General features: G+C 62.4%; 36 protein-coding genes. 20 read left to right on the top strand and 16 right to left on the bottom strand.

The window, feature by feature from the left end; genetic code table 11:
• Positions 1-214: 214 nt before the first annotated feature.
• A complete protein-coding gene (locus tag ABD919_RS12490; protein WP_345236351.1) occupies positions 215-631 on the top strand; it encodes a hypothetical protein in 417 nt (138 codons plus the stop codon).
• A 277-nt stretch (positions 632-908) separates the two neighbouring features.
• Here the strand turns inward: ABD919_RS12490 and ABD919_RS12485 are convergent, their stop codons facing one another.
• Positions 909-1,874 carry a c-type cytochrome gene (locus tag ABD919_RS12485; protein WP_345236350.1) on the bottom strand — a complete coding sequence of 322 codons (966 nt, stop codon included), beginning with the start codon at positions 1,872-1,874 and terminating at the stop codon, positions 909-911.
• 357 nt (positions 1,875-2,231) lie between these two features.
• Here ABD919_RS12485 and ABD919_RS12480 point away from each other — a divergent pair, with 357 nt between their 5' ends.
• Positions 2,232-4,322, top strand: a complete 2,091-nt coding sequence (locus ABD919_RS12480; RefSeq protein WP_345236349.1) for a histidine kinase dimerization/phosphoacceptor domain -containing protein — start codon at positions 2,232-2,234, stop codon at positions 4,320-4,322.
• A gap of 437 nt (positions 4,323-4,759) precedes the next feature.
• A complete protein-coding gene (locus ABD919_RS12475; protein ID WP_345236348.1) occupies positions 4,760-6,283 on the top strand; it encodes a sigma 54-interacting transcriptional regulator in 1,524 nt (507 codons plus the stop codon).
• Between the two features lie 100 nt (positions 6,284-6,383).
• Here ABD919_RS12475 and ABD919_RS12470 read toward each other — a convergent pair whose 3' ends face one another.
• From ABD919_RS12470 to ABD919_RS12440, 7 genes are all read right to left on the bottom strand, one after another.
• Positions 6,384-6,989 (bottom strand): hypothetical protein, encoded by a 606-nt coding sequence (locus ABD919_RS12470; protein WP_345236347.1) that lies wholly within the window; start codon positions 6,987-6,989, stop codon positions 6,384-6,386.
• A complete protein-coding gene (locus tag ABD919_RS12465; RefSeq protein WP_345236346.1) occupies positions 6,979-7,488 on the bottom strand; it encodes an RNA polymerase sigma factor in 510 nt (169 codons plus the stop codon). The genes ABD919_RS12470 and ABD919_RS12465 overlap by 11 nt, the downstream gene beginning before the upstream one ends.
• A 188-nt stretch (positions 7,489-7,676) precedes the next feature.
• On the bottom strand, positions 7,677-8,594 hold the full coding sequence (locus tag ABD919_RS12460) for an alpha/beta fold hydrolase (protein WP_345236345.1): 918 nt from the start codon (positions 8,592-8,594) through the stop codon (positions 7,677-7,679).
• A gap of 442 nt (positions 8,595-9,036) precedes the next feature.
• Positions 9,037-11,046, bottom strand: a complete 2,010-nt coding sequence (locus ABD919_RS12455; protein ID WP_345236344.1) for an FG-GAP-like repeat-containing protein — start codon at positions 11,044-11,046, stop codon at positions 9,037-9,039.
• A 127-nt stretch (positions 11,047-11,173) separates the two neighbouring features.
• Positions 11,174-13,162, bottom strand: coding sequence for an FG-GAP-like repeat-containing protein (locus ABD919_RS12450; RefSeq protein ID WP_345236343.1), 1,989 nt, complete (start codon positions 13,160-13,162; stop codon positions 11,174-11,176).
• Between the two features lie 65 nt (positions 13,163-13,227).
• Positions 13,228-14,967, bottom strand: a complete 1,740-nt coding sequence (locus ABD919_RS12445; RefSeq protein ID WP_345236342.1) for a M14 family metallopeptidase — start codon at positions 14,965-14,967, stop codon at positions 13,228-13,230.
• A gap of 120 nt (positions 14,968-15,087) precedes the next feature.
• On the bottom strand, positions 15,088-15,513 hold the full coding sequence (locus tag ABD919_RS12440; protein ID WP_345236341.1) for a DoxX family protein: 426 nt from the start codon (positions 15,511-15,513) through the stop codon (positions 15,088-15,090).
• A 197-nt stretch (positions 15,514-15,710) separates the two neighbouring features.
• Between ABD919_RS12440 and surE the strand changes: the two genes are divergently transcribed.
• The 10 genes from surE to ABD919_RS12390 all read left to right on the top strand — a co-directional run bounded on the left by surE (position 15,711) and on the right by ABD919_RS12390 (position 26,367).
• Positions 15,711-16,562: a 5'/3'-nucleotidase SurE gene (gene surE / locus ABD919_RS12435; RefSeq protein WP_345236340.1), complete on the top strand. Its 852-nt coding sequence runs from the start codon at positions 15,711-15,713 to the stop codon at positions 16,560-16,562.
• 96 nt (positions 16,563-16,658) lie between these two features.
• Positions 16,659-17,180, top strand: coding sequence for a SixA phosphatase family protein (locus ABD919_RS12430; protein ID WP_345236339.1), 522 nt, complete (start codon positions 16,659-16,661; stop codon positions 17,178-17,180).
• Between the two features lie 266 nt (positions 17,181-17,446).
• Complete coding sequence (locus tag ABD919_RS12425) at positions 17,447-18,904, top strand: M20/M25/M40 family metallo-hydrolase (protein ID WP_345236338.1); 1,458 nt, start codon at positions 17,447-17,449, stop codon at positions 18,902-18,904.
• Positions 18,894-20,717, top strand: a complete 1,824-nt coding sequence (locus ABD919_RS12420; RefSeq protein ID WP_345236337.1) for a S8 family serine peptidase — start codon at positions 18,894-18,896, stop codon at positions 20,715-20,717. Before ABD919_RS12425 ends, ABD919_RS12420 begins: the two co-directional genes overlap by 11 nt.
• A gap of 87 nt (positions 20,718-20,804) precedes the next feature.
• On the top strand, positions 20,805-21,485 hold the full coding sequence (locus ABD919_RS12415; protein ID WP_345236336.1) for a hypothetical protein: 681 nt from the start codon (positions 20,805-20,807) through the stop codon (positions 21,483-21,485).
• Positions 21,486-21,620: 135 nt separating this feature from the next.
• The gene (locus tag ABD919_RS12410; RefSeq protein WP_345236335.1) at positions 21,621-22,226 is read left to right on the top strand and encodes a hypothetical protein; all 606 of its coding nucleotides are present in this window, start codon (positions 21,621-21,623) and stop codon (positions 22,224-22,226) included.
• Positions 22,227-22,382: 156 nt separating this feature from the next.
• Positions 22,383-23,003 (top strand): DUF4920 domain-containing protein, encoded by a 621-nt coding sequence (locus ABD919_RS12405; RefSeq protein ID WP_345236334.1) that lies wholly within the window; start codon positions 22,383-22,385, stop codon positions 23,001-23,003.
• Between the two features lie 109 nt (positions 23,004-23,112).
• A complete protein-coding gene (ligA, locus tag ABD919_RS12400; protein WP_345236333.1) occupies positions 23,113-25,248 on the top strand; it encodes an NAD-dependent DNA ligase LigA in 2,136 nt (711 codons plus the stop codon).
• Positions 25,249-25,463: 215 nt separating this feature from the next.
• Positions 25,464-25,910: a hypothetical protein gene (locus ABD919_RS12395; RefSeq protein ID WP_345236332.1), complete on the top strand. Its 447-nt coding sequence runs from the start codon at positions 25,464-25,466 to the stop codon at positions 25,908-25,910.
• Between the two features lie 28 nt (positions 25,911-25,938).
• Positions 25,939-26,367: a rhodanese-like domain-containing protein gene (locus ABD919_RS12390; RefSeq protein ID WP_345236331.1), complete on the top strand. Its 429-nt coding sequence runs from the start codon at positions 25,939-25,941 to the stop codon at positions 26,365-26,367.
• Between the two features lie 142 nt (positions 26,368-26,509).
• Here the strand turns inward: ABD919_RS12390 and ABD919_RS12385 are convergent, their stop codons facing one another.
• Positions 26,510-27,436 carry a polysaccharide deacetylase family protein gene (locus tag ABD919_RS12385; protein WP_345236330.1) on the bottom strand — a complete coding sequence of 309 codons (927 nt, stop codon included), beginning with the start codon at positions 27,434-27,436 and terminating at the stop codon, positions 26,510-26,512.
• Between the two features lie 133 nt (positions 27,437-27,569).
• Between ABD919_RS12385 and dapA the strand changes: the two genes are divergently transcribed.
• Positions 27,570-28,433: a 4-hydroxy-tetrahydrodipicolinate synthase gene (gene dapA, locus ABD919_RS12380; protein ID WP_345236329.1), complete on the top strand. Its 864-nt coding sequence runs from the start codon at positions 27,570-27,572 to the stop codon at positions 28,431-28,433.
• A 51-nt stretch (positions 28,434-28,484) separates the two neighbouring features.
• Here the strand turns inward: dapA and ABD919_RS12375 are convergent, their stop codons facing one another.
• Genes ABD919_RS12375 through ABD919_RS12365 form a run of 3 tightly spaced genes read right to left on the bottom strand, consistent with a single transcriptional unit; the run spans position 28,485 to position 30,619 of the window.
• Positions 28,485-28,928 (bottom strand): hypothetical protein, encoded by a 444-nt coding sequence (locus tag ABD919_RS12375; RefSeq protein ID WP_345236328.1) that lies wholly within the window; start codon positions 28,926-28,928, stop codon positions 28,485-28,487.
• A gap of 29 nt (positions 28,929-28,957) precedes the next feature.
• Positions 28,958-29,701 carry a (Fe-S)-binding protein gene (locus ABD919_RS12370; protein ID WP_345236327.1) on the bottom strand — a complete coding sequence of 248 codons (744 nt, stop codon included), beginning with the start codon at positions 29,699-29,701 and terminating at the stop codon, positions 28,958-28,960.
• A 60-nt stretch (positions 29,702-29,761) separates the two neighbouring features.
• The gene (locus ABD919_RS12365; protein WP_345236326.1) at positions 29,762-30,619 is read right to left on the bottom strand and encodes a hydroxymethylglutaryl-CoA lyase; all 858 of its coding nucleotides are present in this window, start codon (positions 30,617-30,619) and stop codon (positions 29,762-29,764) included.
• 92 nt (positions 30,620-30,711) lie between these two features.
• On the opposite strand from ABD919_RS12365, the gene ABD919_RS12360 reads away from it, so the two are divergent.
• The 4 genes from ABD919_RS12360 to ABD919_RS12345 all read left to right on the top strand — a co-directional run bounded on the left by ABD919_RS12360 (position 30,712) and on the right by ABD919_RS12345 (position 33,582).
• The gene (locus ABD919_RS12360) at positions 30,712-32,058 is read left to right on the top strand and encodes a M23 family metallopeptidase (RefSeq protein WP_345236325.1); all 1,347 of its coding nucleotides are present in this window, start codon (positions 30,712-30,714) and stop codon (positions 32,056-32,058) included.
• A gap of 223 nt (positions 32,059-32,281) precedes the next feature.
• Positions 32,282-32,539, top strand: coding sequence for a hypothetical protein (locus tag ABD919_RS12355; RefSeq protein ID WP_345236324.1), 258 nt, complete (start codon positions 32,282-32,284; stop codon positions 32,537-32,539).
• Complete coding sequence (locus ABD919_RS12350) at positions 32,532-32,870, top strand: hypothetical protein (protein WP_345236323.1); 339 nt, start codon at positions 32,532-32,534, stop codon at positions 32,868-32,870. The genes ABD919_RS12355 and ABD919_RS12350 overlap by 8 nt, the downstream gene beginning before the upstream one ends.
• A 67-nt stretch (positions 32,871-32,937) precedes the next feature.
• On the top strand, positions 32,938-33,582 hold the full coding sequence (locus ABD919_RS12345) for a cytochrome c oxidase subunit 3 (RefSeq protein ID WP_345236322.1): 645 nt from the start codon (positions 32,938-32,940) through the stop codon (positions 33,580-33,582).
• A 74-nt stretch (positions 33,583-33,656) separates the two neighbouring features.
• Here ABD919_RS12345 and ABD919_RS12340 read toward each other — a convergent pair whose 3' ends face one another.
• Entirely contained in the window at positions 33,657-35,906 is a 2,250-nt protein-coding gene (locus ABD919_RS12340; RefSeq protein WP_345236321.1) for a T9SS type B sorting domain-containing protein, read from the bottom strand.
• 173 nt (positions 35,907-36,079) lie between these two features.
• Here ABD919_RS12340 and ABD919_RS12335 point away from each other — a divergent pair, with 173 nt between their 5' ends.
• Positions 36,080-38,152, top strand: coding sequence for a M1 family metallopeptidase (locus ABD919_RS12335; protein WP_345236320.1), 2,073 nt, complete (start codon positions 36,080-36,082; stop codon positions 38,150-38,152).
• Positions 38,153-38,248: 96 nt separating this feature from the next.
• Here ABD919_RS12335 and ABD919_RS12330 read toward each other — a convergent pair whose 3' ends face one another.
• The 3 genes from ABD919_RS12330 to ABD919_RS12320 all read right to left on the bottom strand — a co-directional run bounded on the left by ABD919_RS12330 (position 38,249) and on the right by ABD919_RS12320 (position 41,049).
• Positions 38,249-38,881: a hypothetical protein gene (locus ABD919_RS12330; RefSeq protein WP_345236319.1), complete on the bottom strand. Its 633-nt coding sequence runs from the start codon at positions 38,879-38,881 to the stop codon at positions 38,249-38,251.
• Between the two features lie 181 nt (positions 38,882-39,062).
• Entirely contained in the window at positions 39,063-39,503 is a 441-nt protein-coding gene (locus tag ABD919_RS12325) for a DUF2147 domain-containing protein (protein ID WP_345236318.1), read from the bottom strand.
• A gap of 637 nt (positions 39,504-40,140) precedes the next feature.
• Positions 40,141-41,049 carry a C40 family peptidase gene (locus ABD919_RS12320; protein WP_345236317.1) on the bottom strand — a complete coding sequence of 303 codons (909 nt, stop codon included), beginning with the start codon at positions 41,047-41,049 and terminating at the stop codon, positions 40,141-40,143.
• 143 nt (positions 41,050-41,192) lie between these two features.
• Between ABD919_RS12320 and ABD919_RS12315 the strand changes: the two genes are divergently transcribed.
• Positions 41,193-43,019: a M61 family metallopeptidase gene (locus tag ABD919_RS12315; protein WP_345236316.1), complete on the top strand. Its 1,827-nt coding sequence runs from the start codon at positions 41,193-41,195 to the stop codon at positions 43,017-43,019.
• Positions 43,020-43,180: the final 161 nt, after the last annotated feature.

The raw sequence follows: 43,180 nt of genomic DNA, 5'->3' as shown, positions 1-43,180 counted from the left end.
ATGCACCGAAGCGCCAACTCGGGCGCTTGCCAAGTGGCTACTCAGCAATAGAACAATTTAAGCCGAGTTCTGCAACAGCCACCCTCCTTTTACCAAACGGGCTTAAGTTTAGGGCACCACCCTTTTCGTGAACAGTCGCTACCTTCCTGCCATGAAGCTGTGGCACGTCGTTGCGTTGCTTGCCCCGTGTCCAGCCTGGGCTCAGTATCCTTCTTTGTCCCGTACGCCCTTTTCCGGCGCCAACGAATTGGTGGTGCACGTCCCCGACAGCGGCGCACTGGCTTGGGCACGCGCGGCGCGGGTGCTTACGGCCCGGGGGTACCAGCTGCTACGTCCCGAGCCCGCCGCGCACCGGTTGAAAACAGTGCCTCGGCCTGTTCAGCAGTATGCCTTTGCCAAGGAGACCATTGAGGTGCGCGTGTTCGGACAGTACTTGGTAGTCCGAGGGGTGATTCACTACCCTGATTCGGTTAGGTACCCCGCTGTACCGGTGGTGATGCCCGCAAACCGAGGACGGAATGAGATACAGGCCCAAGCGTGGGACGAGCTGGAGGCCGTGGCCCGCGCCCTGAAAGGTGCCGTCTGGTACCAGGCCCCGATTAATGCGGCGTCTAAATGGCCATTCAAATAACCCTCCATTTCTCAAACTGCCAGCAGCAGCCCAGCACCAGCTGCCAATAGGCCGCTGCCAGTTTAGAAAAGTTTAAGAAACCCTTCTGCGATTTAAAGTTTAGGAAACAGGCAAGTGAGATGAGTTTCGTAAACTCCGTTTTAGTACGTTTCGCTGTTTACCCCGCTTTGACAGTACCAATGCTTACAACCCGCCAAGGGTCGGGGGCCTAAAGCAAAATCCCCGCGCCCTCGGCTGAGGACGCGGAGCTTTTGCCGTTTGAAAGGTCACTACTTGCTTAAAGCCGCGCCGTGGCTCCATCCTCGGGCGTGGCGTTCTTAATCTTGGGCACCTTCTGCAGGTAGGCCCAGATGGCGCTGGCTTCGGCATCGGTGAGGCGCGAGTACTTGGGCATGGGGTAGGCCAGGGGGCCGTGGGGCGACATGCCGAAGCGCACGGCCTGCGCAAACTGCTCCGGCGTCCAGTCGCCGAGGCCGGTTTCGGGGTCCATGGTCAGGTTGCGGGTCACCACGGTCTGCTGCTGCAGGTTCAGCATCTTGTTGCCACCGGCCAGGTAGCCTTCCGATTTTTCGGGCTCCAGGTTGTTGTTGGTTTTAAAATCGGCCGAGTGGCAGTCGTAGCACTTGTAGCGGCCCACCACCAGGTAGCGGCCCAGCGCTACGGCATCGGTAGGCACGGGCTCCGTGATGATGGCCGAGGGCATGGGCGCGGGCTTCATCACCGTATTCACCAGGGCTTTCGACAGGAAGGAAGGCTCCTGGGCATGGCTGGGGGCAGGGTTGGCCTTGGTCCAGTTGTGGTCGGAGCGCAGGAAGGCCACAATGCTGGCCACGTCGTCGTCGGACATGTGCACGAAGCTGGGCATGATGATGCGGAAGCGGCCGTCGGGGCCGATGCCGGTGCGCAGCAGGGTTACGACCTGGGCATCGGTCCAGCTGCCGATGCCGTGGGCCTGGTCCCGGGTGATGTTGGCCGAGTAGATATTGCCAAACTCCTTGGGCAGGTCGCGCAGGAGCTGCCCGCTCAGGTTACCCGTTTTGGGGTCGACGTGGCAGTCGGCGCAGGAGGCCGCCACCAGCTTTTCACCGTGGGCTACCCGCTCCGGCGTCGATACGATGGTGGTGCTGTAAGCCGGCACCTGGTAGCTGGGAATGCCACTGATGCCCACGTAAGAGGCAAATCCGGCCACGGCCAGCACAAATACGCCCAGCAGCAGGCCCAAGATGCGGAATACTTTTTTCATGTTTTTGCAGAAAAAGAAGAATGAATAATGAGAAAGCAGGCGCAAATAAGGCGGTGGTGAGGGCAATAGCAAGTAAATATTTAGCTTCAGGCATGAATTTCACCACCTTATAGCACCGCAAGCATTGTGCTTCTATCCAGGCACCAGCTTGCCATAGCTGCTTATGGGCTTTACTGATACAAACACCCCCGCTTCGGCGCCCAGCCGGCTAAATGCCGGGTGCCGAAGGGGTTCTGCTGAGCCAATGGTTGAGAACCCTATAACTTAGAAAAATTTCTGACTTTTCCTTTTGGCTACATGATTAGACCCTTACGACTAGCGCTTGCATTGCTGGCCGCCTGGCTTTCCTGCAGGGCCATGCCACCGGTGTACGGGCAGTCAGGACCCGCTTCTTCGGAAAGCGCAGCGCGGCTGGCTGCTACCGATACGGCGCGAGTGCGGGTGCTTCTCGAGAAATCACGCGCCATCCTACCCACGAATCCCGGGGAGGCGCTGCAATACGCACGGCAGTCGCTGACACTGGCCAAGACTATTCCACAGCACCAGAAGCTGCTGCCCGACGTGTACATCCATCTGGGCCGCGCCCTGCAGGGGCAAGGCCAGCTGCCGGAAGCGCAGCGCTATTTCATGATGGCGCGCGACCTAAGCACGCGCCTGGACCTGCCCAGGCCCCTGGCGCATAGCTACCGGCAGCTGGCGCTGATAGAAAGCCAGCAAAACAACCAGCTTGACGCGCTGCGGCTCTTCAAGCTTGCCCTCGCCACCCAGCTTCGCCTGGCGGTAAACCCGTTAACCCTGCGCGACTACAGCAACCTGGGCTTTACCTACCAGCAGCAAGGGCACTACGCCCAAGCCCTGCAGGCTTACCTGAAAGGGCTAAAAATTGGCGAGCAACACCCCGAGCGCAGCTACGCCTCCCATTACGTCAACCTGTTGAGCAACATCAGCGCGCTTTATGGTACGCAAGGAAATAAAGCCAAGTCAGTCTTCTATGCCAAACAGGCACTGGCGGTACTTCAGCGCTTTCCCGACCCCAAAGCCGAGCTAACTGCCTGGGCTGCGCTGGGAGCATTTTACGCCAACACAAGTCAGGACTCCCTGGCGATACAATGCCTGAAAAAGGGCTTGGGCATTGCGCAACGCTTGGGTAAGGCGGCGCCACCGCGTGATGTAGCCGCTTGTTACTTCTACCTGTCTGGCCTCGCCAAAGGGCGCCAGGACTATTCGGCTGCCTTGGTTTACCTGCGGCAGGCAGCTACGCATGCCGAACGCGCCGGCCAACCCGATGTACACGTTTTAGTACTCAACGAAACAGCCAGCGTGTACTGCAAGCAGCAGCGCTTCAAGCCGGCCGCCGCCGCGGCCCGGCAAGCCCTTACTATAGCACGCGCAGCGGGGTACGTGAAGCTGGCCGGCGACAGCTACCGTGAGCTGGCTCAAATCAGTGCCGAGGCCGGCAATTACGCCGATGCCTTCAGGCTTGAGCAACGGTATCATGGGATAAAAGACTCCCTTTTTAACGTTGCCAAATTGAAGGAGCTGGCCAACCAGGCTTCGCAGTATGAAATCAAGCAGAAAGAAACCCAGATAAGCCTGCTGCAGGGCAAGGCGGCACTGCAGCGCCGCGCCCGCAACCTGCTGATTGGTGGCATCGTGCTGGTTGCCTTGATGGGTACGGGCACCTACTGGCGCTACCACCTGGAGCGTAAGGCCCGCCGCCAGCTGCAGGTGAAAGAGCTGGAGCTGGCCGCCCGCAACCACGTGCTAACCAGCACCGAGCAGCGCCTGCAGCAGTCGCTCGACGAGAAGGAAGTGCTGCTGAAAGAAGTGCACCACCGGGTGAAAAACAACCTCCAGGTAATTGCCAGCCGCCTGGCTTTGCAGGCCCTGGCGCACCGCACCCAGCCCACGGTGATGGCTGCGCTGCGCGATGGCCAGAGCTGGGTGAAATCCATTGCCCTGATTCATGAAATGCTGTACCAGTCCGACGACCTGGCCTCGGTGGCTTTCCAGCCGTTTCTGGAGCAGCTGGTGGCCCAGCTTAGCCGGGCCTTTGCCGGCGCCGGGGCCGGCGAAGTGGTATGCACAGTGCACGCAGCCGGTATTCACTTAGGCACCAGCACCGCCGTGCCCGTGGGCTTAATCATAAACGAGCTGGTGTCGAATGCATTTAAGCACGCTTTCCCTGGTGGCTGCAATGGCCGGGTCGATATCTTCCTCACGTCCGACGCAAACGGCGACTATTGCCTGCGGGTGTGCGACGACGGCAAGGGCCTGCCCCCCGATTTCTCGCTCGACAATGCCTCGTCGCTGGGCCTGCGCCTGGCGCGCAGCCTGGCCCGGCAGCTCGAAGGCAGTTTGGGCGTCCGGCCCCCGGCTACCGGGCCAGGTACGGAATTCTACCTCACTTTCCGGGCCTTGCCCGAAGCAGCGCTGGCAGCAGCCTAAGCTCCCGGTACGCTGACTTTCGCGGCCTCTCATTTTCTCAAGCGTAGCGCGGTTCCTTTTTGGCAATAGCTCCCTGCAAATCGGGCCTTCAGCAAAAGGGGGCGCAGACCGGCGTGACCGAAAAAAAATGGTATAGCCTTCCAGCGGCCGCTTAGAGCTGAGGCAATAATGAGGTGGTGCCATCGCCATCAGCCAGGGGAAGAAGCCTTTTATGTCCAGTGATGGATTGGCTTGGTTTAACGCGGGTTAGCATTGGCCGAACCACTGCTGCATGCGTACTGCAGTGGTCCGGTGTGCTCTGCATTTGCCTGGCTCTTTCAGGCCGGCAGCGCTTTTCTAGAGGGTGCGGCGGGCAACCGCGGCGGCTCTGCGCCTGAACCTCAAGCCTTCTTTCCCGGTTACTGCAACCGGAAATCCTTTTCCGTCAATCCCATTCCATGAAGCACGACAATATTCAGACCCTGGGCCAGCTCCGCGCCAGCGGCTACCAGCCCCGCACTGTGAAAGAAGAGCTGCGCGAAAACCTCGTGCGCAAGCTCCAGAACAAGGACGACGTATTTCCCGGCATCTTCGGCTACGACGAAACCGTGATTCCCGACCTGCAGCGGGCCATTCTGGCCGGGCACCACATCAACCTGCTGGGCCTACGCGGCCAGGCCAAAACCCGCATTGCCCGCCTGCTCATCAACCTGCTCGACGAGTACATTCCCGTGGTGGCCGGCTCCGAGCTCAACGACGACCCCCTGCAGCCGCTGTCGGTATTTGCCAAGAACCTTATTGCCGAAAAAGGCGACGACACGCCCGTATCCTGGCTGCACCGCGACGAGCGCTACACCGAGAAGCTGGCCACGCCCGACGTATCAGTGGCCGACCTCATCGGCGATGCCGACCCCATCAAGGCGGCCACGCTCAAGCTGCCATATTCCGACGAGCGGGTGATTCACTTCGGCCTTATTCCGCGGGCCCACCGCGGCATCTTCGTCATCAACGAGCTGCCCGACCTGCAGGCCCGCATTCAGGTGTCCTTGTTCAACATCCTGCAGGAAGGCGACATCCAGATTCGGGGCTTCAAGGTGCGCCTGCCCCTGGACTTGCAGTTCGTGTTCACGGCCAACCCCGAGGACTACACCAACCGCGGCTCCATCGTGACGCCGCTCAAGGACCGCATCGACGCCCAGATTATCACGCACTACCCCAAGAGCATTGAGATTGGCAAGCGCATCACCAAGCAGGAGGCCCGCATCCGCGAGGAGCAGCGCGGCCTGGTGACGGTGAACGAGATTGTGCACGACCTGGTGGAGCAGGTGGCCGTGGAAGCCCGCGGCTCCGAGTTTGTGGATGCCAAGTCGGGCGTATCGGCCCGCCTCACCATCTCGGCCTTCGAGCAAGTGGTGGCCGGCGCCGAGCGCCGCGCCCTGATTAATGGCGAAAAGAACACCTACGTGCGCGTGGGCGACTTTATCTCGGCCGTGCCCGCCATCACCGGCAAGGTGGAGCTGGTGTACGAGGGCGAGCAGGAGGGGGCCGGCATCGTGGCCGAGAAGCTCATGGGCAAGGCCATCCGCACCCTGTTTCTGAACTACTTCCCCGACCCCGACAAGGCCAAAAAGCTCAAGGGCCGCCCCAGCCCCTACAAAACCGTGCAGGAGTGGTTCGGCAACGGCCACACCATCGACCTGCTGCACGATGCCAGCACCGCCGACTACCGCAAGGCGCTGGACGCCGTGCCCGGCCTGCGCGACATCGTAGCCGAGCTGCACCCCAAGGAAGACGCCGACACCACCTACTTCCTCATGGAGTTCCTGCTGCACGGCCTGGCCGAGTACAGCCTGATTTCGCGCAACCGCCTCAGCGCCGGCGCCCAGTTCAAAGACCTGCTGGCCTCCATGTTCACCATGCCCAGCTTTGGCGAGGACGATGATGACGAGGACGAAGACGAAAAGCCGCGCCGCCGGCGGTAAGCAGTAGCGCGGGCTTTCAGTCCGCGCCAGGTCCAAAATGCCCCTCGTGCCTCTTGGTGCGCGGGGCATTTTGCAGTTGCGGGATGGCGCATGCCCCCACTCAGTCCTTTTCCTCAAACCCCTGCAGCCCACTCAGCAGCTGGGCCAGGGCCCGTTCTTCGCTGGCCGCGTAACGCTGGCTGTAGCGGCGGATAACCAGCAGGGAAAATACGGCCATTCCGGCGACCAGGCCCCACTGCCAGGCCGGCTCGGCGCGGTTGGTATCGAAGAAGAACAAGGCCAGCCCGGTGTTGAGCAGCAGCACGTAGCCCTGGTAAAAGCGCAGCCCGTACTGTTGCTGCCACTGGTAGTGCCCGCGCAGGCGGGCCAGGTAGCGCGGGGGCGAGTCTTGCGCCGGAAAAGTGTAGAGCAGCCGCAGGGTGAGTAGCTGCCGGGCAATGGCACCCATCACAGCCAGGCCCGCCAGCAGCAGGCCCAGCGTGGCCAGCAGACCGGGGTGTACGGTCAGGTACACCCACAGCATAGCGGGCGGCGCCAGCACCAGGGCCAGCAGGCTGCCGGCTTTCTGCAGCAGCAGGCGGCGGCGACGCCCCGTCAGCTGCCGGCGTAGCTCCGGGCTGCTGGGCGCGGCCGGCTCGGGGGTGGCCTGCCACAGCCGGCGCAGGGCGTCCTCGTCGAAGTCGGGAAATTCGGTATCAGCACTCATCGTCGTCATCGGGTAAGGTTTGCAGCAGCTGCGCCAGGCGCTGGCGGATGCGGTGCAGGCGCACGCGGATATTGCCCTCGGTTTGCTCGCATATCTCGGCAATGCGGGCGTAGGGCTGCTCGTCCAGCACCAGCATCATCAGGAGGCGGTCGGCTTCGGGCAGGCGGCCCAGGGCGCGGTGCAGGCGAGCCAGCTGGGCGGCCTGCGGGTCGGGGGGCGGGGCGGGCAGGTCGGGCAGGGCTTCGCCGCTGGCTTCGGGGCGGCGCTTGTGCTGCCGCACCCACTGCAGGCAGGTGTTCACGCAGATGCGATACAGCCAGGTGCTGAGCGCGGCCTCGTGCCGAAACTGGTCGAGGTTGAGCCACACCCGCAGAAACACTTCCTGCAGCAGGTCGTTGGCCGTGTCCACGTCGCCGCCGCAGTAGCCCAGGCACAGACGCGCTACGCGGCGGCGGTGGCTCTGGTACAGCTCATCAAACAGGACGGTGTTGGCGGGCATTCCAGGGGTGTGGTTTCAGCGAAGCTAAAGACAAGCAGGATTGGAGCAGTCGCTGTATTTCGTTGTTTGTGGATTGAGTTAAAAGGTTGAGAGTTAAAAGGCAGGCGAGTCCGCTTTTTAACTTTTAACTCTCAACTTTTAAATACTGCAAGAAGGCACAGCAGCATGAGAAGCGTGCAAGGCAGCCACTAGCGCCGGGCCGGGTGGGCAGCCAAATATTGCTCGATGTTGCTGATGGTCCACTCAGGAGTGTCCAGCATCATGAATTCGCGGGCTGCATCGTGCAGGCGCACCTCGGCGCCGGCGCCGGCCTGGGCCAGCTGCCGCTCAAACAAGGGCTTTACCTTGGCGGCGCTCAGGTCGGGCTGCACGGCTTTGCCGGCCACCCAGATGCCCAGCAGCAGCACCGGCACCTGCAGGCGCGGCAGGGCCGGGCGCAGGTCGGTGGTCATGCTCTCGTACACGATGTGGGCCCAGGTGCTGCGGTCGGCCTGGTCGGCCCAGCTCAGCACCCGCCGCTGCTGGGCCGTGTCCGTCACCCAGGTGTTGATAAACATCTTCTGCTGCTTGAGAAACGACTCCCGGGGCAGGTTCACCATCATGGCCAGGAGCTGGTCGCGGGCCGGCAGCTTCAGCGAGTCGGGGGTGAGGCGGGGGTTGCTCACGGCAAAGGGTGCGGGCAAGGCCTCCAGCAGCACCAGGCCGCCGAACAGCTCGGGGAAGTCGGTGGCGGCCCGCATGGCCACCATGCCGCCGGTCTGGTGAGCCACCAGCACGGGCTTGCGGAGCTTATTGGCTTTCACGTAGTCGGCCAGGGCCCGGGCGTAGGTGCTGTAGTAAGAGTCGGTAGGCGCCAGGGTGAGGGGAGCCGTGCCGCCGGTGCCGGCCAGCGTAACCACGTGGCACTGGTGGCGGCGGCCCAGGGTGGCGGCGGTTTCTTTCCAGAGGGCGCCGGGCGCCACGTAGCCGGGTACCAGCAGCAAGGGGCGGCCATCCTTTTTTCCCACAACCTCCACCTGAATGGCAGGCGTGGAGGCCGCCACAGAGGAGCCGGCCGTCAGCAGTAGGAGAAGGGAAAAGGCGAGGGTGTGCAGTAGCGTTTTCATAGCTCAGAAAGGGTAAGTGGTGGTTGGTTTGTCTTTCTGATGCCGGCCTGTGAGGTTTGTTACAGCCTGGAGAGATTTTTTTTTCACGGGAGCCGAAAATTCTGCTCTTCCCGCTTTAAGCCACAAAAAAACCTGTTTACCACGCGGTAAACAGGTTTTTTGTTGAGGGAGTACCTGAAAGGCTTCAGTGTCCACGAAGGAGATAAAAGCTTTTTATACTTAGCGCGAAGTGGAGGGCGAAACGCACCAGGAGGAATGTAGAGACGCAACCGAAGGTGAGCGCAGCTAACAGTTGGAGTCTCGTCTTTGAACGACGATTGAAGGACGTTCTGACCGCGCAGTCCCGGAGACGCAAGTATGCGTCTCTACCTCGTTCTCGCAAGCCACTTCGTGCCAGGTATAACTGCCAAACCAGAGTACACCGAGTAGTCAGCGGCTGCAGTTACTCTACCACCAGCTGCTGAGTAGCCGTGCGGCCTCCCTGCTGCAGGCGCAGCGTATATAGGCCCGGCGCCAGGCCGTGCAGGTCGAGGCGGGCTTCGGCAACCGGGGCGGGCTGGGTAGTGGTGCGCACGCATTGCCCCAGCGCATTATAGAAGGCGGCCTGCAGGCTGCCCGATGCCGGCAGCAGCACGCGCACCTCCGACGAGGCCGGGTTGGGGAAGAGCTGCACGGGCAAGGCGTTGGCGCTGGCGCGGGTCGCCGTGGCCAGCAGGAAGGGGCGGTTGCTGCTGGCTTGGCCCGTGGGCGTCATCACGGTAATCAGGCCCGCGGGCGTGGGGGCGGGCATGAGGAAGGTGATGGTGGTGGCGTTGACCACGGTAAAGGTGGTGATGGGCACGCCGCCCACCAGTACGGCCGTGGCCCCGGTGAAGTTGGTGCCCGTCACCGTTACCAGGGAGCTGGCCCCGCCCGCGGTGGGGCTGAAGCTGCTCATGGTGGGGGCCGTGGCCAGCGGCGCATTCAGCTGCACGCTGATGTAGCCGCTATATGTATCGAGGATGACCATGTCCAGGGTGCCGTCGTTGTTGACGTCGCCCGTGGTAATAGGTCCATAGGCTGCTGTGGTTACGACGCCGGCTGTGAAGGTGGCACTGCCGCCATTCATCCAGACGCGGGCTTCCCGGGTAAATCCACCGCCCGGATTAGGTACCTGCGCGCTAGTCAGTACATCAAGGTCACCGTCGCCATCTACATCCCCAGTAGTAAGGGAGTGCACGGCCCGGGGTAGGGTAAAGGCCAGGGTGCCCGTGGTAGCGAAGCCGCCCTGCCCGTTTCCGGCGTGAATGCGGGCATCCAGGTTGGAAATGGACAGCGCATCCAGGACGCCATCGCCGGTAAAGTCCACCAGCAACTGCGGTATGATGCCCGGCGTGACCACAGGCGTAGCCGCAAAGCCCCCCTGCCCATTACCCAGGTAAGCCCCAAATTGGTTGTTGGGGTCGTGGTACAACAGGTCCAGGCGCCCGTCGTTATTGAGGTCCGCCAGCCTGAACCGGGCCCCCCCAGTTCCGGCCCAGGGCAGGGGCCGGTCGGGCAGGCGGGTGAAATTGCCTTGGCCATCGCCCATGCCTACGAGCAGGGAGGTATGGGCTGTAGTGCCGGGGCCGGATGCACCCGGGGCGTGTTCCAAAAAGGCCACGTCCAGGTACCCGTCGCCATTCAGGTCGGCGGCGCGGGGCGACTGGGCCAAGCCGTTGCTGGTGGACAAGCCTTGGCTAGTGGGCAGCGTGGTGCGCGGGGTGAACTGCCCCTGGCCGTTGCCCAGCGCGATGGCCGTTACGTAGCGCCCAACCGCCCCGTTCCAACCGCTGGTCATCAGGTCCAGGTTGCCGTCGTTGTTGAAGTCGGCCGCCGCCAGGCTAAAGGGTTCCGAGCCGACGTAGGTGCTGAGGGGACTGGCGAAGCCACCCTGCCCGTCGCCCAGGTAAATAAGAACCCTGTTTTGAGAAGACACCGCGTCTGTCTGCAGGAAATCCAGTTTTCCGTCATTATTTACGTCAACCAGCTGCGGGTCGTAGTAGCCGGTTGAGCTGCCGTATATGTCGCCGATAATGGGCCGGGGCTGGAACGTGCCAGTAGCTGGGCCACTAGCGGCTTGAAACGCCAGTACCTGGCCACTGGCCAGGGGCAGGCCGCTGCTGCCGCTGCCCCGCACCGTGGCGGGAACGGTGACGTTTACCTGCTCGCCCGGAGCAAAGGCCTGCCGGGGCTGAAAGCGCAGCGTACTGGTGCCGTCGCCGCTGGCCGTGCCGCTGCGCTGCCCCCGCCACTGGCTGCCGTGCACGCGCAGGTCGGCCGCCCCCGTTACGGGCCCGGAGAAGGTGAGCGTCACGGGCGAGAGGCGCGGAGCCGCCACGGCGTTGCGGGCCGGGGTGGTGGCCGTGAGCGTAGGAGCCTGGGCAAGAGTAGTCAGCGGGAGCAGGCTCCAAACGAGTATGGCGTGTTTCATGAGGAAGGCAGATTGATTGAGCAGCAAGGTAGAAGAAACCGTCTTTAGTTAACAGAGGCTATAAAAAAAAGGCGCTGCCAGAAGTCTGTGGCAGCGCCTTTTTACAAAAGCCAGACAATAACAGGCGCTACTTAACTACGAGCTGCAGCACGGCGGTTTGCTGCGCAGCTTGTAGGCGCAGGCTGTAGAGGCCGGGCGCCAGGCCGTTCAGGTCGAGGGCAGCCGTGCCGTTCAGCAGGGCCGGGCTGGCTTGCCGCACGCACTGCCCCAGCCCATTGTAGAAGGCCACCTGCACGGCCTTGGTGCCAGCTGCCAGCTGTAGCTGCACCACGCTTTGCGCCGGGTTGGGAAACAGCTGCACGGGCAAGGCGCTGGCGCGGGCGCGGGTCGCCAGGCCGTTGCGCAGGGGCGCAGGGCTGGTGGCCTGCCCAGTGGGCGTCAGCACGGTTACCAGGCCCGTGGGGCTGCCAGCCGGCACGGTAAAGGTGATGGTTGTACCATTGACCACCGTAAAACCCGTAACGGGTACGCCGCCGATGAGCACGGCCGTGGCCCCGGTGAAGTTGCTGCCCGTTATGGTAACCGCCGTGCCGGCCGGAGCCGTGGCCGGTGTAAAGCTGCTCAGGGTAGGGGCCATAGCCAGCGGCGCATTCAGGCGCACGCCGATGTAGGGCCCGAAGCTGTCGCCGTGTAAGTCAATTACTGCCATGTCCAGGGTGCCGTCGTTATTGACGTCGCCCGTAGTTATTTCCCCGCTGGGCTGCGATAGGGTCGGTCCGGCCGTGAACGTGCCGGTACCGTTGTTGTGCCAAAGCCGCACGATTTTTTGAAAACAGCCGCCTGCAGGAACAATCCACTGCCCAATCAGCACGTCAAGGTCGCCGTCGGCATCCACGTCAGCCGTATGAAAGCCCTGGCGGCCATCGGCCGGGAAGCTGGCCGTAGCGGTAGTGGTAAAGCCGCCCTGGCCGTTGCCGGCGTGCAAAACGAGGGTATTAGCCGGACCGGCGCAAACCAGGTCGGGGATGCCATCACCGGTCAGCTCGGCCACGCCGACGATGGTGGTGGTCGGGGCTGGGGCCGGCGTTGCCAAGGTAAAGCCTCCCGCCCCGTTACCGAGGTAAGTTTCTACCCGGCCAGCCACGGGGTTGAAGTAGGGAAAATCCAGCTGGCCATCGTTGTTGAGGTCAACTAGGTTGAGGGAGATGTCGGCCAGGCCGCCGTTCCAAGGCAGGGTCATACCCGGCTGGGCTGTGAAGTTGCCCAGGCCGTCGCCCAGGTGCACCAGCAGGGTATTGTCGGGGGTGGGGCTGATTTGTGAAGCAAAGGCCACGGCAACCACATCGAGGTGGCCGTCGGCGTTGAGGTCGCCCACTTGGGGAGCAGTGGTGAGGCCCCCGTTGGGTATGAATGGGCGGGGGGTGAAGCTGCCCTGGCCGTTGCCCAAAGCCACCGACAGGCCGTACGCGCCCTGGTAGCCGGCCGCTACCAGGTCCAGGTTGCCGTCGTGGTTGAAGTCGGCCATCACCAGCTTCCTCGCTTCAAAGGGGCCTACTGCCGTGGTCAGGGCCCCGAAGCCGCCCTGTCCGTTGCCCAAGCGCAGGAGCACGCCCAGTGGTGGCGTTTGGGCGTTTGTAAACAGCAGGTCCAGGTTGCCGTCGTTGTTGACGTCGGCCAGGGTAGGAGCGTACACCCCGCTGCTCTGGGCGGTATAAAAGCGCTGCTCCGTGCCATACGAGCCGGTGGCCGGGCCGCTGGCGGCCACAAACTGTATCACCTGCCCCCTGGTCAGGGGCTGGCCACCCGCCCCGCTCCCGCGCACCGAGGCCGGCACGGTTACACTCACTTTCTCGCCGGGGGCAAACACTTGCTGCGGCCGAAATACGAGGGTGTTGGTGCCGTCGCCGCTGCTGGTGCCGCTGCGCCGCCCCCGCCACTGGCTGCCGTGCACGCGCAGGTCGGCCGCCCCCGTTACGGGCCCGGAGAAGGTGAGCGTCACCGGCGAGAGGCGCGGAGCCGCCACGGCGTTGCGGGCCGGGGTGGTGGCCGTCAGGGTAGGGGCCTGGGCCCCGGCCGCCAAGGGCAGCAGGCTTAGCAGTAGTACGGGTGTTTTCATGAATAAAAGGATTTTGATGGATTGACTCGCAAGCTAGAAGGAAATGGTAGCGCAGCCAAAGACGCTTATTCCACGGCGCCCTGCCAGCGCAGCACCGGGTAGCGGTTGTGGCCGCTTTCGTAGTAGGGCGAGCGGCGGTACACCCAGTTGAGCTGGGCCTCGGCATCCTTGGCAAAAGCGGGGTCGGCCTTTTGTTTTTCTTCCAGCTGCTGGCGCAGGACGGGCTGCTGGCGCAATACTTCGGCGGCCAGGTCCTCGAACACATAATCTGAAAAATGCTCTTTCTGCTGCAGGATGCTGTCGAAAAAGCCCCAGGCGAAGAAAGAGTCGGGGCTCTGGGGTTCCAGGGCTTCCACGAGGTAGCGACGGGCAGGGCCCTGCTCGCCCAGCACGGCCAGGTAGTCGCCGGCCGGGGCGGTTTCCTGTTTCTGACTTCTGGTTTCCAGTTGAATGGCCGAGTGCAGGTAATGCCCTTCGAAGGGGCGGGGGCTGGTTTTGAAGTCCTCGATGTAATAGGTTTCGGCCGGGCCGGTCAGGCCTTTATCGAGGCGGCGCAGCTTTACGCCGTTGCGCTGCAGGTTTTCAATTACCTCGCCCCAGGCCTGGGGAATGAGGTAGGCCAGGGGGGGCTTGAGCGCCATCACCGGCCGGTAGGTGTTGAAGTACTTGACGGGCCGCGTGAACGGCTTGCTGCGGTCATAGTAAAGGCGCGGCAGGCCACTCACTTCGCTGGGCTTGTACCCGGCCTCGTATCCCTTAAACTGGAACGTTTCAACCTGACTTTCATCCAGCTGCCAACCCAGGGGAAAAGCCGACTGCTGCTGAAGCTGCTGGTCGGCTGCGCTGCGGGCGGCCAGCAGCTGCGGGGCCTGCCGGCGCACGGTTTCGAGCACGGTTAGCAGGAAGTCGTAGGTGGAACGCACCCGGGGCGGGTACGCCTTCAGCATGTGGGTTTCGGGCATGAAGCCGATGCTGTTGAACAGCGCCGCGTAGCCGGTAGAGTAGCGGCCCAGGTCGGGAAAGGCCACGATGCCTGTCTCCGGCGTCTCCCCAATGGGGTTCACGTAGGGCGTCATGGGCCACTTTTTCTTTTCCATGCCCTGGTAAAGGGCCGGCAGCAGCTCCTGCTGCAGGTAGCCGCCCAGGGCCGGGGCCAGCTTGTTGTGCTGGGTCGGAATCAGGGTCATGGTGTACTGGTAGTCGGCCCCGTTGCTGGTGTGGGTTTCCACAAACACTTCCGGCCGCCACTTCTGAAACAGGGCCGCGAAGGTGCGGGCGTTACGCGAGTCCTGCTTTACGTAGTCGCGGTTCAGGTCGAGGTGGCGGGCATTGCCGCGGAAGCCGTACTCGGCCGGGCCGTTCTGGTTGGCGCGGGTGGTGGCGTTGCGGTTCAGCATGCCGTCCACGTTGTACACCGGCACCAGCACGATGGTCAGGCCTTCCAGCAGCGGGCGCAGCTTTTTGTCCTGCAGCAGGTCGCGGGCCAGCATCATGCTGGCATCAATTCCCTCGGGCTCGCCGGGGTGAATGCCGTTCTGGATAAATACCACCGGCCGCCGGGCCGGGCTGGCCGCCGGGTTAGCCGTCAGCACCACTTCGTGAATGGGCTGCCCGCAGTCGGTAGGCCCGGCCTCGCGCAGGCTGAGCTGGGCCGGATACGCGGCGGCGAGTTTCTGGTAGTAAGCCAAGCACTCGGCATAGGTGGCGGTGGTGTTGCCGGTGCTGGCTTCAAATGGGGTGCGCCATTCGGGGGCTGGCGCAGGCGTGGTGGCGGTCATGAGCAGGGCAGTGAGTAGCGAAAGCATGGCCGCAAAGGAAAGAACGAAAAACTCCCCTCCTTGGTAAGGAGGGGAGTTTTTCGCGGCAGCGAAAATGGGGGCGGCTAAGGCATTGAACGCGCACCCAGAAGGCCGCCTTTGTAATTTTTACACCCCACGACGGCCAAATAGCCGCTCATCGAGGCTGTAGCGCCCCGGCCCGGCCAGCAGCAGCCCCAGAAACACAAAAGATGACTCCAGGGCGTGGGAGTAGTCGCCAAACCCGTCGCCCGCGCTCAGGTGCATCACCGTGGCCATTATCATCGTGACCAGCAGCCCGAAACAAGCCAGGCGGAAGCCCAGCCCCAGGGCCAGCAGCAGCCCGCCGCCAAACTCAGCCAGCGCCGCCAGCAAGCCCCAGAAAGCGGGCGCGAAGCCCAACCCCACCTGGCCCATCACCCCGCCCAGACCGGCCCACATCTCGGGGCCACCCGTGATTTTTGGATAGCCATGCACCATAAACATGATGCCCAGCCCGACGCGCATTATCAGAAGCCCAAAGTCGTGGAAGCGGTAATGGTTGGAAAGCAGCATTAAAGGGAATTGTGAATGAGAAATTATGAAATGTGCGGCAGTGCAGGTGACTGAAGTACGGAAGGCCGCAGTAAAAGCTGCTCCGCAGGAAAAACGTTTTAGCAGCTCCGGCGCTTACAAGCTCGGCTTACCTTTGCCCTCCCTTGCGAAGAACCCCAATACATAATTCATAATTTATAATTCATAATTCAAAACCCATGTCCCGTCCCCTGATTCTGGTTTCCAACGACGATGGTATCACGGCGCCCGGCATTGCCAATCTGGTGCGTATTGTGCGGGGGCTGGGGGCCGAAGTGGTAGTTGTAGCTCCCGATTCCCCGCAGTCGGGCATGGGCCACGCCATCACCATCGGCCAGCCCCTGCGCCTCGATAAAAGCTCGGTGTTCGGGCCCGAAGTGGAGGCTTACCAGTGCTCGGGCACCCCGGCCGACTGCGTGAAAATTGCCAAGCACCACGTTCTGAAAGACCGCAACCCCGACCTGGTCGTGTCGGGCATCAACCACGGCTCCAACGCCTCGGTAAACGTGCTGTATTCCGGTACCATGTCGGCGGCCATTGAGGCGGCCATCGAAGGCTTGCCCGCCGTGGGCTTCTCGCTGGGCGACTACGGGCACAACGCCGACTTCTCCCACGTCGATGAGTGGGTAAGCCAGGTGTGCCGCCATGCCCTCGACCATGGCATACCGGCCGGCACGGCTCTCAACGTTAACATTCCCAAAAATTCCAGCCGTCCCATTGCCGGCCTGCGCCTCTGCCGCCAGGCCCGGGCCAAATGGCAAGAGGAGTTCGACACCCGCCTCGACCCCTACCGCCGGCCTTATCACTGGCTGCAGGGGACCTTCCTCAACCTCGACAGCGGAACCGATACCGACGAATGGGCCCTGGCGCAGAACTTCGTGTCGGTGGTGCCCTGCCAGTTCGACCTCACCGCTTACCGGGGCCTGGAGCAGCTCAGCCAGGCCTGGCAGCTGCCCCTGCCCGAAGTGAATGCCGCCGCCGAACCACCCCAGCCCATGCCCGGCGAAGATTACGGCCCGGCCAATCCTTAAAGCCTGGGAAAATTACCGGCTGGAAACCTGCCCATTAATGTTTGTAATGCTCCACTGATAACGCAGTACATGGACCTGAAATCCGCTCTTACTATGATGACCCGCTTTTTAGTGCTGCTCTGCCTCACCGTGGGGGCGTTTTTAACGGTGCTGCCGGCCCTCACCAAGGAGCCTGTTACCGTTGTATACATTGTGCGCCACGCCGAAAAAGACCTCACGCCCGGCCTTGCCGACCCGGCCCTGACCAGCGCCGGCGAAGCCCGTGCCCTGGCCCTGCGCAAGCAGCTTCAGCGCCGTCGCCCCGCCGCGTTGTTTACCACCGACACCAAACGTACCCGGTCCACCCTGGCGCCCCTGGCTCAGGCCACCAAGCTGACGCCGGAGGTGTACGATGCCAGGCAGCCCGCGGCCCTGGCCGAGCGTATCCGCCGCGAACACGCGGGGGAGCCGGTGGTGGTGGTCGGCCATTCCAACACGCTGCTGCCCCTGATAGAAGCCCTGGGAGCCAAATCTCCCATCAGCGAAATAAAAGACAGCGAGTACCACTATCTTTTTGAAGTGCGCATCCCCGCCAGCGGAGCAGCCGTGGCTAAAGTCAGCTCCTATGGCGCGCACTAGAGCGGCATTTGGTTTAGGGTACTAACTTAAAAGTGAAGAGTTAACAGTTAAAAAACTGGACTCCTGTTTTTTAACTGTTACCTCTTCACTTTTGCCTTCTTCTAAGGATGTACCCTAACCTACAAGCTGCACGGAGTGCCGCTTCAAGCATGAGGGTGGCGCAGGACAGCAGGCAGGAAAACGCGGCCTATGCACCCCGCAACGCGTCCGGGCCGTACTTTCGCCAGCCTTCGGCAACACTGGCCGGAGTAACAGGTTGTCGAGTTATGCTTCCACTGTATCGAAACATCATCGGTTGCGCGGCGCTGCTGGCCTTGGGCTGGCCGGCGGCCCAGGCCCAGACCAAGCCTTCCCGCGTGCCCCGCTCCGAGCGACAAGCCCCCGTGCCCGCTGCCGGACCGCGGGTAAACAAAGCGGATTCTATTGCCATCCGCACCATCTTCGACGAGGCCTTGCTGCGCGGGCAGAGCTACGAGAACCTGCGTTACCTCACCGGCAAGATAGGTGCCCGCCTCTCGGGCTCGCCCCAGGCCCAGCAGGCCGTGGAGTGGGGGCGGCTCACCATGGAAAAAGCCGGCTTCGACAAGGTGTACCTGCAGGAAGTAATGGTGCCGCACTGGGTGCGCGGCGCCAAGGAGAAAGGTCAGATTATCGGCGAGAAAGGCAAGGGCATCGACGTGGCTGTGTGCGCCCTGGGTAGCTCCATCGGCACCAACGGCAAGCTCAAAGCCGGCGTGGTGGAAGTGACAAGCTTCGACGAGCTGGCCCGCCTGCCCGAAGACAAGGTCAAAGGCAAGTTCGTGTTTTTCAACCGCCCCTTCGACGACCGCCTCATTGAGCCCGGCATGGCCTACGGCGGCGCCGTGGAGCAGCGTGGCCGCGGCGCCATTGAAGCCGCCAGGCGCGGGGGCGTGGGCGCCCTGGTGCGCTCCATGACCAGCGCCCGCGACGACAACCCCCACACGGGCAACATGCGCTACGACGAGGCCGTGCCCAAGGTGCCCGCCGCCGCCCTCAGCACGCTGGCCGCCGACAAGCTCAGCCTGCTGCTGAAAGCCAACCCCGGCCTGGAGTTTGAGCTGGAGATGAGCTGCCAGAACCTGCCGGAGGAAAAGAGCTACAACGTGGTTGGGGAGCTTATCGGCAGCAAATTCCCCAATGAGATAATTACCGTGGGCGGCCACCTCGACTCCTGGGACCTGGCCCAGGGCGCCCACGACGACGGCACTGGCTGCGTGCAAAGCATCGAGGCTCTGCGCCTGCTCAAAGCCGCTGGCCTCCGGCCCGAGCGCACCCTTCGGGCGGTGCTGTTTATGAACGAAGAAAACGGCGTGCGCGGCGGCAACAAGTACGCGGAGCTGGCCCGCGAAAAAAAGGAAAACCACCTGGCCGCGATGGAGTCGGACGGGGGCGCATTCACGCCCCGCGGCTTCAACGTAGAAGCCAGCCCCGCCGTGGTGAAGCAGCTGCAGAGGTGGGCGCCGCTGTTTCGGCCCTACCACGCTTCCGACATCAAAGCCGGCCACGCGGGCACCGACATCGAGCCCCTGCAGAAGGCCGTGCAGCCCAAGGCCCTTATTGGCTACGATGGCGACTCCCAGCGCTACTTCGACCTGCACCACTCCGCCCTCGACACCTTCGACCAGGTGCACCGCCGGGAGCTGGAGCTGGGCGGGGCCAACATGGCCGCCATGCTTTACCTGCTTAGTAAGTATGGCCTGTAAGTACCGCGCCGCCCTGGCCATGCTGGGGTTAGCATGGGGAATGGCACAATCGGGCAGCGCCCAGGCGCAAGCGGGCCGTGCCCGGCCGGCAGCCGCGCGCTACTGGGTTACGCTGCGCGATAAAAACGGGGTCAGCTTTAACCCCTCGCACTACTTTACGGCAGCGGCCCGCGCCCGCCGCCGCCGCCAGCACCTGCCCGCTTACGAGCCCAGCGACCTGCCCCTGCGCCCCGACTACCTGCAGCAGCTGCGCAGCCAGGTCGATACCATTACCCTGGTAAGTCGCTGGTTTAACGCCGTAGCCTGCCGGGCCACCGCGGACCAGGCGGCCGCCCTGCGCCAGCTGCCGGGGGTGAAAAGCGTGGAGCTGTGGCCGGCCAGTAGGATGGAGGCAGCGGCCCATCCCATTGCCTCACCCCCGGTGCCCCCCGAGTTCAAGGCCCTGTCTGCCAACGACTACCTGCTGGCCCACCGGCAGATTGCCCACCTCGACGAGGCGGCTCTGCGCCGCGCCGGGCTCGATGGCAAAGGCCTGCGCATTGCCATATTCGACGTGGGATTCAATGGCCTGCTCACCCACCCCGGCCTGCGCCATCTGCTGGATAGCCGCCGCATAGTGGCTACCTATGACTTCCTGAAAAAGCGTCCCGATGTATTTCATGGGGGCAGCCACGGCCTGGAAGTGCTGGGCTGCCTGGCCGGTCGCCTGCCGGCCGGGCCGGGGGCTACTGGCGGGGCACCGCTGGGCCTGGCCCCGGCCGCCGAGTACCTGCTTGCCCGCACCGAGCAGCTGCACCGCGAGCGGTATGCCGAAGAAGAAGCCTGGCTGGCCGCCGCCGAGTGGGCCGACCGGCAGGGGGCCGACATCATCAACTCCTCCCTGGCCTACACCGAGCAGCGCTACTTTCCCGAGCAGATGAACGGCCGCCGCAGCCTCATTGCCCGCGCGGCCAACCTGGCCGCCCGCAAGGGCATGCTGGTGGTGAGCGCGGCCGGCAACGACGGCGACTCCGACTGGGTACGCATCGGCACCCCAGCCGATGCCGACTCGGTGCTCGCCGTGGGCGGCCTCGACCCCGAAACGGGCCTGCACAGCGTGTTCAGCTCCTACGGGCCCACCGCCGACCGCCGGCCCAAGCCCAACCTGGCCGCGTTTGGGGTGGTGCTCACCACGACGCCGCGGGGCTACGAGCGGCTGGAAGGCACCTCCTTTTCCTCGCCCTTGGTGGCGGGCTTCGCGGCTTGCGTGTGGCAGCAGCACCGGAGCTGGACAGCCATGCAGCTTTTTCAGCACCTGCAGCAGGCCGCCGAGCTGTACCCTTACTTCGACTACGCCCACGGCTACGGCCGGCCCCGGGCGGCCTACTTTTTACGGGCCATTCCCCAGCCTGCGCCTGCTGCCGGCCCCACCTTCGATTTCGTGGGGCACGATTCCCTGGTGGCCGTTATCATCCGGCCCCAGGCCGCCATGCGGCCCGCGCAGGCCTTACCCCTCATGGTCGAGCAGCCTGAGACAGTAGATGCCGCCCCGGCGGCGCCCGAAAAGAAAGACCAGCCGCCCGGCAGCGGCTCCGTGCAGCCCGTGGGTAGGGAGCAGCCCCAGGAGTCGTCGGAAAGCCTGCCGCTGCTGCCCGACCCCGACTTCCCGCCCTACCTGTTCTGGAGCCTGGCCGACCGCCGTGGGGTGCTGCGCCGCTACGAGACCCGCGCGGTAACGCAGCGCCTGGTGGTGCAGATACCCCGCCGCCTGCTCCAGCCCGGCGACGTGCTGCGCGTTCATTTTAAAGGCTACACCGGCACTTATTCGGAATAAGCTATGGAGAGTTTATGGCCTTTGCGGGCAGGCAATAAGCCCGGCTTCGGGCCGCGGCCAGGCACTTGCGGATTGCTAGTGGTGCTGATGCTGGCTGCGCTGCCCCAGGTGCGGGCCCAGCAGGTGCTGGTGCAGGCCAATGTGGCCACCGATACCATCCCCAGCGTGTTCGGTCCCAACCGGCGCTACTTCGCCCACTTGTACCTGGGCTATGGGCTGGTGGCCGGGCCCAGCGGGGGGCCGGGCACGCCCCTGCGCTACGGCCTCGCTTCGGCCGAGCTGCAGGGCGGGGTGCGGCTGAAGCGACGCTTCACCCAGGCCCTGGCCCTCAACCTGGATTTGCGCTACGCCTACCTGAGCTATGCTCTTGCCCAGACACAAGCAAAAACGCTGCCTTCGCCACGCCTGCACCTGCGCGAAAGCCTGGCCCTGCACCAGCTGCAGCCCGAGCTGAGCTTGCGGCTTAATGCAGGGCGCCGCGGCAACACCGTGGGCCATTACCTCGACCTGCTTGCCTGGGGTAGCTGGGCAATGGCCTCGACCCATACCACCGAGGATGAGCCGGGACCAGGAGTCAGCTCCCTCGAAACCACCGAGCGGGGCCTGGCTTACCTGCGGCGCTGGGGCGGGGGAGTGGGTGCCCGCCTGGGGGCCGACCGCTACGCCCTGCTGGCCCGCTACCGGGTTTCGTCGGCGTTTTCCTCCGACTATGCCTCCTATCCGGAGCTGCCGCGCTGGGTAATTGGCCTGGAGCTGGGCTGGTTTTAAGTACAGATTATTCTAAGTTAAAACCTATTACCCAGGCTTTGACGTAAAACTGTCAGCGCCGGGCATATTTGCAGCTTCAGGCATTTCATTCACTTCTTTCGCTTGCCTGCACCTCCGTGCACCGAGCCTTCTCTTATGAAACCCTCATTTTTACTTCTCGCAACTGCCGCGCTTCTGCTCCAGCTGAGCGCCTGCGTTACCACCGACCGCGAATCCGGTTCCTCCACCAAGGACCCTCGCACTACTTACGTGCCCCCGGCTCCCTCCGAGCGCAGCCGCCTTACCAACAATTCGGTATTGAATACCGTGCGCGCCACGCACGCCTTCTCCGACCCCAACAGCCAGGATAATTTTGTGCTGCAGCTGCGGGGCACGCGCGTGCTCAATTCCCGCGCCCACCTCATCGTAACCAATAGCGCCGGCGACACGCTGCGGCACGAGGTGCTGCCCGCCCATGCGCTGCTGAGCGAGAAAGTTCTGACCGACCCTGCCGCGGCGACCATGCGCGAAAAGGAAATTGCCATTCTCAAAAGCATGAACAATTTCTTTTCTCCCAAAAACTTTGTGCAGCCCGCCGTGCCGGCCAGCGCCGAGCAGCCCGCCGAAGTCGATACGCAGATATGGAAAGCCCTGCGGGAAGACCCGGCCACGGTGGCCTTCGATTACACCGGTGCCGGTGGGGCCGAACGTCGCCTGGCTTACATACGCAAGCTTGGTAAGACCGTGGTAATTAGCCAGTAGCTGCTGGCTGTTGGTTTGTAAACTGAATTGGCAGGTGCTGCTTCTCTTGTGAGGTAGCATCTGCCGTTCTCATTTTAGGGCTTTCCCCAGCTCGGTATCACCGTAATTAAGCGAAGCATCCTTACTTTTGCGGCCGAGTATAAACATTTTTTGCGTATGAAATTCCTCGGTGCCTTTTTCGGCGTATTGATTGTCATTTTGCTGCTGGTTCGCTTTCTGCCTTCAGCACCTATCAATCCGGTACTGCCGGTAGGCCCCCAGCACGAGGTGCAGGGCCACGGGGCTGACGTGCCGCCCGGCCCGGCCACTCACATGGACGACCACGACCACGAGGAGCTTGAGGCGGAAGAGCACGAGCATGACGGCGCAATGCAGCCCGTTGCTCCGGGCAGTACCTACGGCGCGGCCATCACTCCCGAAGGCGCCGTGCCCATGAGCACCCTTTCTTCCGTGCTGGGCGCCAAGGATTCGGTACGCGTAAAGCTGGTAGGCGAGGCCGCGCAGGTCTGCCAGGCCAAAGGCTGCTGGATGACTTTGCCCACGGCAGATGGCAAGCAGATGCGGGTTCGCTTTAAGGACTATGCCTTCTTCGTGCCCAAAGACCTGAGCGGCCACAAGGTGGTGATATCCGGCACTGCCTACCGTGAAAAAACGTCGGTGTCCGACCAGCAGCACTACCTGCGCGACGCCGGCAAGTCCGAAAAAGAAATAGCCGCCATCACGCAGCCTAAAGAAGAAGTAAACTTTATGGCCGACGGCGTGTTGGTGCAGCAATAAAAATTAATTATCCCGAAGAAAGGCTGCCCGCCGGGCAGCCTTTCTTGCTTTAGATAAGCGCATTTTACCCCTGCGCTTTTGGTTTCCATCCTTCTCCCTCCCCGGCCTTATGTCACCGGCTGACCCCTCTTCTGCACAAGCCCGCATCCTGGCGCTTACCGAGCGCCTGCATCATCTCAATTACCAGTACTACCAGCGCGATGTCTCCGAGGTAAGCGACCAGGAGTTCGACCGCATGCTGGCTGAGCTGGCTGGGCTGGAAAAGCAGTACCCGGAGTTTGCTCAGCCCAACTCGCCCACGCAGCGGGTAGGCGGCACCATTACCAAGCAGTTTCCCACCGCTCAGCACCGCTACCCCATGCTGAGCCTGGGCAATACCTACTCCGAAGACGACCTGCGCGAGTTTGATGAGCGCGTCAGCCGGGGCCTTGAGGGCGCGCCCTACACCTACGTGTGCGAGCTGAAGTTCGACGGGGTGGCCATGAGCCTGAGCTATGAGCACGGCCAGCTCATGCAGGGCGTCACCCGCGGCGACGGCACCCGCGGCGATGTGGTGACGGCCAACATCCGCACCATCCGCACCTTGCCGCTGCACCTGCGCCAGGCGCCCGGCCAGCCCGAGGACCTGGAGGTGCGCGGCGAGGTATTTATGCCCCTGCCCGTATTTGAGGAGCTCAATGCCGAGCGGGAGCAAAACGGCGAGGCCCTGCTGGCCAATCCGCGCAACGCCGCCAGCGGTACGCTCAAGCTGCAGGACTCGGCTCTGGTGGCAGCCCGCAAGCTGCGCTTCTATGCTTACGCCCTGCTCACTCCGCAGCGGCACTTTCCCAGCCACAGCGCCGCCCTCGAAGCCCTGGCCCAGTACGGCCTGCCGGTATCCGACACCTGGCGCCGCTGCCAGTCGCTGGAGGAAGTGCTGGCTTTCATTCACGAGTGGGAAAAGAAGCGCTTCACCCTGCCCGTCGCCACCGACGGCATCGTTATCAAGGTAGACGACCTGCGGCAGCAGGAGCAGCTGGGCTTCACGGCCAAAAGCCCGCGCTGGGCCATCGCCTATAAGTACCCCGCCGAAGCTGCCCGCACCCGCCTCAACGAGGTGCAGTACAACGTGGGCCGCACCGGCGCCGTCACGCCCGTGGCCATGCTCACCCCCGTGCCGCTGGCCGGCACCGTGGTGAAGCGCGCCACCCTGCACAACGCCAACCAGATTGAGGCCCTGGACCTGCGCCTGGGCGACCTGGTGTTTGTGGAGAAAGGCGGCGAAATCATCCCCAAAATTACCGGCGTCGACCTGGCCGAGCGGCCGGCTACGGCCGTTCCTATCCAGTACCCCACCAGCTGCCCGGCCTGCGATACGCCACTGATTCGCCCGGCCGGCGAGGCCCACTACCGCTGCCCCAATGAGCGCGGCTGCCCGCCGCAGCTGAAGGCCCGCCTGGAGCATTACGTTTCCCGCAAAGCCCTCAACATCGACGGCCTCGGTGCCGAAACCGTGGGCCGCTTCTTCGACCTGGGCCTGGTGCGTACGCCCGCCGACATCTACGACCTGCCTGCCCGGCGCGCCGAGCTGGTAACGCTGGAACGCCTCGGCGAGAAATCCATCGACAACCTTATCAAAGGCATAGATACCAGCAAGCAGGTGCCATTCGACCGCGTGCTCTTCGGTCTGGGCATTCGCTACGTGGGCGAAACGGTAGCGCAAAAGCTCGCCGCTCACTACCGCACCATCGATGCCATGCTGGCGGCTTCTGCCACCGAAATGGCCGCCGTACCCGAAGTGGGCGGGGTAATCGCCGAAGCCGCAGCCGTCTGGTTTCAGCAGCCCGAAAACCGCGAGCTGCTGGAGCGCCTGCGCGCAGCCGGCGTGCAGCTGGCCCTGACCGGGGAAGCGCCGAAAGCCGTGAGTGACCGGCTGGCCGGGCTCACGTTTGTGCTGTCGGGCGTATTCGAAAATCACAGCCGGGAGCAGCTGCAGCAGCTCATCGTAGCGCACGGCGGTAAGATAACGGGCTCCATCAGCAAGAAGCTCAGCTACCTCGTTGCCGGCGATAACATGGGCCCGGCCAAGCGCGAGAAAGCCCTCAGTTTTAAGGTGCCGATTATATCGGAGAACGAGCTGCTGGCGTTGCTGCCTGCCGAGGGCGAAGACCCTGCTGGCTCCGACGGGTTTTCAGCCTCTGCCGACGCGGCTGGTACTGCGCCCGTGCCGCCTTTGGGAACGGGACTGCAGGGCTCGTTGTTTTAGCTTGAAAATGAAAGCCTTCAATCAGGCTGGCATGAGCTTTGAGTGAAACTGCGGCATTCGTTTCTTTTAGCTTTTCCAGGAATAAACAATTATTATTACTCACCTCTTTTATTTAACGCCCCCACGTTATGATGAAAAAAATGTTACCAGCTCTGCTCTTTGCGAGCTTGGGCTATGGCTTTTCGGCCCAGGCGCAGTGCCTGCCGCTAAAGCAAATGGCCGCAATTGCCGCCGACCCTAAGTCGGCAGCCAAGCCGGAAAAAATCAGCGACCTGCCGGCCGCGGATTGGGTTTTTCGGGGTACGCCCCCTAAAAGCCGGGAAATACAGTGGACCTCGTCAGCCAGCTCAGCCAATTCTGAGGGCAACTTCGTCCCTGCCGTGTTTGTGCTCCGTCCGTTTCAGCAGTCGTATGATGCTGTTCTGAAAACCACGGAAAACTCCTGCATCCGGGACCTGCGCTCTGAGCTGAAAAGCCAGAAGCTGGAACCGGTGCCTGTAACCTGCCCCAACTGTGAGGCGGTGCGCTACGATGGGCCCACCTATCAAACCACCATTTACAGCAAGATGAAGGGCGAGTTTCCGTACATCGTTGTGGTACACCCCACGCAGTCGATGCCGGCTACTATCACCAAGGATGCCCGGAGCAGCTCAGCACAATAAACTACTCATTACCTCTGTCTTTTCTGCTATGAAATTTTTGGGCTTGCTGCTTGTTCTGGCGCCGCTTTCATTTGCCAGCCGTGCCCAGACTTCGCAGTCGGAGCCGCTGCGGGCAAATCAAGCCCAACCAGCGCCCAGCCACACGGCCCTGCTGGCTTCGCCAGCTACCGCCGCGGCTGCGGTAAAGCTCTTAGCCGACTCACGCAATGTGGTGCTGGACGTGCGCACCCCGGCCGAGTTTGCAGCCGGCCACTTACAGGGGGCGCAAAACGTCGATTTTCGCGCCGCCAGCTTTCAGGAACAAGTTGCTCAGTTGAATCCACAGAAAACATACATTTTGTATTGCGCTTCCGGTAATCGCAGCGGCCAGGCCGCTGCCCTGATGCAGAAAAAAGGCTTCGGGAAGGTGATTAACGCCGGAGGATATAATGACCTAAAAGTCGCGGGGGCGAAATAATCTTTTAGGCTATAATTGAAAAGCCCCACCCGAAGTAATTCGGGTGGGGCTTTTCAATTATCAGCTGCTGCTAGTAGCTAGTAGATGAGGCTGGGCTTCTCTTAAAAAAGGAGTCCGCAACGGGCAGCTGGAAAGGCACTCATTAGAACGACTGCACCATGTTGTTGTGCAGCGTTTTGGCCGACCAGTAGCCGCTGGCGATGATGCGCCGGATGGTAAAGAGCGGGTCCTGCTGGTCGCGCTTTTCGGCCAGGCAGAAGGCGGCTACCATGCCGCGCTTCTTCAGCTCGGGAATGGCTTCGGGGTTCCACAGGCCGAAGGGGTAAGCGAAGTATTTGATGTCCTTGCCCGTGATGTCTTCCAGCGTCTTGGTGGGCTTCTCAATCTGCGTTACCCAGTCCTGACCCTGGTACTTCTTCACGTTGTGGTGGTCCCAGGTGTGCGAGCCGATGACATTGCCTTCATCAGAGAGCTGCTTTACCTGGTCTTTGCTCATGTAGCGGGGCCGGCCCAGGCTCACGGTCATGATAAAGTACACGGCCTTGAAGCCGTACTTCTCCATCTCGGGCCGGGCCACGGTAAACTGGTCGAGGTCGGTGTCGTCGAAGGTCAGCATCACCGGCTTGCTGGGCAGCTTGGCGCCGGTGGTGAGGTAGGCGTAGAGCTGGTCGGGCAGGATGGTGTGGTAGCCGGAGTCGGCCAGCATCTTCATTTGCGCCTTGAAGGCAGCCACGGGAATGATGTAGTCCTTGGCGTTTTTTGAATCCTTGGCCGTCCAGTCGCGAATCTGGTGGTAGCACAGAATGGGCACCTGCTTGCGGGCCAGAATGGCGGCTGCGTCGCGGGATTTGGCCGCCGGAATGGTGCTGGGGTCGGGGGCTGGAACGGCATTGGCCTCGTCGTTGGCCGTGGCCGCGGTGCCGGACGTGGGCGCCGTGGCCGGGTCGGTCAGCGTGGTTTCGGCCGTGGCCTTGGTGGTGTCGGTTTCCCCGGTGGTGGCGGTTTTGGATTCGCAGGCAGCCAGCGAAAGCGAGGCGGCGAGCAGGAGGGAGGCGGTGGTCAGGTTCATGGGTAAGGGACGGGTCGCACACGTCCGCCGGTAAAGGCAAGAATTAAAGGCGAGAAAGCGAAAATGCTGCTGAAAGGCCGGGCGCGTGCGACGCGCCCCTACCTTTGCACAAAATTAACCCCTAAGCTCTGGCATGGACAAACTTCGTGGCACCGGCGTGGCCCTGGTCACCCCATTTACTTCCGATTTCGCGGTTGATTATGACGGCTGGCGCCGGTTGCTGGACTTCACCATCGACGGGGGCGTGGAATACCTCGTCGTGAACGGCACCACCGGCGAGTCGCCCACGGTGACAAGCGAAGAGAAAGCCGAGCTGCTGCGGGTGGCCAAGGAGCAGGTAGCCGGCCGGGTTCCGCTGATATACGGCATCGGCGGCAACGACACGGCCAGCACCGAGGAGCTTTTTCGCAGCACCGACCTGCGCGGCATTACGGCCGTGCTCTCCGCTAGCCCAGCCTACAACAAGCCCAGCCAGGCCGGCCTGGTGCAGCACTACCTGCGCCTGGCCGACGCCAGCCCCGTCCCCGTCATCCTTTACAACGTGCCGGGACGCACGGCCTCCAACCTCACGGCTGAAACCACGCTGCGCCTGGCCCAGCACCCCAACATCATCGGCATCAAGGAAGCCAGCGGCAACATGGAGCAGTGCTTCAACATCGCGGCCAATAAGCCCGAGCATTTCATGCTGATTTCCGGCGACGACATGCTCACGACCTCGCTCATCGCCTGCGGCGCCGAAGGCGTGATTTCGGTGCTGGCCAACGCTTTTCCCAAGCGCTTCGCCGAAATGACCCGGCTGGCCCTGGCCGGCGACTTTGCCGCCTCCCGCCAGCTGCTGTTCGATTTCCTGCCCCTGAACCCGCTCATGTATGAGGAAAGCAACCCCGTGGGTGTGAAAGCGGCCCTGGCCGTGCTGGGCGTGTGCGACGCCGCCGTACGCCTGCCGCTGCTCGAAGCTACGGGTGGCTTGAAACAGCGTATCCAGAAGCTGTTGTGAGCGCGAAGAAATAGCGGTAATACGGTAAGTATTGCTAAGTCAATTCTTTGATTAGCGGTTGACTGACGAGAGCCGATATCTGTAGTGAGAGAAAGTGTCTGTGCTGTCTAGGCCGAAGTGCTCGAAACGAGTATAGGCTGTGCGGGAAAATAAATTTTGTGTTTGTTTAACGCAGGTGCTGGTTAGGCCATAAGGACGGGCTCCCAGCGTAGCAAGAACTTCGATTTCGCGCAGCAAATGCTTTTGGTCAAAATAGAAGTAGGCAATGGTAGCGCCGTGGCAGGCTGCCGACGGTAAATCCAGAATGCAGTAAGGACCGGAAGCATCTTCAACGGGTCGGAGCTTGGGGTAAGCTGCCTGCACGAGGCGCAGTGGTTCCCCCAAATAAATTCCTTCCAGTGGTCGGTATGCAGCGTAGATTTTGTGAGTTGGCTCAGAATCCGCTGCAGCTTGTTCGTGAGATTGGCAGGAGCCATTTGCCAACAGGGAAATCAATACTAGGTTGACAAGAATGCTAGTTCCCCTCACCAGCCGCTGGCCAGCACGTCGGCGATGTGCAGGCACCTGAGCGGCAGCTTTTCCTTTTTGATGTAGGCCTCCAGGTGCATCAGGCAGCTCACGTCGGTGCTGATGATGAAGTCGGCGCCGGTGTCGAGGGCGTGCTCGACTTTTTGCTGGGCCATGGCCACGGAAATGGCCTCAAATTTAACGGCGAAGGTGCCGCCGAAGCCGCAGCAGGTGCTGGTTTCGGCCATTTCCAGGCGGGTCAGGCCCGCTACGCCATCGAGCAGCTGGCGCGGGCCCTGCCGGATGCCGCACTCGCGCAGGGCCGAGCAGGAGTCGTGGTAGGTGTACTTGCCCGCCAGCTGCGCCCCGGGAATGGCCGTGATGCCCAGCACGTCGACCAGAAACTCCGTGAGCTCATAGGTGCGGGTTTGCACGGCCTGGCAGGCTTTCTCCTCGGGAGTGCCATTGAATAAGTCGCGGTAGCTGTTGCGCACCATGCCCACGCAGGACGCCGAGGGGCTCACCACGTAGCGCTTGGGGTGACCCTGAAAGTCCTCCAGAAACTTGTCGGCCACCGCCCGGCTCTGGGCTTTGTAGCCGGCATTGTAGGCCGGCTGCCCGCAGCAGGTCTGGGCAGCATTGTAGCTGACCTGGCAGCCCACCTTTTCCAGCACCTTCACCATGTTCATGGCAGTTTGCGGGTAAAGCTGGTCGACAAAGCAGGGAATGAAGATGTCGACTTGAGGAGATGCAGGAGGCATGTAGGAAGGCTGAGTGATGCGGGCGAGCCCGGGTAGCTGCCGGATTACCAGGTAATAATTTTAGTGAATCGCCGCGCCAAATACACCCGCTGCCTCGTCGCGGGCCCAGGCAAAGGCCGCCATGTCGAGCCCGGTGGGCTCGCCTACTTCGGCTGCGAAGCTCAGCAGGTTTTCGGTGGGCATGTTGCCGGTCAGCTCATCGGCCGCCATGGGGCAACCGCCAATGCCACCGATGGCACCGTCGAAGCGGCGGCAGCCGGCTTCGTAGGCCGCCTGCACTTTCTCGCGCCAGGTGCCCGGTGTGGTGTGCAGGTGAGCGCCGAACTCAATCTGCGGGAAGGCCGGAATCAGCTCTGCAAACAAGGGGCGGATGGTATCGGCGGTGCTGGCCCCAATGGTGTCGGAAAGGGCCACCACGCGCACGCCCAACGCCGCCAGGTGCCGCGTGAAGGCGGCGACGGTTTCCGGGCCCCAGGGGTCGCCGTAAGGGTTGCCAAAGCCCATGGAGAGGTAGGCTACCAGGGTTTTGCCGCGCTGCTCGCACAGCTCGTGCATGGCGGCCACGTCGGCCAGGGCCTCGGCGATGGTCTGGTTGGTATTGCGACGCTGAAATGTTTCCGACACCGACAGCGGGAAGCCCAGGTAGCTGATTTCGGGGTAGTCCATGGCGGTTTCCGCACCCCGGCGGTTGGCCACAATAGCCAGTAGCTTGGTACGCGTCTGGCTCAGGTCGAGGCCGGCCAGCACTTCGGCGGTGTCGCGCAGCTGCGGTATGGCTTTGGGCGACACAAACGAGCCGAAGTCCAGCGTGTCGAAGCCTACGCGCAGCAGGGAATTCAGGTAGGCCGTTTTGGTGGCAGTGGGAATAAAGTCCGTCAGGCCCTGCATGGCGTCGCGCGGGCATTCGATAAGCTTCATGGCAGTAGTAGGGGGTGGGAAAGCCCGGCAAAGGTAGGCATGCTCCAAGGTCTGGGAGCGAACCGGCAGGCGCTGCCTGGGGTTTACAGGGCATGGTTCTTTCCTCACAGTTTCTGCCACGTATTGGGCGCTTCTTCCTGCTGCCTTTGTTGCTGCTCGTGGCCTGCGGCAAACAGCAAACGCTGCAGGGCCTGTTTCAGAAGCAAACCCCGCACCAGGCATATGCCCGCCTGCTCCGTCAGGCTGGCCTCGACCGGCGCCCGGCCGGGCGTGCCTGGCTCGACGCGGCCGAGCAGGCCCTGCGCGATTCGCTGGTTGTCATCCTGCCCTTGGCCGAAACCGGCTACTTTCGGCCCGAGCGGCCCACGGCCAGCAGCTACCGCTACGCCGTGCGCGCCGGCGAACAGATTCACGTAAGCCTGACGCTGGCTCCGGGCAGCGCCGCGCGGGTATTTATCGACGCCTTTGAGGTAGTGCAGGCCCAGGCGCCCCGCCCCCTGGCCTCAGCCGATACCCTGCAGCTGGAATTCCGCTACCACGCCAAGGAGGACGGGCAGCATTTATTGCGCGTACAGCCCGAGCTGCTGGCTGCCGGCCGGTACACCCTGCGCCTGCGCCGCGAGCCCAGCCTGAGCGTGTTTCCGGTGCTCGGACGCAGCGATGCGGCCGTGGGCAGCTTCTGGGGCGCCGAGCGGGACCGGGGCGCCCGCCGCCACGAGGGCATCGACATCTTTGCGCCCCGCGGCACGCCGGTAGTGGCGGCTGCCGGCGGCTACATCACCCGCACCGGCATCACCCCGCTGGGTGGGCGCGTGGTGTGGCTGGCCGATACCGAGCACGGTGCTCACCTCTACTACGCCCACCTCGACCGCCAGCTGGTGCAGCCCGGGCAGCGGGTGCAGCCGGGCGATACGCTGGGCCTGGTAGGCAGCACCGGCAATGCCCAGGGCACCCAGCCCCACCTGCACTTCGGCATCTACCGCGCCGGCCAGGGCGCCGTTGACCCTTTCCCGGCTGTACGCCGTCCCGACGTGCGGCCCGACGTACCCCAGGGTACCGACCAGCGGGGCGAGTACGTGCGCCTGCGGAGTGCGGGCGCCCTGGGCCGCCGCCCTGGCGACAAGCCCGCAGCCCGCGCCGCTCAGCTGAGCAAGCAGCTGCCGCTGCTGGTACTCGGCCGGCAGGGTACCGCGCTGCGCGTAGAAACGCCCGATGGCCGCACGGGCTACGTGAGCGTTGCGGCGGTGCTGCCAGCCGGCAGCCAGCCCCTGCAGCGTCTGGCCCTCAAAACACCAGTGGAGCTGCTGGCCCGGCCCCTGGCGGCTGCTGCAGCCCTGGCAGCCCTGCCCGGGCGCACCCCCGTGGCGGTGCTGGGCCAGGACCGGGAGTTTTCTCTCTTGCGGGGCCCGGGCGGGGAGGTGGGCTGGGCTGTTATCTGATATAGAAAGTACGGTGGGCTAGGCTGGGCGAGCGCAGAATGGAAGGGCGTGCCCACTGCTTTTATTGAACAGCAATGCAGCTTTTTGCGCTTGTGGGCTGTCAAAGCGCCGAATAGCATTGGGCAGCTTCCTGCAACCCCGGCTGCGGCCTTGCGTTAGCAAAGCCAAGGCCGTACTTTGCGCTGCTCACTTCTTTTCCATCACACCTGTTTACACTTTTTACATGGCTGATTCTTCACAATCCAACTGGGCCGATATGGCCGCCTCGCTGCTTTCCAAACTTTCCGGCGGCGTTGAGCTTAGCCTCGCCTTCGAGCAGATGGAGCTGCAGATGCCTAATTCTTCGAATTCCAGCGGCCCGGCGGCTACCTGGCGCCTGAATGGCTCGCTGCGCATCCGTACCCGGGGCGAGAATCCTCCCGCCGCGGCTGCCCCTTCCGCTCCCCAGCTGCCGGCTAATCGGCCCGATTCCGTTGGCTAGCCAATTAGAGGTCGAGGCCCAGCTCGTCATCAACTGGAACGGGCATGATTTGCAGCTGGTAGCGGCCGGCACCTATCTCATCCTGAACATTCCCAGCCAGCAGGTGCTGGATTTGCTCACGGCCGGCCCGCCCAAGCCGCCGGGCCATGTAAAGCCTGCCAAGCCGCCCGGGCCCGACCCCATGCAACAAATCAACGACCTGGCCCGGCAGCTAGGCTGGGTGCTGGATTTGCGCGTTGGCGGAAAAACCTACGTCACCTTCGGGGTGCAGCGTACTCCCAAAATCACGCTCAATGCCGTGCTGGGAAAAATAGGCTCTTTCTTCCGCTGAGCCAGCTGCTGGCTTGAACTAAATATTCTCAAATCAGTTAGTCAGTAGTACTTCTTGGCGCTGCCCGATGAACTCCGAACACGAACATAAAAACAGGGTGAAGGCCGGGCACGCAGGCTCCGCTTTTCGGCGCATCGAACGGCTGCCGCCCATGCTGCTGGTGCTCTACCTCGGGCTGGTAGCCATCACCAGCATGTTCGTTATTCTGGTGGGCGCTTACATCCACACCCATCATAGCAATGAGGTGCCGTCGGGCCTGCATCCCTTCCCCCGCTACTTCTCGCTCAGCACCATCGTGCTGCTGCTAAGCAGCTACACCATCGGCCAGGCCCGGACGCTCTATCAGCGCGACGACCTGGTAGCCCTGGCCCGCTGCCTGGCCGCCACGCTATTGCTGGGCTGCGTCTTTTCCGGCCTTCAGTTTCTGGGCTGGCGCGAGCTGGTGCAGCAAGGGGTGTTTTTCTCGGGCGAAGCCAGTGGAACCTACATCTACCTCATCTCGGCCTTGCACGTGGTGCACCTGCTGGGAGGCATGCTGTACCTGCTGGTTCTGCTGCTGCGCGTAATTCATGCCGAGCGCGATGCCATCCGCGCCCTGGTGTTTATCCGCAACCCGTACTACCGGCGTCAGCTGACCTTGGCCGCCACGTACTGGCATTTTATTGATGCGCTGTGGGTGGCCCTGTTTGCGGTATTTCTGTTTCTGTACTAGCCTGTTAAGGCATTGACCAAAAAAGGCGGCCGGAGATATCCGGCCGCCTTTTTTGCTGCCTAGATGAGGCAGCGTTACGGGACTACCTGCAGCCAGCCTTTAAACTTGCGGCCGTCGGTGTAGGTAACCAGGTAGTAATACAGACCCGCAGCTCCTTCGCCGCTCCAGCGAAACTCCCGGTTGTCGGACTGGTACACTTGCTGCCCCCAGCGCGAAAAAATCCGGAGGCTGGTGAAGTAGGCGTCGCAGAAGTTAGGCGGCAGGTCGGGCAAGCGGAACTCGTCGTTCAGCCCGTCGCCGTTGGGGGTGATGATGTTGTAGAGCTTCACTGCCATCGTATCGGGGCTGATAACCTGGAAGCGAATGCGCTGCACCTGCGGCAGCGACCGGCAGGTCTGGTCAACCAGCTGAAAGGTTACGGTGAGGTCGCGGTGGAGATTTACTGCCCGGCAGTCGGCTTCCCAGCGGAAGGTACCCCGGGCTTGCCCGGCTCCGTTCGTGGCCTGAAACTGCATCCCGGCATCGCTCAGGCTAAAATTTTCGGCGGCAGCCGTAAGCAGCAGCTGGTCGCGGTCGGCATCGGTGCCGGCCAGCGTGGCGGTATACACGCCGCCCTGCGGCAGGCGCACCACCGGAATGGGAGTAGCGGCAGTAGGAGCGGGCAGGGTAGAAGTTAGCTGGGGCGCGGCGTTGCTGTAGTCTACCTGAATGGGCACCGTGACGGTGGCCGTTTTTCGTTCGGTGCAGGGGTTTGTTACGGCAGTAAAATCAAACTGCCTGAGCGGCGGGTCGATGGCCGAGCAATTTACCCGCCAGCTAAACCGCCCGCGCTGCTGGTTGCCCACCGTCGACTGCGTCAGGCTGGCGCCAAGCGAGGCAGGGGAGAAGCCTTGCCCGCTCATCTCCAGGGAAATGGCGTCGTTGTCGGGGTCGGTGCCCAGCACGTCGAACTCCACCAGGTCGCCCACGCGCACCCGCAGGGGCTGTACCGGGCCGGCGGTGGTGGTAATGGTGGGCAGCGCGTTCGGCGGCGGCACCGCCGTGAAGGCTATCCGGACAGTGTCGCGGCGCGGCAGGCTGCAGCCATTGTCGCCTACTACCACATCCAGCAAAAACACCCGGCCCCGGGTATTGATGCAGTCCGGAAAGCATAGGGTGGCCGTCAGGGTATCGGGGGCACCCGGGGTGCGCACCGAGCCACTGGTAGCGGTGGTGAAGTTGGGCAGCAGGCCCGTGAAGTTAACGGGGTTCAGCGACAGGCTCAGGCGGGAGTTCGGGTCGGGGTCGGTGAAGCGCAGCTGCACGCAGCGGTTGCTGCCGGGGAAGAAGCGCAGGGTATCCCGGCCGGGAACGTAGGGTGCGGGGCTGGCCGGCGAGGGCTGCACCACCAGGCTGGGCTGTTGGTTGATGGCGCAGTTGAGCACCATCATTTGAAAGTCGCGGCGCGACTCCCCAATTTTTTCCCGGTTGCGGTACTCGGTACAGCGCACCCCAAACACGAACAAGCCCAGGTTGGTGGGCCGCACCGTGAGGCGCCCGGTAAACCGGTCGATGCGCAGCGTGGGAGCGCCCGGAATCTGGTTGAACTGTCCCAGCCCCGGCAGCCAGCTGATGGTGGAGTAGGGGGCCGGCATTGCCGCCGTGGGCTTGGGAAGGTTGGCATCGGCGTGCCCGTTGAGCGGAGTCACCAGGTCGTACACCAGCGAGTCGCCGTCGACGTCGCTGCCCGAGAAGTCGTAGTAGAACAGCTCATTGCGGCAGGCATAGTCGGCCAGCGGGGGAAAGATGCGGGGCGTAGAATCGATAAACGGCTGCCCGTTGCGCACCACGGCCGGAAACTCCAGGTAAAAAGCCTGGCCGGCCGCGCTGGGCACCTGAATGTTGCTGATGCTGTTGTTGCGGCAGCAGCGCTCCACGGCCACATAATAGCCCTGCGGACTATTATAGGTGTTGGCAGGAAGGGTAATAATGCGGCTGTACACCAGCTTGCGGGTGCTCAGGTTTGGAACCGCGCACACCGGGTTGGTATAGCTCACAAACGTGTTGCTGGTAAGGGGCAGCACCACATTGGCCATGCGGCTGTTGTTGCCTTTTTGGAAGATGCTGGCGGTCAGGTCGGCGTCAAGGGCCTGGGGACTGCCGTTGAAGGCATCAAAATACAAGTTCAGAATCAGGCGGTAGCTGTCGCCGCTCTGGTACTCCAGCTCCATTTCTCCGCCCACAATATGGGTGGCCCGGGCCGGGCCGGCCCATGCCATCAGGCTGGCCACCAAAAGGAGCAAGGCCGGAAATGAATGCCTTGGCTTGGAGAAGCGAAATAGCATAAATGCGAGAAATAGATGAAAAGAATGCTAAAGATACAAGCCAAAGCCCAACTTTTGCCAGGTATGTTCTAACCGGAACCGGTACCCGCCAGACTGGGTTACCGTACATATCGATGTATATTTCGGGCAGATTTCCCATCCATCGTCCCATTTTCTTTTTATTGCTCCTGCGTATGATTCGTACCGTTTACCTGATGGCCCTATGTGGTCTGACTCTGAGTGCCTCGGTGGCCCAGGCTCAGCAGCAAAGGCCTGTGCTCGACTTTTCCGTAACGCCAGCCGATATCAGCAGCGCGGCGGCCCGCCAGTGCGCGGCCGCGCACATCAGCACGGCGCAGCGCCAGCCGCTAACGACGGTAGCCCACCGGGCCAAGATGGAGCGCTACGATGTGAAATACTACAAGCTCGACATTGCGCTGGAAAACAACTCCCGCAACGTATCGGGCTCTACCTGGATTCGCCTGCGCGTGGGCAGCCAAGCGCTCGACTCCCTGGCGTTTGAGCTGTACCAGGCCCCGCTTAACTCGCCGGCCGGCACCGCCACTCTGCTCATCGACTCGGTGGTGGTGAATGGCCGCCGCTCGCCGGGCATTCGCCGCGCAGGGTCCGATGCAACGGCCCGCCTGGCGCAGCCGGCTCCGGCCGGCTCGCTTGTCGATGCCCGCATCTATTACCGGGGCACCGCGCCGCGCGGCAACTCCGCGGCCATTGGCAATGCCCTAAGCACCGCTACGCAGTACCGCATGGGTGGCGTAAACTATCCGTACAACGTTACCTGGAGCCTGTCGGAGCCCTATTCTGCTCACGAGTGGTTTCCCTGCAAGCAGGTGCTGACCGATAAAGCCGATTCTACCGATGTGTGGGTGACCACCACGCTGCCCAATAAAGTAGGTTCCAACGGGGTGCTGGTGCGCACCGTGACTTTGCCCAGCAACAAGGTGCGCTACGAGTGGAAGTCGCGCCACGCCATTGCCTACTACCTGATTTCGGTGGCCGTGGCCCCTTACGTCGAGTATGTCAACTACGCCAACCCGGCGGGTGGGCCCCGGGTACCTATTGTCAACTATATCTACGACCCGAACGCCCTGAATTACTACCGTACGGAGATAGACCGGACCCCCGGGTTTATCGAAAACTTTTCCACTGTGGCGGGCCTCTACCCGTTTGCCGATGAGAAGTACGGGCATAGCATGGCGCCGCTGGGCGGTGGCATGGAGCACCAGACCATGACGACGCAGGATGGATTCGACTTTACCCTGACGGCCCACGAGCTGTTTCACCAGTGGTTTGGCGACAACGTTACCTGTGCGTCCTGGCAAGACATCTGGATTAACGAGGGCTTTGCTTCGTACGGCGAGTACCTTTCCCTGCAGGCCTTTGCCACGCCGGCCGATGCCCGTGGCTGGATGGATAACTCCCATACCTATGCCCAGCGCAGCTCAGGCAGCGTGTTCGTGGCCGACACCAACAACGTGTCGCGTATTTTCGATTACTACCTCACTTATAAAAAAGGCGCCGGCGTGGTGCACATGCTGCGCTTTCTGCTGAACGACGACGCTAAGTTTTTCCGGGCCATCCGCACCTTTCAAAGCCAGTACCGCCACTCCACTGCCCGCACTGCCGACCTGCAGCGCGTATTTGAAGCCGAAGCCGGGCGCTCACTGGCGGGCTTCTTCCAGCAGTGGTTCCGCGGGCAGGGCTACCCCACGTTTGAGGTGCGCTGGAACCAGATTGGCAGCACATTCGTGATGCGCGTTACGGAAACGGCCTCCATGCCAGCCGTCACGCCCTTTTTCGACACGGACATGGAGTACCGGCTGAATTTTTCAGATGGCACCAACCGCGTCATTCGCGTGCGACAGGGCCAGCCCGTCGAGAATTATAGCATCCCGGTGAATGCCACCGTCAGCAGCGTCACCATCGACCCGAACCAGTGGGTGATGAACCTGCCTTCGACGCCCACCCGCGACGTCTCCCTGGCCTTGTCGGCCCGCCGTGCGGCCGGCGCTGCTACCCTCAGCCTCTACCCCAATCCCTGCCACGAGCAGCTCACGCTGGTCGACCTGCCCGTAGGCCGCGCCACCGCCGAAGCCCTGGATGTAACCGGCCGCGTGGTGCTGCGCCAGGCCGTGGAAAGCGCCCGCCCGCAGCTGGATACCCGCAGCCTGGCCCCTGGCCTGTACATCCTGCGCCTGCTCGGCCCCGATGGCCAGCCACTTAGCCAGGCACGCTTCGTGCGCGAATAGCTTCACGGCAAAAGGAAAAGGCCCGTTCCCTTATCGGAACGGGCCTTTTTTGTGGGAGCCGTGGCCTGATACGCTGCCTGAAAGCAAGCAGGTCGTCTAAAACCTGTCGTGATAATCCGCAACCAGGCGCTGTACCTGCTCGTCGGGCATTGGGGCATCGAAAAGGGCACGCATCAGCTCATCAAAAGAGCAGGCCCGGGTGAAGCCCGGTTGCAGCACGGCATTGCTGGCCAGGCGAATAAAGAGGGGCTGCCGGTCCATCATCACATAGTCCAGGGTAATCAGGCCATAGCGCTGGTTGCAGTGGCCGGTTTGGGGGCAGTCGGTAGGCGTGGGCTTCAGCAGCTGCTTCAGCAGGGTTTCGGTATGGCGCTGCTGCTGCTGCGTGCGCTGGTCGGTGCAGGCCCGGTGGTAGCCCAGGGCCAGTACGCGTTCGGCAAGGTGCTCGAAGAAATGGCGAAAGTTGCCGGGCCCGATGCTGGCGTCGTAGTGAAGCAACACCCCCTGACGGCCGTTTTCCTGCAGGAGCTCCACCCGCAACCCACGCTGGCCGCCGGCACCGCCCTTCAGCAGGTGGTAGGCTTTAAAGTACGGCCCCAGCCAGTTTAAGAACACGCGCTGCTGTACCCAGCGCGCGTGGCTGCGGGCCTGCTGCGGCGTCAGGGCCACGGCATGCCACTGCGCGTGCGTGGCTTTGGAAGAAAAAAGCTTTTGGAGGAAGTGTAGCAAGGTGGCAACTGCTGAGGTGCTGTCAAAACACCGGCTCTCTGAAATAGTTTCTGCCCGGCGGTTGCCAAAGCAGCCGATGGACTACCGAACCCAGGCATCATAAAAAAGGCCAGTTCGATTTGAACTGGCCTTTTTCAGGAATTCAAGGAGGAGGCTTAGGGACTTAAAATGGCTGTTGCGCCTACTTTACGCGCGTCCAGACCTGCGACTTGCCAATAAGCGAAAAGCCGATGTAGCCTTTTACTTCCATGGTGTTGGCATTCTCCATCTTCATGTAGCACGAATAGGTTTTGCCGCTTTCCGGGTCGTAGATTTTGCCATCGTCCCACTTGTTGTCGTCATCGTACTGAAAGCCCTGCATAAACACCAGGCCCAGACGGGGCCGGGTGCGGAGCTTAACATCGGGGTTCATGGTATCGGTCTTGGGCTTTCCCGTTTCCGGGTCGTTCGGTACGGCCAGGCTCACAATCTTGCCACAGAGCTTATCGCCGCACTTGTAAATCTCGAAGTTGGCTTTCTTATCGGCATTGGTCCAGATGCCCACCGGGTTTAGATTTTGGGCGGAAGCAAAGCCTGCCAGACCAAGCAAGAGGGCAAAAAGCAGGATGAGGTTTTTTTTCATGTCTTCGCAAAGGTGAGAGTTACCGCTAAAAAGGTAAGTCAAAAAAACGACGCTGGCTTAGAATGCCTGGGCCTGCCGCCGGTACGCAAGTTTGCGGCCAAAGTTAAATCCGGCAATTTCTCTTTTGTTTTTGATGGATACCTAAAAAAAATCAAACTGTAAATCAGGGCTCAACGGCCGGGACAGTGGATTCGACCCCAAAAAAGACTGTTTTATTTTGAACCTTCCCCTGGCTTATTAACTTTACCACGCAGTAGCGAGTGCTACGGCCCCGTCCAAGTAGCCCTAAGGTGCTGGGCAGCGCGAACGGGGTTATGTGGAACGTAAAGAAAGGAGGTACAAAATGTCTAGTAGTCCCAAACAAATCCTGCCAAGCCTGTCGAATGTCGTACGCTTCACCGCAGTACGCGCCTAACAACAGCTTTCGTGGGGTAGCCTCCTTTGCTTCCCACATTCGGCCAGGTCTTACTAGATAAAGATGCCGGAGCTGTACCCCAGCTTCGCCGCTTGGTAAGATTTGAAGGATTAGATGCCCGGTTTGCCCAGCCGCCCTTCAGTGGGCCGGCACAGGCAGGCCGGGCATCACTGCGTTTAAGCCCCAGGGTGTGCCCCGTCGTTGGCACCCGGTTTATAGGCTTTAGCGCGTCGTTCTCTTCTTGCTGGTTGTGGCAGCTGGCCGGGCTTTACTGGCCGCTTTGCGAGGGCGCGCAGTAGGTTTCCTAACAGCTTTTCGGGGAGCGGCTTTTCGGGCCGGCTTCCTTTTTACAGTCTTCTTTTTTACCGCGGCTTTCTTAACAGCCCCGGCGGGTGCTGCCACCGGCGTGGGCACAGGAACTGCCGGTACCACTACAGGGGGAGCCGGCGCCGGGGCCGTAACTGCCGGTGCGGCTGGCCGGGGAGCAGGCTCTTTGGTTGGGCGCAATGCCGAGCCGGTACCCAGTACCCGCCGCACCTGCATAAAGCGCCGCTCGTAGTCGCTGCCTTCCACCTGGCTGATTTTTACGCCCGACTCTCGCCGGGCCGAAGACGAGTGTACAAAGCGCAGAGGGCCCTGCGGCCCGGCCGAGATGATGATGCCGGCGTGGCCCGGCGTAGTGGCCGTAGGGGCCGTGCCGGTAAACACCACGATGTCGCCAGGCAAGGCCTGCTCCCGCGGTACCGGCGTGCCCACGTCAATCAGCAGAGCGGTGGAATGCGGCATCGACACCCCGAAGTGCGCGAACACATACTGCACAAAGCCCGAGCAGTCGAAGCCGCTTGCCGGGGTTGTGCCGGCATAACAGTAGTTTGTGCCCAGCTGCTGCAGGGCGTAGTGCACCAGGCTGTCGCGGCGGACCATGCGGCCCAGCAGAGCAGCCCGGGGGCGGGCCGAGGTAACGTAGGCGGTTACCGGCGCGCGGGCTGCGCGCCCGTTAGCCACCGCTACAGGCAAGCTGTCGGGCAGGCTGGGCCTGCTGGTCTCTCCGCCCGGCCCTCGCTCCAGCCGGGGTAAAATCCCGAGCATGGCCAGCAGCAGTCCTACAAAAATCAGCCAGATAAAGCGCATATAATTCCAAGGAAGCAAGGCTCCTGGCGCCGGTGAGCGCCAGCTTAGTTGCTAACGCGGCAGCGGGCCGCTAGGTTGGAGACGTCCCCGGGGCCGTATTTTGTGCCTTTACCGTCAATTGCTTCTTTTTTATCTTTCCCCTGATGCTTAAAAATCCCCTTTCGTTTTTCCGCCGGTATGCCCTGACTGCGGCCCTGGCACTGGCTGCTCCGCTGGCCGCCCTGGCGGCGCCGGCGCCCTCGCTGCGCTACACCCTGGCCATGCCAGCGCCCCAAACCCATTACTTTGAGGTTCGCATGGACCTGGGTGGCTTCGGCAGCGAGTACACCGACATTAAGATGCCCGTGTGGGCGCCGGGCTCTTACCTGGTGCGGGAGTTTGCCCGCCACGTAGAGGGCCTGCAGGCCCAGACGCCGGATGGCAAGGCGCTGCCGGTAGAGAAAATCAACAAAAACACCTGGCGGGTGCGCCACTCCAAGCAGCCGGACTTTCAGGTCAGCTACCGCGTGTATGCCTACGAGCTGAGCGTGCGCACCTCGTTTATCGACGCCGACCACGGCTACCTCAACGGCAGCAGCGTGTTTATGTACCCGGCCGATAAAAAGGACCTGGGCAGCACCGTAACCGTTGAGCCAGCCGCTGGCTGGGCCCGCGTGAGTACCGCCCTGCGTCCCGTGCCGGGCAAAGCGAAGTTCACGTTTAAGTCCGACAGCTACGACGAGCTGGCCGACTCGCCCATGGAGATTGGCAACCACAAGGTGCTGCAGTTTACGGCGAACGGGACCCCGCACGAAGTGGCCATGTACGGAACCTACACCGCCGACGAGCCCAAGCTGCTGGCCGACATGCAGAAGGTGTGCGAGGAGTCGCACAAAGTGGTGGGGAAGAACCCCCTGGACCGGCCCTACGTCTTTATCGTGCACAACGTGGAGCGCGGCGGCGGCGGCCTCGAACACCTCTACTCAACCACGCTGGTGGTGGGCCGCAACGCCTACCAGACGCCGGCCGGCTACAGCTCCTACCTGGGGCTGGTTGCGCATGAATATTTCCACCTCTGGAACGTAAAGCGCATCCGCCCCGTCGCCCTGGGGCCGTTCAACTACGACGAGGAAAACTATACCCGCATGCTGTGGGTGAGCGAGGGCATGACCGAGTACATGTCCAACGTCATTGTGGAGCGCGCCGGCTTTCAAAGCCAGCAGGAATACCTCAACGACATGGCTTCGCAGATGACGTCGGTTGAGAACACGCCGGGCAACAAGGTTCAACCCGTGTCGGAGGCCAGCTTCGACGCCTGGATTCGCTACTACCGGCCCAACGAAAACTCGCCCAACTCCCAAATCAGCTACTACGACAAAGGGCAGATGGTGGGCCTGGTGCTCGACCTGATGATTCTGGAAGCCAGCAAAGGCGAGAAGCAGCTCGACGACGTGTTCCGCCTGCTTTACGACAAGTACTACCTGCAGCTCAAGCGCGGCTTCACCGACCAGGAGTTTCAGGATGCCGTGGCCACGGTAGCCGGCCGCCGCTTCGACGACTTTTTTAAGAACAGCGTGTACGGCACCAAAACGCTGGACTATGCCACGACCCTGGGCTATGCCGGCCTGGCCGTAAGCACCTCCCCCCTGAGCGCCGACGGTAGCCTGGGAGCCAACATTGCCAACCGCGGGGGCCGCCTGCTGGTCACTGGCATCGAGCGCGATGGCGCCGCCTGGGCGGGTGGCCTGAACGTGAACGACGAGATTCTGCAAATCAACGGGGCCGCCGCCAGCGAAGAAGCCCTCAAGCAGCTGGCCGGCCGCCCAGCCGGTACGGAAGTAAAGCTGCAGGTAAAGCGCGACGGCCTGCCCCGCGAGCTTACCCTGAAGATGCAGCCCGTACGTGGCGTGCGCTACCAGATTCAGCCCATGCCCAGCCCCAGCGCCCAGCAGCAGAAAATCCTGGCCAAGTGGCTGAGTCCGAAAAAATAGACCGCAGATTTTAACGGATTTGACGGATAAGAACGGATTCATTTCCGCTTGTTCTTGCATCAAAATCAGAATGGCCACTGCAACGGTAGCAGTGGCCATTTGTTTAGGCTGAGTTTAGGGCTTTAGAATCCGTTCTCATCCGTCAAATCCGTTAAAATCTG

The organism is Hymenobacter saemangeumensis (genome assembly GCF_039541835.1).
Lineage (GTDB): Bacteria > Bacteroidota > Bacteroidia > Cytophagales > Hymenobacteraceae > Hymenobacter > Hymenobacter saemangeumensis.
This window is presented reverse-complemented; position numbering and strand designations above follow the sequence as displayed.

Coding starts and splice junctions, on each gene's coding strand:
- ABD919_RS12335 (WP_345236320.1), top strand. CDS start 36,080: ATGATTCGTACCGTTTACCTGATGGCCCTATGTGGTCTGACTCTGAGT.
- ABD919_RS12370 (WP_345236327.1), bottom strand. CDS start 29,701: ATGCCTCCTGCATCTCCTCAAGTCGACATCTTCATTCCCTGCTTTGTC.
- ABD919_RS12465 (WP_345236346.1), bottom strand. CDS start 7,488: ATGCCCGCCAACACCGTCCTGTTTGATGAGCTGTACCAGAGCCACCGC.
- ABD919_RS12315 (WP_345236316.1), top strand. CDS start 41,193: ATGCTTAAAAATCCCCTTTCGTTTTTCCGCCGGTATGCCCTGACTGCG.
- ABD919_RS12325 (WP_345236318.1), bottom strand. CDS start 39,503: ATGAAAAAAAACCTCATCCTGCTTTTTGCCCTCTTGCTTGGTCTGGCA.
- ABD919_RS12480 (WP_345236349.1), top strand. CDS start 2,232: ATGCCACCGGTGTACGGGCAGTCAGGACCCGCTTCTTCGGAAAGCGCA.
- ABD919_RS12455 (WP_345236344.1), bottom strand. CDS start 11,046: ATGAAACACGCCATACTCGTTTGGAGCCTGCTCCCGCTGACTACTCTT.
- ABD919_RS12365 (WP_345236326.1), bottom strand. CDS start 30,619: ATGAAGCTTATCGAATGCCCGCGCGACGCCATGCAGGGCCTGACGGAC.
- surE (WP_345236340.1), top strand. CDS start 15,711: ATGTCCCGTCCCCTGATTCTGGTTTCCAACGACGATGGTATCACGGCG.
- ABD919_RS12320 (WP_345236317.1), bottom strand. CDS start 41,049: ATGCGCTTTATCTGGCTGATTTTTGTAGGACTGCTGCTGGCCATGCTC.
- ABD919_RS12355 (WP_345236324.1), top strand. CDS start 32,282: ATGGCTGATTCTTCACAATCCAACTGGGCCGATATGGCCGCCTCGCTG.
- ABD919_RS12425 (WP_345236338.1), top strand. CDS start 17,447: ATGCTTCCACTGTATCGAAACATCATCGGTTGCGCGGCGCTGCTGGCC.
- dapA (WP_345236329.1), top strand. CDS start 27,570: ATGGACAAACTTCGTGGCACCGGCGTGGCCCTGGTCACCCCATTTACT.
- ABD919_RS12430 (WP_345236339.1), top strand. CDS start 16,659: ATGACCCGCTTTTTAGTGCTGCTCTGCCTCACCGTGGGGGCGTTTTTA.
- ABD919_RS12395 (WP_345236332.1), top strand. CDS start 25,464: ATGGCCGCAATTGCCGCCGACCCTAAGTCGGCAGCCAAGCCGGAAAAA.
- ABD919_RS12485 (WP_345236350.1), bottom strand. CDS start 1,874: ATGAAAAAAGTATTCCGCATCTTGGGCCTGCTGCTGGGCGTATTTGTG.
- ABD919_RS12445 (WP_345236342.1), bottom strand. CDS start 14,967: ATGCTTTCGCTACTCACTGCCCTGCTCATGACCGCCACCACGCCTGCG.
- ABD919_RS12440 (WP_345236341.1), bottom strand. CDS start 15,513: ATGCTGCTTTCCAACCATTACCGCTTCCACGACTTTGGGCTTCTGATA.
- ABD919_RS12450 (WP_345236343.1), bottom strand. CDS start 13,162: ATGAAAACACCCGTACTACTGCTAAGCCTGCTGCCCTTGGCGGCCGGG.
- ABD919_RS12405 (WP_345236334.1), top strand. CDS start 22,383: ATGAAATTCCTCGGTGCCTTTTTCGGCGTATTGATTGTCATTTTGCTG.
- ABD919_RS12360 (WP_345236325.1), top strand. CDS start 30,712: ATGGTTCTTTCCTCACAGTTTCTGCCACGTATTGGGCGCTTCTTCCTG.
- ABD919_RS12475 (WP_345236348.1), top strand. CDS start 4,760: ATGAAGCACGACAATATTCAGACCCTGGGCCAGCTCCGCGCCAGCGGC.
- ABD919_RS12415 (WP_345236336.1), top strand. CDS start 20,805: ATGCTGGCTGCGCTGCCCCAGGTGCGGGCCCAGCAGGTGCTGGTGCAG.
- ABD919_RS12460 (WP_345236345.1), bottom strand. CDS start 8,594: ATGAAAACGCTACTGCACACCCTCGCCTTTTCCCTTCTCCTACTGCTG.
- ABD919_RS12420 (WP_345236337.1), top strand. CDS start 18,894: ATGGCCTGTAAGTACCGCGCCGCCCTGGCCATGCTGGGGTTAGCATGG.
- ABD919_RS12470 (WP_345236347.1), bottom strand. CDS start 6,989: ATGAGTGCTGATACCGAATTTCCCGACTTCGACGAGGACGCCCTGCGC.
- ABD919_RS12385 (WP_345236330.1), bottom strand. CDS start 27,436: ATGAACCTGACCACCGCCTCCCTCCTGCTCGCCGCCTCGCTTTCGCTG.
- ABD919_RS12340 (WP_345236321.1), bottom strand. CDS start 35,906: ATGCTATTTCGCTTCTCCAAGCCAAGGCATTCATTTCCGGCCTTGCTC.
- ABD919_RS12410 (WP_345236335.1), top strand. CDS start 21,621: ATGAAACCCTCATTTTTACTTCTCGCAACTGCCGCGCTTCTGCTCCAG.
- ABD919_RS12345 (WP_345236322.1), top strand. CDS start 32,938: ATGAACTCCGAACACGAACATAAAAACAGGGTGAAGGCCGGGCACGCA.
- ABD919_RS12390 (WP_345236331.1), top strand. CDS start 25,939: ATGAAATTTTTGGGCTTGCTGCTTGTTCTGGCGCCGCTTTCATTTGCC.
- ligA (WP_345236333.1), top strand. CDS start 23,113: ATGTCACCGGCTGACCCCTCTTCTGCACAAGCCCGCATCCTGGCGCTT.